Below are 57,671 nucleotides of genomic sequence, written 5' to 3'. Positions count from 1 at the left end.
GCACTCTGCGATTTATACACGTCCACGCGTTGCAGCATGGTCGATGGAATGTCAGCCAGCTGAATATAGCGGCCGGTGGTGGTGAACAGCTCACGGCCATTCAGCATGGTGGCGATGCCGGGCAAGCCGCGGATCAGCACCGTATTGGCTTCGCCGCCGTCACGGCGCACCTGCACACCGGTGACGCGGGCAATGGTCTGGCCAACGTTGGTATCCGGGAATTTGCCGATATCGTCCGCCACGATGGAATCGATAACGTTATCAGCATCCTTCTTGATCTTCTGCGCGCTCTGCGCCGCGCGCCGCACGCCGGTCACGGTCACAGTAGCTTCAGCCGCCACTGGGGCAGCTTCTTCGTTCACAGCAGGGGTGGTTTCTTGCGCTACAACCGGGAAGGCGCTCAGCAGGCCGGCTGCGGCCAGAACAGCGACGCCGGATTTAAGGACGAGGCGATGCATCGCCGGGGACGCAGCGGTCCCGGATACGGTGTGTTTCATAAGTCTCCAGTGTGTCGTTTTTCTAGAGAGCTGCGTGACAGCAGCCTTCTGGTGCAAATCTTAGGTGCTGGAGAAAAAACAAACCAATCAATTTTTTGGGGTTTTCGATACCAAAAAAAGTATCGAAGCGAACGACCTTTCAATTAAAAGCCCGCATTCATGCGGGCTTGGGGAGGGGTAATCGTTTACTGGAAGGCCACTTCGGTAAAGCTGCGTAACTTGCGAGAGTGTAGTTTATCCACACCAAGCGCCCGCAAAAGCTCCATTGCGCGGATGCCGATGCGTAAATGCTGGTCCACCCGGTCGCGGTAAAACTGGTTGGCCATGCCCGGCAGCTTGATTTCGCCGTGCATCGGCTTGTCGCTGACGCACAGCAGCGTACCGTACGGGACGCGGAAACGGAAGCCGTTGGCGGCGATGGTCGCGCTTTCCATATCCAGTGCAATCGCCCTGCTCTGGCTGAACCGCCGTTCCGGCGTCCGCTGCGGCATCAGCTCCCAGTTGCGGTTGTCGGTGCTGGCCACCGTCCCGGTGCGCATCACCCGCTTCAGGTCATGGCCGGTCAGTTGCGTGACTTCGGCGACCGCCGCCTCAATCGCCACCTGCACCTCGGCCAGCGGCGGAATTGGCACCCACAGCGGCAAATCCTCGTCCAGCACGTGGTCTTCGCGGACGTAGCCATGCGCCAGCACGTAATCGCCCAGCTCCTGGGTGTTGCGCAGCCCGGCGCAGTGCCCCAGCATTAGCCAGGCGTGCGGCCGCAGCACGGCAATGTGGTCGGTGATGGTCTTGGCGTTGGCCGGGCCGACGCCGATATTCACCATCGAGATGCCGGTGCCGTCGGCGCGGATCAGGTGATAGCCCGGCATCTGCGGCATGCGCGGCAGCGGCGAACCGTGCGCGTCGCCCGGCTCCACCGCCTGCCCCACGCGGCGCATCACCAGATTGCCCGGTTCGACGAAGGCGATGTAGTCATTGCCTTCCTGTCCCGGCGGGCCGGTCATCAGCTCATGGCCAAGCTTGATGAATTCATCGATGTAGAACTGGTAGTTGGTGAACAGTACAAACTTCTGGAAGTGTTCGCACGAGGTGCCGGTGTAGTGGCGCAGTCGCTGCAACGAATAATCGACGCGCGGCGCGGTGAACAGCGACAGCGGCTGCGCCTCGCCCATCGGCACTTCGTGCGTGCCGTTGGCGATGCCGTCGTCCATGGCCGCCAGATTGGGCAGGTCGAATACATCACGCATCAGCAGGCGGCGCTCGGCGGTCATGCTGCCTTCGATATGCTCATGCTCGGCGAACGAAAAGTGAATCGGAATCGGCTGGGCGCTCACGCCGACCTCAATCTTGACATGGTGGCTGCCGTGGTTCTTCAGCAGCAGCTTGAATTGCTGTAGATAGTAGCGGGCGAACAGGTCGGGCCGGGTCAGCGTGGTTTCGTAGGTGCCCGGACCGGCGACAAAGCCGAAGGCCAGGCGCGAATCGGCGCGCGCCACGGTGTCGGTATGCACGCGCACAAAAGGATAGCAGGCACGCACATGCTCGCCGACGTTTTCGCCGGCCACAAAGCGCTTCATGGCGTCGCGCAGAAAGGCGATATTGGCGTCGTAAATCGCCCGCACCTGGTCGAAGGCTGCTTCGGCGTCGTCAAACTGCATGGGGGCGATGAATGGGCGAGTGGTAGACATGCGGCTCCTTCAGTTTTGGCTCTTATTTCCTATTGTAAAGGCTGTAAGCAGAACTTGCATTCTCTCTCTAGGGGAACAGTCTGGCGTACCGTACAATGGTGCTCTGACACCGATTAAAGTTCCCGCATAAAGTTCTCGCATGACTCAGCCAGCAACACCGCATTCCGACGTTCTTTTTGGCCCACAACAGGATAGCCTGCTACGGGAAGAGATCCTGGCCGATCTGCTGGAGGCCACCGCAGCCCGCGTACCGGACCAGATCGCGCTGATATCAGGCGACCGCTCGCTGAGTTATCGTGAGCTGAACGAGCAGGCCGATCTGGTGGCGGCGCGGCTGATTGACGCAGGCGTGCAGCCGGGGCAAATCGTCGGTTTGTGGCTGCCGCGCGGGATGGCGCTGCTGGTGCTGCAAGCCGGTATCGCCAAGGCCGGTGCAGCCTGGCTGCCGGTGGACGAGGATACGCCGGTCGAGCGCCTGCAAGTCTGCCTGAACGACGCGGCCGGCGCTGGTGTACTCACTTCCGCCGCCTTTGCACCGCGCCTGGCTGCGCTGGACGAATTTGCCGCTTCCGGACGTCCCGTCTGGACCGCCGAGGCATTACTGGCCGCGCCCGCAGCCGGCGAGACGCTGAGCCGCCGCGGTGCAGTGCCGCCGGATGTTCCGGCCTACGTCATCTATACCTCCGGCTCCACCGGCAAGCCCAAGGGCATCCTGATCACCCAGCGCAGCATCTGCCATTTCCTGCGCAGCGAGAACGAAGTGCTGGGCGTACGCGGCGACGACAAGGTGTATCAAGGCTTTTCGGTGGCCTTCGACATGTCGTTTGAAGAGATCTGGATTTCCTATCTGGTCGGCGCGACACTGTGGATCGGCCCCAAGGAAATCAGCGGCGACCCGGAAACGCTGCCGCGCATGCTGGAGCAGCAGCAAGTCACCGTGCTGCACGCCGTGCCAACGCTGCTGGCCCTGTTCAATCAGGAGGTAGCGAGCCTGCGGCTGATCAACCTTGGCGGCGAGGCTTGCCCGGAATCGCTGGTCACGCGCTGGGCGCGCGAAGGCCGGCAGATGTTCAACACCTACGGCCCGACCGAAGCCACCGTCTCCGCCAGCCTGGCGCGCTTGCAACCCGGCCACCCGGTCACCATCGGCCGCCCCCTGCCCAACTACGGCCTGCTGGTCATCGACGCGAATACCGACGCCACGCCAGCAGGCCCAGTACTGCGCCTGCTGGCGCACGGCGAAGTCGGCGAATTGTGCATCACCGGTCCCGGCCTGGCCGCTGGCTATCTGGGCCGCCCCGACCTGACCGCCGAAAAATTCCTCGCCAATCCCTGGTCCGCCGGCCCGCACGACGCGCGCCTGTACCGCACCGGCGACCTGGCCCGCATCGGCCCTGACGGCGAAGTTACCTGCCTCGGCCGCGCCGACGACCAGGTCAAGATACGCGGCTTCCGCGTGGAGCTGGGCGAAATCGAAGCCCTGCTCGCCCAGCAGCCAGGCGTCGGCACGGTCGCGGTCCTGCTGCGTAAAGACGATGGCATCGACCAGCTGGTCGCCTACCTGGTGGCCGACGCCGGCGCCACGCTCGACCCACGCGCACTGCGTACCGCACTGGGGGAAAAGCTGCCGCCCTACATGGTCCCCAGCCGCTATGAAATGCTGGACGCCATGCCGCGCCTGACCTCCGGCAAAATCGACCGCAAAACGCTGAAAGCCACAGCCCTCAGCGCTCCCGCAGCAGGCAGCGACCAGGACTCAGACCTGCCCGAAACCCCGGCCGAAGCCGCACTGTTCGCCGCACTGGCCAAGCTGTTCCCCGGCCAGCCCATACGCCGCCAGGCCGATTTCTTCAGCGACCTTGGCGGCCACTCGTTCTTCGCCGCACGCCTGGCGTCCTCGCTGCGCGCCGATCCGCACTACGCCCACATCACCGTGCGCGACATCTACCAGCAGCGCCAGATCGGCAAAATCGCCCAGGTGCTGGCGGATACGCCCAACGCCGGGGCAGAAGAACAGGACTGGACGCCGCCATCACAACTCAAACGCTGGCTCTGCGGCGCCGCGCAAGCCGCCGCCATGCCGCCGCTGGTCACACTGCGCATGGCGCAATGGCTGGCGCCCTTCTTCACCTACCACTTCTTCACCGGCGATCCGGGCGACTCGGTCGCGCGCGCCATCGCCGCCTCGGCCGGGGTCTTCCTGCTGGCGACCGTCGGCGAATTCGCCATCGCCATCCTGGGCAAATGGCTGATCGCCGGCCGCCTCCAAGCCGGCGTCTACCCGCTGTGGGGCCTGACCTACTACCGCTGGTGGCTGGCCGACCGCCTGGTCGAATCCGCACCAGCCTACCTGCTGAGCGGCTCATCGCTGAACGCATGGTGGCTGCGCGCATTGGGTGCAAAAATCGGCAAGGACGTCACCATCGGTTCGATGACGCTGCGCGCGCCAGACCTGCTGCACATCGGCGACCATGTCAGCATCGGCAACGCCGTCAATTTTGAAAACGCCCGCGTCGAACGCGGCCAGCTGTACCTGGGCCGTATCACGCTGGAAAAGGACGCCTGCATCAGCTCCTTCGCCATTATGGAAGGCAATACCCGCATCGAAGCACTGGGCCACCTTGAAGGCCAGTCCGCGCTGAGCGATGGCGGCGTTGTGCCTGCTGGCCGCGTCTGGGCAGGCTCGCCAGCGCGCGACGCAGGCGCCTTCGACACCACCCGCCTGCCACCACGCCCGCCAGTCAGCGCCGCACGCCAGGCTGGCGAAGCGGTGTTCTTCGTGTTCGGCATCCTGCTGATCGTCACGCTGTTCTTCATGCCGGTATTCCCCAGCTTCGTGCTGATCGACTGGTTTGACGAAGCAGGCTGGATGCCATGGCTGCAAGGCGACGACATGCGCATCCAGCTGCTGCGCTACTTTGTGCTGGCCTTCCCTGCGAGCGCGGTCCTGATCGTACTGACCGCGCTGCTGTCGGCCGGCATCCGCTGGAGTGTGCTGCCGCGACTCAAGCCGGGCCGCTTCCCGGTCCACGGCAACACCTACTGCGCCAAATGGCTGGTGAGCCAGATCCAGGAATCCAGCCTGAATGTCTTGCACGGCATCTACGCCACTGTATTCGCGCCCTACTGGTATCGCCTGCTCGGCGCCAAAGTCGGCAAGGATGCCGAGATCTCCACTGCATTGGGTGTGGTGCCGGACATGCTGACGCTGGGCGATGAAACCTTCATCGCCGACGCGGTCATGCTGGGCGACGAAGAAATCGATGGCGGCTGGATGACCATGCAGCCGACCGTCATCTCGCACCGCAGCTTTGTCGGCAACGGCGCCTACATCCCGGACGGTACCACGCTGCCCGAACATGTGCTGATCGGTGTGCATTCGCGCGCGCCGGACAACGCGCAGATGAATAGTGGCGACACCTGGCTCGGCTCACCGCCGATCAACCTGCCGGCGCGCGAGCAGACCAGCGGCTATCCAGAACGCCTGACCTTCCACCCTTCCCCGCTGCGCCGTCTGGGCCGGGGTCTGATCGAAGCGTTTCGTATCGTCGCGCCGCATGCGCTGGTGATTGCGGTCGGCTACACCCTGGTGTTGGCGGTGATGCCGGCCGCCGGTGCCGGCCGCTGGGGCGAAGTGATCTGGGACCTGACCTTGGCAGGCCTGATCTACGGTGTCGGCAACTACGTCTTCGTGGTGGTGCTCAAATGGCTGCTGATCGGCCGCTACCGTAAACAGTCGGAGCCAATGTGGACGCCGTTCGTGTGGCTGTCGGAAGCGGTGACCAATCTGTATGAGGGCATCGCGGTGCCGAACTTCATGCGCTACCTGCGCGGCACGCCGTGGCTGCCGCTGGCGTTCAACTTCCTGGGTGCGCGTATCGGCAAAGGCGTCTATATGGACACCACCGACATCACTGAATTCGACTGCGTGCAAATCGGCGACCACAGCGAACTGAATGCGCTGACCTGCCCGCAAACGCATTTGTTCGAGGACCGCGTGATGAAAATCGACGATGTCATCATCGGCGAAAAAGTCTATATGGGGCCGCGCGCAGCGGTGCTGTACAGTGCCGCCGTCGGCAACAACGCCCGCCTCGGCGCGTTGACGCTGGTGATGAAAGGCGAAACCATCCCGGCCAACAGCAACTGGGCCGGCTGTCCCGCAGCGCCAGCGCGCAAATGAAAACGCTGGCCGTCCACCGCTGGCCCGGCCCGACGCCGGCGCCAAAGGACGGCCTGTTTGCGATCCTGATCTCCACGGCTGGCCGTCAACGCGAGGAGGCCCGGCGCCTGCTGCGTTGGGCAGCCCGCGAGGCACTGGCCGCCGTGTTGGGCGTGCCGGTCAATGACATCGACATCGCCAGCGCCCCCGGCACGCCACCGTGCATCGTGCTTGCCGGCCGACCGGCCGGCATTGGCCTATCCTTCACGCATGACGACAACTATTCGCTGGCCGCCATGAATCTGCACGGCCCCATAGGCGCAGACATCATGCGCGTTCAAGACGTTCCAGACTGGCAGGCGGTCGCGCGCGACTATCTTGGCCCAGCCATCGCCGCGTCGCTGTTGTCAGCCGCCAGTCCGCTTGCCTTCATCCAAGCGTGGACACAACGCGAAGCCGCGCTAAAATGTCATGCACAACAACTCAGCGAATGGCAAGCCGATTTGCCCGGCCAGTCCATATCGCTGCTCCTGCCGGCCGATGGGCTAGTGGGAAATATCCATATCGGAGACAAAAACGCATGAAACTGATCGCCCTGTTGCTGGCTGCCATCGCCACTAGTGCAACCGCCGCCGAATGCGGCGCGGACAAACTGAACACCAGCCGCACGCTGGTCCTCAAGCGCGAAGGCGCCGCCTACGGGACCAACCAGCACGCGGCACTGCCGCTCGCCCAGGGTGAAGTGGTGCTCACCTTCGATGACGGCCCCTCGCCGGAAAACACGCCACAGGTGCTGAAAGCGCTGGCCGAGCAATGCTCCAAAGCCACCTTCTTCATGGAAGGCCGCTATCTGCGCCAGTCGCCGGAACTGGCGCGGCGCGTCGTCACCGAAGGCCATTCCGCAGGCATCCACAGCGACACACATCCGCACCTGCCCACGCTCAGTCATGAACAACAGCTGGATGACCTTCAACGCAGCCGAGCCGCTTACAAGGCAGTGTTCGGCACGGAAACGCCAGCCTACCGCTTCCCTTTCCTGGAACAGACACCAATCATGCTGGAGGCGCTCAAGCGGGCCAATATCACGGTCGCCTCGATCGACCTCGCCATCAACGACTGGATACCCGAAGACACCACCGACATCCTGGCCAAGCGCTTGAGTGAAAACCTGGACAAGGCAGGCCGTGGCATCATCCTGATGCACGACGCGAACGGACCAACCGCCAAAGCACTGCCAACGCTGCTCAACGTCCTCAAAGACAAAGGCTACAAGGTGGTACACCTGGAATGGGAGAAAGCGCAATGAGCTGGGAAGCGGAGTTTACGGCGCTGCGCGAGATCATCAGCGATTGCGGGCTGGAAGAAACCGTCAAATGGGGCCAGCCCTGCTTCACGCTGGATGGCCGCAACGTGGTGCTGATCCACGGCTTCAGGGAGTACTGCGCACTGTTGTTCTTCAAAGGCGCGCTGATGAAAGACCCGAAAAACATCCTGTTCCAGCAAACAGTCAATGTGCAGGCCGCGCGCCAGATCCGCTTCAAGGCACTGGACGACATCACGCGGCAGGAAAAGACGCTGAAAGCCTACGTCAAGGACGCCATCGCGCTGGAAAAATCCGGCGTCAAAGTCGAGATGAAAAAGACTGTGGAATTCTCTTTTCCGGAGGAACTGGAGCGTAAGATGGATGAACTCCCCGCCCTGCGCAATGCATTTGAACAACTCACCCCTGGCCGTCAGCGGGCCTACCTGCTGCACTTCTCGTCAGCGAAACAGGCTAAGACCCGCGAATCGCGCATCGACAAATGCGCACCGCGCATCCTGGATGGCAAAGGCCTCGACGACTAGGCCGCGCTACGACTGAGGGCGATAGTTCTGGTGTACTTCCAACGACGACAGCTTGACCGCGCGATAAAGCGGACAAACGCCGTAGAGCGCGGTTAGCAGCGGCACGGCGCCAATCCAACCCCACGCATCGACCAGACCGGCCGCCGCACCGATCATCAAACCCATTCCCACGCCCACCCGCAGGGCACGATCCACAGTACCGACATTGCTACTCATGGCTTCTCTCCTTTTCATATGATGTGCCATCAGTATGAATTGGATTGAGGTAGCAAAAATATGACCTGGATCAAACTATCCCCACTCAGTAGAAGTGGGGCTAGCTAAGCCGGATAATCCAGCGTAGTCAATACGGCCGACTGAGCTCTTTGCCACGAAATTCCACACTCGGAACCGTGTACCAGCATGCTATGCTTAGCGTTCTGGAGCTGGAAAGCTGAGTTAAAACCTTTAATGACCAAAAAAATATCGACAACGCCCGATCGGAGCCAAGCTATTTTAAATGCTTGCTCGATTCCCCTTGATTGGCGAGCAAAAGGCAATGTCTCCCGAATAGAGCTCGCGCGTCAATCCGGGATAAAAAACTATCTGCAAGAGTTGAGCGTCGAGGAAACGATGGCGTGCCTTGATCGACACCCACAGCTTATCCGTGAGTGGGAAATGGATGTTGAAGACCGGCGTGGTTCAGGCGGATGGGCTTATGGCAAAAAGGGTGATCTATATGAGCTTGGAGAGGTTGGTAATGGCATGGTCTTTAGCAGGCTGGCAACCTTCGAAAGCAGGACGGAAGCTTGTGCAGTATTCGCCTTGCTATCAATCGCTCATTATCTGGACGCTGAAATACCTTCCATTGGCCCAGCGCTGAAACGCAGCGCGATTGACACCGTCGTATTCGACCTTGGGAACGTGCTGGTTCATTGGAATCCGCGCCATCTATTCCGAAAAATCTTTGGGGAGGATGAGCCGGCGATGGAGCACTTTCTTTCGGAGGTCTGCAATGCCGAATGGAATGAGCAGCAGGACTGCGGCCGCTCGTGGGAAGACGGGATTGCTGCGGCGATTGCCCAGCATCCGGCGCATGAGCCGTATATCAGAGCTTACTTCGATCGCTGGGAAGAGATGATTCCTGGTGCAATCGACGAAACGGTGGATATCCTTGCGCAGCTTCGCGCACTCAATGTGCGGCTGCTCGCCCTGACCAACTGGTCGCACGAAACCTTCCCTATCGCGCAAAGGCGATTTCCATTTTTGACGTGGTTCGAGGACATCGTAGTATCCGGCCACGAGCGCCTTGTGAAGCCAGATCCAGCGATCTTTCAGTTGCTGATTGATCGCTATAAGCTACGCCCCGAATCAACTGTCTTCATCGATGACAGCATTCGCAATGTCGAGGCTTCGATCAGCGAAGGGCTACACGGCATTCACTTCCGCAGCGCCAGCGAATTGCGCGCACAACTGCGGGATTTAGGCATTCCGCTGCCCTAACGGCGCTAAAACCAGCCCTGCAGCTTCGGCTTATTTATCGATGTAGAGCGACCGGGCGATGTCCGTGACACCGACGGACCATCCCTGTTCGATTAACGCGCAAGCGGCGGCATCGCGCTCCGGCGGCCGGCGGAAGCTGGCGTGCAGCACGCCCCATGGCATCAGACGGAATCCCTCGCGCAACTGGGCGTCTGAGAGTTGCGCCAGTTTGGCCTTTGCGGCCGCAAGGTCAGCATCGGAAAAGGTCAGTGGCAGCACGGCTATGGCTTGGGCATTGGTAAAACGGAACCGGCGTTCGGTATTGGCCAACGCAATGTCTGTCGCTTTTTTAATGCCATCCCGGTCGGCGAGCAGGCCGTTTTCCAGCCTGATCGCCAGATTCAGACTCCCACCAAATACGCAGGTCTGATGCGCTTTGCCGTCCGAATCCTCCAGAACAATGCGCACATAATGCGGCGCGGTTGACACCTCAGCGAGCGCTCCAGCGTAATCCAGCGGTTCGCAATAAGCATGAGCAGCAACCGTGCACGCCACCAGAGTCAGAATTCCGCGCATCATCATGTACTGCTCACAGTCCTGGGATATCGGTGTTATGGAACTTGCTCATGCCCACTACGCGGGTATTGCTGTCCGAGTAGGATAGTTCGACCTTGTCGCCAGCCTTCGTCAACACCAGCTCCTCCGACAGATCGGAACTGCCGGTAAAGATGATACCCAGTGTTTTCTCGCCAGTGGCAAGGGTGATGTAATACATCGTCTGATTATTCCTGAACTCGGACGCGATCCGCATCACTGTTCCCTTCAGCGCCACTTCGCGCGCCTCCGTGCCCACGTCGGCCGCAACGCGATTGGTGGAGCGCCTGGACTGATAGCTGCGCAGCGTCGCGCTGAGGGTGTCGGCCACGCCGATGATCTGGTTGTTACGCATATCCACCATGCCGAAGGCGCGCGACACGCCCTGCGAATCGCGCAACGCCATCACATAGGTTGGCGCACCGCCGACCAGGAAGGGCAAGGGATTGGTGGCCTTGTAGTGCTTTTCCGGATTCACGTTTTCCACCGCATGCGCGGCGGTATCCTGCGATACAGACGGCACTTTGAACCAGCGTACCGCCTTGGTGCGCGAGTCGACAAAGTAAAAACCGGACAGGCCATTGTTCTTGCCCTTGGAGGTCATGCCGCCCACCCAGTAGGGACGCTGATCGGAGCCGTACACCAGATCCAGCTCGCCTTCCACCCGCAGCCGGCCATCGTTGTTCAGATTGATGTAGCCATGTATGTATTCGCCACGGTCCTGCATTTGTTCAAGAATGAATTCTTCGGCCTGGATGCGGTCTACCCACTTCGGTTCATCACCCAGCTTGTAGCGGACCACTTCACCGCTCACTGCGTTAACGGTGACGATGCCGGTCGATTCGCTGCCCGAGAAACCGACACGGTGCTCATAGACCGTGCCAACGTAGTAAGGGACACCGTTGTCGTCAATCTCCGGTTCAAAATCAGTCAGGCCGACCGTGGACTGGCCCGACAGGTAGGCATGGCGCTCCACATCGTCGTTAAAGTATGCCGATTGCAGATAGCGCAGCTTTAAAGGCTTGCCATTCAGCGTCATGATCAGATGCACATCCGCCGGATCATGGGCGGACACGATCAGATAGCCCGGCGTCGCGCCATCCGAGAACCATTTGAAGAAACCGCTATGTTCCAGGAACGCCACCCATACCAGCTTGTCCTTGACCAGCTGCTTGACCGGCGTCCCCACCCTCACCTGCGATCCCAGCGAAGCGATTTCCGATAAGCGTTTCTGCATCGCTTGCAGCGCCATGTCCTGCGACACCAGCGGTGCCTGGTCGATATCGATAGGCGGCAAGGCGTCGTGGAAGTTGGCCTGCGTTTCCTGGCCCAGCATCTTGTAGTAGGCCCCGGCATGCAGAATCGGCGCACTGGTCAGGAACACGACCGCGCCCAGGATGAGTGCAAGCGCCGCATATGCGGCCATGACGCCAATGCGGCCGCTGAGCGCGACTGCGGGAAGCGCCGCCACCAGCAGCACAACGTAGATCCCGACGAAGTCGTAGGCAATGGTCGGCGTTTTGAAGTAGTACAAACCACACAGCAGCAGAAGCGACAACACCAGGCCGGCGAAAATCCATCCTCTGTGGGGCAATGCGTAATGTCTCATTTCGGTGTCCATTCCATTTTCTGCAACTGAATATGCGGATGGCTTTCCAGCGTTTCCCACTCGGGCAGGAAAGTGAAGCCTTGTTTTTGATAGAGGGCTGCGGCGCGCGCGTTGTCCGGCGCCACACCCAGCAGCACGCGCGGGTAGCCATTGGCGACAGCATAGGCTTGCACTGCGGCGACCAGTTGCGAGGCGACCGGCGTACCGCGCAGCGGCGGTGCTACCCACATGGCGATCAGTTCCAGCGCCTGCCGCGCATTCGGCACATGGGCGACGATGCCCACCGCCGCGCCATCCTGAAACGCCAGCAGATAGCGCGCCGGGCCTCGCCCAGCGGCACGATCGCGCCACGCATCATCTGTATAGGCTACAGCCGATGCATGCGAAACGCCGAAGGCCATAGGCGCATCCAGCAAAGCCGCAAGCCGTATGCGCTTGAGGTCCGGCCAGTCCGCTTCATTGATGTATCGGATCAAAGATGTCTCACTTCTGCGGGTGGTATTTCCCAGTTGTCGTTCTTCCCGTCCAGATAGGTGATAGGCGCATTGGCCAGCTCCTCCTCGCTGGCGTCATCCAGGCAAGTGACATTCACCGCATAGAATTCGCCACAGCGTGGCCAGAAGCGCGCCTTGAGGCAAATCGAGCAATTGCAGCGTAGCGTGCCCTTGCTCAGATCAATATCTGCTTCGAATGCTACCGCGCCGCAGTGGCAGCTACCGTGATAGGTTTTTAGCATGGCAGCTGCGTCGCGGTGTTGTTGCGCGGGGTGGCGTCCTTAAGCTCTTTCATTTGAATGCCTCGATAACCACCTTGGCGACTTCGCCGTGGATTTCGGCGCGGTACTTGTCGTCCTTGTTCGGCTGGGTGAGATACACAGCCAGCACGAGTGGCGCTTTGCCAGGAGGCCAGATGACGGCGATGTCGTTGACAGTGCCATAGTCGCCCGCGCCAGTCTTGTCCGCGACCGTCCAAGCGGCAGACACACCGGCGCGGATGCGCGTTGCGCCGGTGGTGTTACCGACCATCCAATCCCTCAGCAGCTTGCGCTGTGCGGCCGGCAGCACATCCCCCAGCACCAGCTTTTGCAGCGAACGCGCCATCGCCAGCGGCGTAGTGGTGTCGCGCACATCATCAGGCAACGCGGAATTCAGTTCGGTTTCCCAGCGGTCCAGGCGGAATTCGCTGTCGCCGATGGAGCGGGCGTAGGCGGTGACGGCTGCCGGGCCGCCGATCTGCTTCATCAGCAAATTGGCGGCGGCGTTATCGCTGTATTGCAGCGTGGCCTCGCACAACTCGGATACCGTCATGCCGTCGCCTACATGCTTGCCTGTCACCGGCGAATGCGGCACCAGCTCGGCTTTCTCATATTGGATACGCTTCTTCAGCAGCGCCGGATCACGCGCCAGGACCGACGCCGCCAGCATCGTTTTGAATGTGCTGCACAAGGGGAAGCGCTCATCGCCACGATGCAGCAGTTGCCTGCCATCGGCCGTGTTCAGCGCGGCCACGCCCAGCCTACCACCCGACTCCTTCTCCAGCCGGGCCAGCAACGCGGGTGAAGACAAAGGCGTGGTGGCGGGCGATTGATCCAGCAGATCAGCTGCGCGCGCCATCGGCGCACAAGCCAGCGCCAGTATCAGCGCGCGGCGGGTTGTGAAATCACTCATCGAGCCATAGCCATAGTTAAGTAAAAATAAACATAACACAGCCATGGCGAAAAAGCCAATATCGGACCACCCGCCAAACGGGCGCGCCGCAATTGAGCGCAGCGGTAGACTGCTGCGCATGGCTACTCAAGTGCTTATCGTCGGCGCCGGCCCCACCGGCCTGGTACTTGCCATTGCGCTGGCAAGACGGGGCGTTTCTGTGCGCATCATCGACAAGAACAGCGCGCCGGGACTGGCCTCACGCGCCATGGCAGTCCATGCGCGCACGCTGGAGTTCTATCGCCAGCTCGGCTTTGCCGATCAGGTCATCAACGAAGGCATCAAGATAAAAGCCATGCACCTACGTGAACATGGCGAAGACATCGCCGAGCTACCATTGGCCGATATCGGCGCCGGCCTCAGTCCCTACCCGTTCGTGCTGGCCTATCCGCAGGACGATCATGAACGCCTGCTCACAGAACAGCTCAGGGCCGCAGGCGTGGAAGTTGAGTGGAATACCGAACTGGAATCCTTCACCCAGGACGAATGGGGCGTGCGCGCGGTCCTGGAGACGAACAATGAACGCCACACATCCAGCAGCGTCTACATGTGCGGCTGCGACGGCTCCCGCAGCCGCGTGCGCGCGTCACTACAACTGGAGTTCACCGGTGGCAGCTACAAGCATCTGTACTACGTGGCGGATGTGCAGACAGCCGGTCCGCCGAACCAGGACCTGGTCGGCCATCTCGGTGCACAGACCTTTGCGCTGATGCTGCCGGTGCGCTCACGCGGCATGCAACGGCTGATCGGCATCATGCCGGAGGACGCGCCGGCATACCCCAGCTTTGAAGATGTGCGCCCAACGCTGGAGCCACTGCTCGGCATTCAGGTGGAACAGGTGAACTGGTTCTCCACCTACCGCGTGCATCACCGCGTGGCGTCGCGCTTCCGCGTCGACCGCTGCTTCCTCGCTGGCGACGCGGCCCATATTCACAGCCCGGCCGGCGGCCAGGGCATGAACACTGGCATCGGCGACGCCATCAACCTCGCATGGAAAATGGCGCATGTGCTGCAAGGCCGCGCCGACCACGCGCTGCTGGATACCTACGAGGCCGAGCGCATCGTCTTCGCCCGCAAACTGGTGACCACCACCGACCGTGCGTTCCAGCTGATCGTCTCGCAAGGCGCGGGCGGGCAGCTGCTGCGCGGCTGGCTGCTGCCGCATGTATTCCCGATGCTGAGCGGCTTTACGGCCGCGCGCCGCACGCTGTTCAAAACCCTGTCGCAGGTGATGGTCCACTATCCCGATAGCGTCTTGAGCGGCGGGCGCGCCGGCGAGATCATCGGCGGCGACAGGCTGCCGTGGGTGCCGGATAATTTCAGCCCGCTGCAAACACTGGACTGGCAATTGCACGTCTACGGCGACACCGCGCCAATGCTGGCTGCCGCCGCACAGGCCATGCGCGTGCCGCTGCGCAGTTTCCCATGGAGCGAGGCCGCGGAGCAGGCTGGATTGCTGCAAGACGCCGCCTATCTGGTGCGTCCCGACATGCACGTCGCGCTGGCCTTGCCGCGCCAGGAAGTCGACGTGCTTCAGGAGCTGGCGGCGCGGCTGCGCTTGCGCTTCAGCGGTGATATCTAAATGCCATTGACACGCCGCAGCGCTGCACGCTAAGGTCAGCCTCGCGCTGATCTTTCACCTAACCCTCTCCATAGGACGCCATGAACAATACCCGCCGCGACTTCCTGCTGGCCGCTCTCTCCGCAACCGCCACCAGCGCCATTCCCGGTATGGCCTGGGCCAATGACACCGACGCCAGCCTGAATCAGCTGCTGGCCGATATCGCTGAAGAAGTGCTGCAACTCTCGCCGACCAGCGCCACTGGCCTGGGATTGGACAAGGACAAGCGCGCCGCGCTGAAAGCGCGGCTGGAAGACGTATCGCCAGCGGGCGAAGCGCAATGGGCGGACCTCGTCCGTTCGATCGACAAGCGACTGCGCGGCATCGACCGCAAAGCGTTGAGCGCCGTTGCGCAAGCGCGTTACGACACCATCGCCTATGCCGCCGAATCGGGCCGGCAAGGCACGCGCTTCCCGTTTGGCGGTGCGTCCAGCGGTTTCTTCGGTGGCACGGCACCCTTCCCTGTTACGCAGCAGGATGGCGCCATCACCCGCATCCCGGAATTCCTCGACTCGCAGCACCAGATCGCCAACGCCAGCGACGCCGAGGCTTACCTCTCTCGTCTGGCAGCCATGGCCACCATGCTGGATCAGGAAACCGCACGCATCGCCGAGCAAGCCGGCAAAGGCATCGCGCCGCCGGACTTCATCTGCAAGACCACGCTGGGGCAGTTGAAAGACTTCCGCAGCACACCAGCCGCCGAGCAAAAGCTGGTGACATCGATTAGCGAACGCGCGCACAAGCTGGGCCTCGCCGGAGACTGGCAGGCGCGCGCACTGAAACTGGTGGAAGGCTCGGTCTATCCCGCGCTGGAACGCCAGATTGACACCTTCAGCCAAGCCGCCGGAAAGGCCAGCAACATCGCCGGCGTACACCGTCTGCCGGATGGCGCGGCTTACTACGAATGGGCGCTGCGCCTGGGCACCTCGACCACCCACAGCGCCAAGGAAATCCACGCCATCGGCCTGGAACAAAACAAACAGCTGCAATCGCGCATCGACGCCATTCTGAAAAAACAGGGCATCAGCAACGGCAGCGTCGGCGAGCGCCTGCTGGCGCTGTCGAAAGACCCTGCACGCTTCTACGCCGACAACGACAAGGGCCGCGAGGAGCTGATCGCCTACTGCAACGACCGCGTGGCCGCCGTGCGCAAGCTGATGCCACAGATTTCGCACCTGGACCTGAAGGTGCCACTGCAAATCAAGCGCGTGCCGATCGATATCGAAGCCGGCGCGCCGCTCGGCTATATGAACTTTGCCTCGCTGGATGGTTCGCGCCCGGCCATCTACTACATCAACCTGAAGTCCACCACGCTGTGGCCGAAATCGGAGATCGCCACGCTGACCGCCCACGAAGGCCTGCCCGGCCACGCCTGGCAAGGCGCCTACCTGGCCGAACACCACGGCGAGCTGCCGCTGATTTCCTCCCTGATCGGCTTCAACGCCTTCATCGAAGGCTGGGCGCTGTATGCGGAACAGCTGGTCGATGAATTCGGCCTGTACGCCAACGATCCGTTCAGCCAGATCGGCTACCTGCAAGCGCAGCAATTCCGCGCCTGCCGACTGGTGGTGGACACCGGCATGCATGCGATGAAGTGGACGCGCGAGCAGGCGATCCGCTTCCTGGTCGAGAACACCGGCCGTGGCCAGCAGGCGATGACCAGCGAAATCGACCGCTACACGGTGTCGCCGGGCCAGGCCTGCGGCTACAAGATGGGTCACAATGAAATCATCCGCCAGCGCGAACGCGCCAAACAGGCGCTGGGCGCCAAGTTTGACCTGGCCGGCTTCAACGACGCGCTGGTGCAAAGCTGCGGCGTGCCGCTGGCGGTACTGCCGAGCGTAATTGATCGTTACATCGTGGCGCAGCGCGCGAAACAACAGAAGGCATAAATTTCTTTTGAGCCCAGATGGTTTTCTTGTAAGCTTGTTACGCACATCATGAAAACCATCGCCATCATCGGCGGCGGCGTCACCGGGGTGACCACCGCCTATGCCCTCGCGAAGCGCGGCTTCGCCGTCACCCTGCTGGAACGCCATCGCTACGCGGCGATGGAAACCTCATATGCCAACGGCGGCCAGCTGTCGGCCTCCAATGCCGAAGTGTGGAATCACCGCTCGACCATCAGCAAGGCACTGCAATGGATGCTGCGCGGCGATGCGCCGCTGCTGGTACACCCGCATCCGACCTGGCACAAGCTATCCTGGTTTGGTGAATTCATCGGCGCCATGCCGCGCTATCACGACAACACCATCGCGCTGGCGCGCATGGCGGTCGGCGCGCGCGAGCATCTATTCCAATGGGCTGCGGAAGAAGGCATCGCATTCGATTTGGCCCAGCGCGGCATCCTGCACCTGCACCGCGACCGCGAAGAATTCGAACATGCCGCCGCCGTGACCAAATTGCTGGAACGCGCCGGCGTACCGCGCCGCGCCGTCACAACAGATGAAATGCGCGCCATCGAACCCGCGCTGCAAGGCGACTACTACGCCGGCCACTATACCGAGAGCGACAGCAGCGGCGACATCCACAAATTCACCACCGGCCTGGCGCAGGCGGCGCAGCGCCACGGCGCGCAGCTGCGCTACAACCAGCAGGTAGTGCAGATCAGCGCCAGCAACCATGGCGTCGATGTCACGGTGCTGCAAGGCGATGGCGCGGAGATCAGCCGCTACGACGCGGCGGTGATCTGCGCCGGCGCCGCCAGCCGCGAACTAGCCGCGCAACTGGGCGACAGCGTCAATGTCTATCCGGTGAAAGGTTATTCCGTCACAGTGCAACTGGACGATGCCACCAGCCGCCAGGCGGCACCGCAGGTCAGCTTAGTCGACGACACCGTCAAGCTGGTGTGCAGCCGCCTTGGCGATGACCGCTTGCGGGTAGCCGGCACCGCAGAATTCCACGGCCATAACCGCGACATCCGCGCCGACCGCATCGCGCCGCTGACCGGCTGGGTACAGCAAAACTTCCCGGACATCAGCACACGCAATATCACGCCATGGGCCGGCCTGCGACCGATGATGCCGGACCTGATGCCGCGCGTCGGCCCCGGCAAGGTGCCTGGCGTGTTTTACAATACCGGCCACGGCCACCTGGGCTGGACCCTGTCCGCCGCCACCGCCGAAACTGTGGCCAATCTGATCGCCGCCAGCCAAGGCGTGGCTGCAACGCCGATTCCCTCACCGCTCAAGCTGGCCTAACCCGTAGTCCGAGAAATTTCGCGCCTGGTGAAGCATGCTCCTTAGCGGTAATAGCTCAGGCCCGACAGTCGTCCGCCTCAAAGATGCCATTTCGATTAGCGTGCGCCCTGCGTCGGCAGCAGATCGCGCGCCCCCTGGATGCACTGATTCAGCACGCCATGAAACTGCCGCAGGAGCGCTACGAATCCCTTACGTGGGATACAGATAAAGAGTTAGCCGAGCACAAGCGGTTCAAGTTGGCGACCGATGTCCAAGTCTACTTCTGAGATCTGCGAAAACCTTGGCAGCGCGGTTCCAATGAAAAAACCAATAGCTTGCTTCGGCAGTATTTCCCAAGGGACTTGATCTGTCAGGCTACTCACAAGCCGAGCGTGTAGACCGGCCTCTCAGATTCCCATTTCTTCGCCATAGTAAGTAGGCGCTACAGTTCCGTGCGCTCGTTGTCGCCCTTTGCGATGACATCAGGTTGCGCAGGATGACGTAGATGGTTGATTACACGTGCTGGGCGCTAGCCCGTCGATACGACGACGCACGATCTCTTAGCAATCACAACGGCGCAAATTCCGTATTCCGGCCACGAATCGAAGGATCCGCAGCCTCAGATCCAGGCGCACCGGTTTATAGCAGTAGCACGCCAATACGCTTATGAACAATCGGCTCGCCGATGCCATGAAAAGTTACCTGCGTCACTGTTCCCTTGCCATCGCGTCCGAACTCCAGATACGCCACCGAATGCGGATGAAGAAGCCGTTGTCGGAAAATGGGGCCAGCACTACCTTGTCGCGCCCATTGCGGTCCATGATCACTGTCCACCCTAGCTGCAGAAATTGCGGGTTCTGTCATTAATTTTGTAAGTATCCTGCTACGCGCCCAATACCTTGGCCTTGAGCGTAACAGCAGTGTAATTTGGCAAAGGATACTATGGGTGTGATAATTAGTGACTTTTTTTTAATTATAAGATGGTATGCTCGCTGAAGATTTCTCAGTATTTCATTAATATTTTTAAATTATATACATATCATTGTTTTCCATTAAATTAATTAGGGATCGCAATGTTACGTAAAAAACTATCTCCAATTTTACTATTGCAATGATCCTTGCCTCGGGTATTCCAGCTGCTAATAATACCCCCCCGCTCACCAAAAATGCAATGCATTTAACGTTGCATTGCGTTATTTGGTTAGGAGAACACGGAGGGATGCGTTGAGGTCTGTACTTCTTTATAGATAGCAAAATTGTCCTCGACCGCAAAACGTATTAGATGATTTGCGATCGCGGCCAATTAGCATTTTGATTTTCAGTTCGGCCTTAATTTTTATTTGAAAGTATCGAAGGCATGAAAAGAGGTTTTTACATTTTCGTTATGTTTTTTTGTTTCATGGCTTCCAGTGCTTCTGCGCAATTTGAAAATATTGGAAAAATTACCAAAAAGACTGAATGCACCCGCCGATGCAACATTCGCATTCTTGAAGTCAATAAATACGAGGTAGAACAGATTAAACTGCAAGAAAAATATCGAGAAGCCATTTCAAAAGAAACCGATCCGGAAAAATTGAAAATCTTGGAAGCATCCCAAAAGAGGGAATTGGAAAAATTTCACCAAAAATGCGAAGCAGCTTGCGAAGATATATGCAGATATAACCCTGATTGATACTACATATACACGTCAAGTCCTTCTAACTTCTGCTGCAAATAAGCGCACTTACTCCAAATTGTTTTTATTTTGGAGTTTTAAAAATGAAAATAGAATTTGAAATTTTATGCGGGCTCGCATTGATTAGCGCATCTGCATATTCACAAGAAGCTAGCCTACAAAGCATCGATTCAACCGTACAACAAAAAGTCATTGTCAACGGCCGTCAATCGGACACCGAGGCAAGCAGAGACTTTGCGGCAGGGAAATTAATTATTGGCCGCCAAAGTATAGTCGACAGTGCACTACAGAACGTCTCTGAGTTATTGAGGCGTGAGCCTGCGGTAACTATCGGAAAAGATGGGCGAATTGGCTTATTAGGACTTCCAAATTACACACAGATCCTGGTTGATGGCCATCCACCTGCTGGAAAAAGTGCGTTGGAAATTGATCTTGCGCAGGTTGAACGAATTGAGATAATAAAAACGACTACCGCTGAAACTGGGCCATTTGGCATTGCGGGAACAATCAATATCGTCAGTCGAAGAATCGAGCGCAGGAGTTTTCAGTATGCAAATACCGGGTTAAATAGCTCGGCGGGAAATTTCGGGTTTAATGCCAGCTGGGGAATTAACCAATTCAGTCAGGACAGTCCTTTGAGTCTGAACCTAAACGTTTCTGCACGGCAGAGTAATAGCCCCCGCAGCAGTACCTATGTGCAACGCAATGGCATGGATGGAATCTTGCCGGTGATTGAATACTTGGGCCAACAAAATGGTCAGAGTCGCATCGAATTACTGTCTATCGCCGGTGAGTTGGCATATAAGCTTGATGCCGAAAATACTTTTAGCGTGCGGCCTGATATGGGCCAAGTGACGCAAAAAGAACACTCAACAGACCTGCGCAACTCGCCTTCCGGGCAGACAATGTCGATCCAGCAGAACGGCAAGTCGCCTTTTTACGGGTTTAGCTTGCCAATGACTTGGAAATATGACCAACGTGAAAATGGCGAGTTGGATTTGAAGCTTCGATTAAGTCGGAATAAATTGAATAGTGATTCGTACAATCGTCTTCAAGATTCATTCAGTGAAAATATACTGCGTCAGCAAGAGTTGGGGAACAAACAAGCAATAGACAGTTTTTCACTTGATTACAGCAGAGGCACTAAGAGCGGTCACGATGTCAAACTTGGCTCGCAAATTACGCATAAGCGACTGCAGTTTTCCCGTGATTTTCGACTCAATGGCATGACCGATACGAGTTTAAGTGTTTTGGGAGTCAACAGCAATTTATCAGAAAATAATTATCGCTTATTTGCGCAGGATGCCTGGCGTATCAATAAGCTGTTCGCCATTAATTTGGGGGTATCAGCAGAAGAGCAGCGATTTAACATACGTGAAGGTAGCATTACTCAGGAAGTAAGCTACCGGCTTTGGTCACCCTCTTTGCATGTTTCAAAAAAGATGGAGCACGATACGAAACAGCAATTTAGGGCGTCTCTAGCACGTAATTACAAAGCGCCGGACAGCAGTCAATTGCTGTTGCAGCCCAGCGTAAATTCGTATGCCCCATGCTCGCCACTCGTGGGATGTGCCATGAATACCGTCGATACCGCAGACAGAATGGGGAATCCGATGTTGCAAGCTGAACGTGCAACCGCCCTGAACCTGAGTTACGAGCTTGGAATCAGTAAAGACAGTCAGATCACGTTTGAATTTTATGCGCGCGATATTAAGGGAAAGGTCGGCAACGAGTTAGTTCTGACTAATGTTGCTTGGTCAGTGCAGCCACGCTATGTACTACGTCCGACAAATTTGGGCAATGCGCAACTTCGAGGCCTTAATCTTGAGCTTCGCTTGATTGCAAGTGATGTTTGGAAAACGGCACCAAAAATTGAAGTGCGTGGTAGCCTAGGATGGGCACATTCAGAGCTTAGTGACATACCTGTGCCAGACAACCGTATGGAAGGTCAAAACCCTTGGCGGGCCAAATTAGGCCTGACGTACGCAATGAAGGATTGGCCTGTGAAATTGGATGTCGATGCGAACTATCTTCCTGGCAATTGGTACCGTAATCAGGTTACACAAAGAACTTATGAGTCACACTCGGCAAAATTGAGCGCCAATCTCAATTGGACGGTTAATCCAAAAAACCGTTGGATCGTCAGCCTGGATAATTTACTTCCCCATCAAGGCGAGATTATCAATGAAACTCATGTCCGTAACAACATTTTTGAAACCACCACCAAGAAAGCAAGTTACGCCCGCATAAGCGTGCGTGCCGAGCTGAAATTCTGACGACGAAAATGCAAAAAAGGTGGGACGATTGTCGACAAATTTTGGCCAGCCTCCCGACAGGTCCGGAGGAAATCGCTCCGGCGTGTGCGACCGCACGCCCTTAAGCATTGGCTAACCTTCACTTCCTTGAAAATAGCCTAAACTACCATCATCTCAGGCCTGTCTTCACTAGGAGGTATGACATGACGGCTAAATCTATTGCACGCATTACCCTGCTCGCTAGCGCCCTGGCGCTGGGGGCTCCTGTATTTGCCGCCGAGCCCACCGTCCAGGAGGTCTACGCGGCTGCCAGCGCCGGCAAATATGCCGAAGCGCAGGGCATGCTCGATCAAGTGATCAGCGCCCACCCGAAAAGCGGCACCGCTTATTTCGTGCAGGCGGAGTTGCAGGCCAAGCAAGGCCAATTTGAATCCGCGCGCGCATCGCTGGCCAAGGCCGAGCAGTTGTCGCCCGGCCTGCCGAAAGTCAAACCGGAAGCGATCAGCAAGCTGCGCACGCTGCTCGACCAGGGCACCAAAAGCTATGCGCAGCAACCTGCGCGCAGCAAAGGCTATGAAAGCGGCGGCTACGCTAGGGAGCCTGAAAGCAAGGGCTTTTCTTTTAGCGGCATCCTGATCATCGGTCTTGGCCTGGCTGGCTTTATCTGGCTGGCGACGCGCTTCATGCAGCGCCGCCAACAGCAGCAGGCCATGGGTGACCAGTACAACCCGGCCGGCTACAATCCAGGCGCGCAGCCGGGCTATGCGCCGGGCGGCTATCCGCAGCAGGGCGTAAATCAGCCTGGTTGGGGCCAGCAGGGTTATCCGCAGCAGCAAGGCTACGGTCAGCCGGGCTATCCTCAGCAGCAGCAACCGGGCATGGGGTCGCGCATCATGGGCGGCCTGGCGACCGGCGCGGCGGTGGGTGCGGGCTTTGTGGCGGCGGAAGCGATTGCGCGCCAGTTCACCGGCAACCATAACGAAGCCAACGCAGCGTCGCACGATCAGCCACGCAACGACATCGTCTACGACGACCCATCCTCGCGCGATGAACTGCTGCGCCGCGATGATATGGGCGGCAATGACTTCGGCGTCAGCGGCGGCTGGGATGATGGCGGCGGTGGCGGCGACTGGGACTAAGCTACTCGTCCCGCGCCTTGCCTGCCCCGGCAGCCTCCATCGCTACATCCCAGTAGGCGGGGCTGCCGAAGTAGTCTTTCAAATGACGTATCAATAGCTGCGCCTTGGCCTGGTTCGAGCGGCCCGGCATGTGCACCGCATGGATCGCCGGCTCGTTAGGATCGCGGCGCAGCCCTTCATCCCTCTCCACCGGCAACATCGGAAACACCGGCACCAGTTGGCCAGCCACGATGGCGTCACTGGCCAGCCAGTTGGCCAGGTGGACGATGCCTGCCCCGCTGATCGCCGCATGCAGCAGCGAGTCGGTATCGTCGCAACGCAAATTCCCCTTCACCGGCAAGGGCTGGTAATCATTGACGCCCTTGAAGCGCCACCAGCCACGCGGCGGCACGCGCCCGTTTACCGTAAGGCACTGGTGATGGAGTAAATCCTCAGGCGTCCTGGGCCAGCCATGCCGCCGCAGATAATCCGGACTGGCGCTGACCACGCGGTTCATGCCCGCCAGATAAGTCGCCACCAGATCGCTGGCTGGCAGCACGCCGGCGCGCACCGCCACATCCACCCGCCGCGCCGACAAGTCCACCACATCATCGCTGACATGCAGGTCGATTTCGATCAGCGGGTGGCGCAGCAGGAAGGAAGCGATCGCCGGCGCCACATGCAGGCGGCCGAAGGCGGCTGGCGCGGTCACCGTCAGCAGTCCGCGCGGCTCGGTGTCCAGCTCCTGCACCGCGCTTTTGCCCTCTGCCAGTTCAGCCAGGATATTGCGGGCGCGCGGCAGGAAGCGCTCGCCGGCGTCGGTCACCACCACCTGCCGCGAACTGCGCAGCAGCAGCTTGGCGCCCAGTTCCGTCTCCAGCGCGTCGATCTTGCGCGAGACGGATGACACGGCCATCTCCAGCTGCACCGCCGCCCTGGACAAGCTGCTGAGTTCCACCACAGTAACAAAACACTTTAAGCTATCGATCATGCTTCCCTCATCTTTGCACAATTAGCAAATTTCATTTGCCTTTTTCCATATTGTGCCATTTTTTGCAAAGATGCATACTTCGTTCATCAGTAAATTAATTAAAGGACTGAGCACATGAAATTCACCACCCTCGTTTCCGCCCTGGCCCTGGCCGCTACCACTTCCGCTTTTGCCGCCGCGCCGCTGGCCGGCACCAACGCGCCCGGTTTTCAACGCATCATGCTGGGCGACTTTGAAGTCACCGCGCTCAGCGATGGCACGGTCGACCTGCCGATCGACAAACTGCTGCACGAGCCGGCGGAAGTCACCAAGAAAGCGCTGGCGCGCAATTTCCAGACCACGCCCACCGAAACCTCGGTCAACGGCTTCCTGATCAACACCGGCGGCAAACTGATTCTGGTGGACACCGGCGCCGGCAGCCTGTTCGGCCCGACGCTGGGCAAGCTGGCGGCGAATATCAAGGCATCCGGCTATCAGCCAGAGCAAGTCGATGAAATCTATCTGACCCACCTGCACCCGGACCACGTCGGCGGCCTGGCTGGCAACAGCCAGCGGATTTTCCCCAACGCCGTGGTGCGCGCCGACAAGCGTGACACCGACTTCTGGCTCAGCCAGACGCAGCTGGAACAGGCGCCGGCCGACAGCAAAGGCTTCTTCCAGGGCGCCATCGCCTCGCTGTCGCCTTACGCCGCCGCCCAGCAACTGAAGCCGTTCAGCGGCGACACCGAACTGGCGCCAGGCGTGCGCGCCACCTCCAGCTACGGCCATACCCCAGGCCACACCATCTATACCTTCGAGAGCAAGGGCAAAAAGCTGGTGCTGGTCGGCGACCTGATTCACGTCGCCGCCGTGCAGCTGGCGCATCCGGAAGTGACGATCGGCTTCGACAGCGACGCCAAGACCGCCGCCGCCGCACGCGCCAAGGTATTCCCGGCACTGGCCAAGGAAGGCGCGCTGGTTGGCGCGGCCCACTTATCCTTCCCTGGCCTGGGCCATCTGCGCGTGGACGGCAAAGGCTATGACTGGCTGCCGCTGAATTACACGCAGTTGCGTCAGCAATAAGTCAGCAATTTCTGTAAAATCAAGCATATGGACATGCGTACCTCTCCCCGCCCGATTTCCGTGCTCGTCGTCGACGATCACCCCCTGCTGCGAGCCGGCCTGGGCGAAGCTATTTCCAGCCAAACCGATATGTGTGTGGTTGGCGAGGCATGCAATGGCCGCGAGGCCGTGGACGCCTTCGAGCGCCTGCGGCCCGATGTCACCATCATGGATATCGCCATGCCGGAGCTGGATGGCGTCGGCGCGCTGCATGAAATCCGCCGCGAGCATAACAACGCGCGCGTGGTCATGCTCACTACCTACAAGGGCGACGCGCAGATCCTGCGCGCCGTGCAAGGCGGCGCCGCAGGTTTCCTGTTGAAGAGCACTTTGCGCAAGGACTTGCTGGACACGGTGCGCGGCGTGCACATGGGGCAGCGCCGCATTCCGCCGGAGATCGCCATGGAACTGGCCCAGCACATGGGCCAGGGGCCATTGAGTTCACGCGAGATGGAAGTATTGAATCATGCGGCGAGTGGACATTCCAATCGCCGCATCGCGGAACGCCTGTCGATTTCCGAAGAAACCGTCAAGGCCCACATGAAGAACGTGCTGGCCAAGCTGGCCGCGAACGATCGCACCCATGCGGTGACGATCGCCCTCAAACGCGGCATTATCTCGATTTAATCCTTGGCCGACGCGGCCAGCCACACCAGCAGCACGCACGGCAGCAGCAGGCCGTGGAAGCCTGTATAGACAAACGCCACGCCACCCAGCATGCAGCCGGCGGCAAACGACAGCACCGGCCAGGTCAGCTTCTTGCAGCGGTTGATCGCTTCCGGATCGCCGCGCATCGAATCCACCGCCTCGATCACCAGCGTCGTGACGTTACCCGTCATGACGGTGGTGGCCGAGGTTTTACCCAGCAACAGTTTGCCGTAGCAGTTCTGCACCGCCATTGCGCCGGCGCACAGCATGCCGGTCAATAGCGTCAATGGCGCGGAGGCTTCCACCACCGGCGCCGCATGCCATGCACACACCACCGTCGCCAGCATCATGAACAACTGGAACAGGAAGCTGTTGCGCAGCACCTTGCCGCCATTGCGTTCCCAGCGCACAATCGCCAGCCGCGCCAGCGCGACAAACAGGATAAACACCGGGAACACCATCAGCTTGATGGCGATCGATTGCGACGGCTCGATCAGCGCGCGGCCGATCAGGACGAAGTTGCCCGTCACGTGCGCCGTGAACAGGCCGAACAGGCCGACAAAGCCCAGCGTGTCGACGTAGCCGGCCAAAAAGCCCAGCGTGACGCCTTGTTTGATATCACCGCGTTCCATTACTACCTTTCTGTTTCTGTAAATCGAGCCAGGCCACCAGCAGGAAGGCGCCGGTCAGGCCCAGGTGCTCGAAAAAACTATTCGCCGCCATAAAGCGCTCCTGCCCGCCCATCTCCCAGAACCGGTTGGCGACGAAGGTGGCCATCAGCGTGAACACGCCGAGGAAACCCGCGCCCAGCCAGCGGTAATAGCCGGTGAGGATGGCAGCTGAAGCGCCCAGCTCCAGCGCGATCACCAGCGCCGCCAGAGGCGCTGCCGGCGACAGGCCGAAATGCTGCATCTCGCCGATGGCCGAGTTGAAGTCCATCAGCTTGTTGATGCCGCCCTGAAGATAGGCGGCACACAGCAGCAGCAGGCATACCCAGCGTATCCACGGCGCTTTTTGCGCCGCGGTCGTCGCTATCGACGGGGCATGCATTACACCGCCCAGCAGGCGCAACCCAGCGCGCCCCAGAACGACTTGAGATCCGACACCGGCGCCTTGCTGCCCCACGAGTTGGCGTGCTGGTGGCCGTGCACATTGCAATTGTTGGCGCAGCCGCAGGCGGCGGCCTGCTGTTCGCGCTCACGCTTCTGCTTCAGCTGGCGCTGCTCCAGCTCCTTCAGCGCGGCGCGGCTGGTGCCCTGCTTCTCGCCCCAGCCGGCATAGCCGCCGAAACGGCGCACCGGCGACCAGTCGGGCATCGCCGGCGGCGGTGGCAGGTCATGGCTGGCAAAGGCGCCAGCCGCGTAGACGATCTTGCCGCCGACCAGCGTCAGCTCCGAAGTCAGGTCCCAGATTTCGCTTTCGGCGCAAGCGTAGAAGTCCTTGTCCGGCACGATCATGTCGGCCAGCTGGCCTACTTCGATGCGGCCCTTCTTGCCTTCCTCGTTGGAGAACCAGGTGGTGTTCTCGGTCCACATGCGCAGCGCCTGTTCGCGGTCCAGGCAATTGGCGCGCGGGTACAGCTGCGCGCCGCTGACGGTTTTACCGGTGATCATCCAGGCCAGCGACACCCACGGGTTGTACGACGCGACGCGGGTGGCGTCGGTGCCGGCCGAGGTTTTCACGCCCGCCTCCAGTATCTTCTTGATCGGCGGCGTGGCTTCGGCCGCGCCGTGGCCATAGCGCTCGATGAAGTATTCGCCCTGATAGGCCATGCGGTGCTGCACGGCGATGCCACCGCCCAGCGCGGCGATGCGGTCGATCGACTGGTCGGAAATGGTTTCGGCGTGGTCGAAGAACCAGTTCAGGCCTTGCAGCGGAATCTCCTGGTTGACGCGCTCGAACACATCCAGCGCGCGGCTGATGGTTTCGTCGTAGGTCGCATGCATGCGCCATGGCCAGCGGTTCTGCGCCAGCACGCGCACCACGCCTTCCAGGTCGTCTTCCATATTCGGCGGCATGTCGGGACGCGGCTCGCGGAAGTCCTCGAAGTCGGCCGCCGAGAAAGTCAGCATCTCGCCCGCGCCATTGTGACGGAAGTAATCATCGCCCTGCTGGTACTTGACGCTTTGCGTCCAGTTCAGGAAGTCTTCCTTCTCCTGCTTGGGCTTTTGCGTGAACAGATTGTAGGCCAGGCGCACGGTCAGCTGCTGCTCGTCCGACAGCTGCTGGATCACCTGGTAGTCTTCCGGATAGTTCTGGAAGCCGCCGCCCGCGTCGATCACGCCGGTGATGCCCAGGCGATTCAGCTCGCGCATGAAGTGGCGGGTCGAGTTGACCTGGTATTCCAGCGGCAGTTTCGGCCCCTTCGCCAGCGTCGAATACAGGATAGCCGCATTCGGCTTGGCCAACAGCAGGCCAGTCGGGTTGCCCGAGCCGTCGCGCAGGATCTGGCCGCCCGGCGGTTCCGGCGTGTCCTTGGTATAGCCAACAGCGCGCAGGGCGGCGCCGTTCAGCAGCGCGCGGTCATACAGGTGCAGGATGAATACCGGCGTGTCCGGCGCCACTGCGTTCAGCTCCTCGATGGTCGGCAGGCGCTTTTCGGCGAACTGGTGTTCGGTGAAGCCGCCCACCACGCGCACCCATTGCGGCGCTGGCGTGATGGCGACTTGCGCCTTCAGCATGGCCATCGCGTCAGCCAGCGAGCGCACGCCGTCCCAGCGCAGCTCCAGGTTGAAATTCAGGCCGCCGCGTATGATGTGGCAGTGGTTGTCGATCAGGCCTGGCAGCACGCGCTTGCCGTGCAGGTCGACCACCTTGGTGTTCGGTCCGGCCAGCGCCATCACCTCATTGGCGCGGCCGACGGCGATGAACTTGCCATCCTTGATGGCGACCGCTTCGGCGGTCGGGTTGCTGCGGTCCAGCGTGGTAAACAGGCCGCGATGCAGGATCAGGTCAGGAGTTTGATTTGCTTGAGTCATTTAGGTGCTCCGGGTTTCATCGGATTTTTGTGCGGACGGCAGTTGGCCGAAACAATGTGGCTTGACGTGGTCTTCGATCCACGACACTTTCTGCTCTTGCGCCGGCGGTTGCCACAACTGGCGCAGCAGCGGCGGCAGCTGTTCCCCCACCAGGATACCCAGCAGGCCGACCAGCGCGATCACCGGCGGTGCCGGCGAGCGCACGTTGAGGAAGCCATAGATCAGGCCAACCAGCAGGCCGACGGCGATCGATACGATATACATTTTCATGATTTAGCGTTACTCCAGGTAGTTAAATCGTGCGCATAGTGTAAAGACAGGCGCTGTTTCGCACATCACCGGTATTGATCGATACTTGCCCCCTCTTTTGGGGGGTATAAACTTGCGACTGGATAGGTGCTAAAATGATCATATTCCTATATCGCCCGGATCATGACGACTGCACGCGCTACCCTGCTCCTGCATGCCGCTGCGGCCGCATTGTGCGGCATGCTCTTGTGCGCCCCGCAATATGCCAGGGCACAGCAACCGGCAGCACGCCTGCTCGAACAATTTACCCATACCTCCTGGGGCGCGCTGGACGGCGCACCAGTCGATATCCTCAGCATCACCCAAACCAGCGACGGCTGGCTATGGCTGGCCGCAGGCGCCGGCTTGTACCGCTTCGACGGCAAGCGCTATGAGCGCATGGACAGCGTCGGAGGGCACGCCCTGCTGTCCTCCAATGTACGCACGCTGTACGCGCCGCCAGAAGGCGGCCTATGGGTAGGCTACCGCATGGGCGGCGGCATCAGCCACTTCCACAATGGACAGGTACGCCACTTCAATCCCGGTCAGGGCCTGCCTGCTGGCGCCATCACCAGCATTACCCGCGCACCGGACGGCAAGCTGTGGGTGGCGGCGCGCGATGGCCTGGCGTGGCTGGACGGCGAGCGTTTCGTCAGCGTCGGCGCGAGCGAAGGCCTGCCCGCGCGGCGCGCACGCCAGGTATTCTTCGACCAAACCGGCCGCCAGTGGGCGGCGATGCTGGGCGGTGCCTACAGCCGCGCCGACAGCCACTCACCGTTCCGCCCCGCGTGGCCCGCCGGCGACCTGACCGCCATCACGCAAGCGCCGGACGGTACGCTGTGGGCGACCGATGACGGCCGCTACTATCATCTGCTGCCTGAAGCGCCGCAAGAGAAAACCAACGCGGCACCGCAGGCCATGGGCAGCAATATGTATTTCGACCGCGACGGCAACCAGTGGCTGTTTCGCTCCGGAGGCCTGGAGCGGCGCCCTGCCGGTAGCAGCGCACCGCCGCAACCGCAGGACTTGAGCGGTGGCCTGCCGCAAAGCTTTTTCCAGGATCGCGAAGGCAATGTCTGGATAGGTTCATCTGGAGGATTGAACCGCTTCCGCCGCAATCGCCTGATGACGCTGCCCTTGCAGGCCTTGTTCGACCATCCGGCTATCGCGCCGATGAATGGTGATGGCGTATGGGCCGGTGACCGCAGCGGTGCGCTGCACGCACTCGGAGCGGAAGGCGCACGGCGGCAAACGCAGGCCGAGCGAATTTCGGCCTTGTATCGCGCCAGCGACGGTGCACTCTGGGCCGGCAGCGGCGCGGCGGTCTGGCGCACCCAAGGCACGCAGGTGGCGCGTTATCCGCTGCCGCACGAGGCGTTAAGCTACGAAGTGCAAGCAATGAGCGAGGCAGCCGGCGGCGCCATGTGGGTCTCGATCGTGCGCGAGGGGCTGTACCTGTTAAAGGACGGAGCCTGGCAGCGCCAGCCTCCCTTGCCTGTTCCCCAGTTGATCATGCCAGACCAGTTCCCCACCAGCCTGGTCGCGGGCGACGGCGGCGCGCTGTGGGCCGGCTACCTGCGCAATCACATCGCCTTGCTGGATGGCGAGCGTACCAGCATCTACAGCAGCGAGCAGGGACTGGAGCTTGGCAATGTGCTGACGCTATACCGCAGTGGCGGGCAATTGTGGGCCGGCGGCGAGCGCGGCGTGGCCTGGTTTGACGGCCAGCGCTTTCACCCGCTGCATGGAAAAAAAGGCGAAATATTCCGCGGCGTGTCCGGCATCGCGCTCACAGCAAAGGGGGACCTGTGGCTGTTCGGCGTGGAGGGCCTGACCCGCGTCGCCGCTGCGCAAGTGCGGCAGATCATGAACAATCCAGCGCACGAAGTCGAGTACGAGCGCTTCGACGCGCACGATGGCTTGCTGGGCGCCGCCTCGCAGCTGCGTCCCATGCCCTCGCTGGTGATGGGCGACGACGGGCTGCTGTGGATGGCAACCGCCAATCGCATCAACTGGATCAATCCGGCGCATATCGCGCGCAATCCGGTGCCGCCGCCAGTGCTGGTGCAGGACGTGGTGGTGGGCGAGCAGCATTACATCCCGCTGTCTGGCCTGAAGCTGCCTGAATCCACCAGCAGCCTGCGCATCGACTACACGGCGTTGAGCCTGAGCGTGCCGGAACGCGTGCGCTTCCGCTACCGGCTGGATGGCGTGGACCGCGACTGGCAAGATCCCGGCACCCGCCGCCAGGCCTTTTATACCAACCTCGATCCAGGCCATTACCGCTTCCGCGTCATGGCCGCCAATGACGACGGCGTATGGAATCCGCAGGAAGCCTCGCTGGCCTTCAGCATTCCGCCCACGTTTGTCGAGACCGCGTGGTTCAAGCTGTTGTGCGCGGCGGCCGCCAGCCTGCTGCTGTGGATAGCCTACCGGCTGCGGCTGCGCCACGTCACCCGTCAACTGCGCAGGCGCCTGGAGGATCGTGCCGACGAACGGGAACGCATCGCCCGTACCCTGCACGACACTTTCCTGCAAAGCGTACAAGGGCTGATGCTGCGCGTGCAGACGCTGCTGCGGCGCCTGCCGGCGAACAGCGAGGCCTACAAGCTGGTGGAGAAAATCCTTAATCAAGCCGACCAGGTGATCGCCGAAGGCCGCAATCAGGTGAGCGGCCTGCGCAAGGTGCAGGATCACCACCACGATCTGCCGCATATGTTCGGCGAGCTGGGACAGCAGCTGCGCGAGGAACACGCGGCCGACTTTGCGCTGATCGTCACCGGCCAGCAAACCCCGCTCACCGAAGAGGGCCGTGATCATCTGTACCACATCGGCCGCGAAGCATTGCTGAACGCATTCCGCCATGGCGGCGCCAGCCGCATCGAGCTGGAACTGGGCTACGCCACCAGCAGCTTCACGCTGCGCGTGCGCGACGACGGGCGCGGCATCGATGAACAGGTGCTGGCAAACGGCGAGCGTCCGGGGCATTGGGGATTGATCGGCATGCGCGAGCGCGCCGCCAAGATCAGCGCCGCGCTGGACCTGTGGTGCCGGCCCGGCATGGGCACGGTGATGCAGGTCTGCGCGCCGGGCGCCGTGGTGTATCAGCGCAGGCCAGGCACCTTGCGGCGCTGGCTGCTGCGCGAGGCCGCGTAAGGCTTACTGAACCAGGCCGCAGGCGTGCAGGTCGAGGATGCCGCGCTCGATCGCCAGCGTGACCGCGTGCGTGCGGTCGCTGGCGTTCAGCTTGGACAGGATACTCTTCATGTGCACCTTGACCGTTTCCTCTGAAATCAACAGGTGCATGCCGATGCGCTTATTGCTCTGGCCTCCCGCCACCAGCTGCAACACTTCCACCTCGCGCTTGCTCAGCACACCCTCATGCCAGTGTTCGGCAATGCCGCTGGCCACTGCCGGCGGAATACTACGGCGGCCTTCGTGCACGCAGCGGATGGTCGCCAGCAGCTCCTTGCGCAGCATGCTTTTCAACAGATAACCGGAAGCGCCTGCCGCAATCGCACGCTGCGCCAGCACGTCTCCCTCGTAAGTGGTCAGTACCACGATACGCGCGTGAGGGAACTCCTTGCGGATCGCCAGCGTGGCGTCGATGCCGTTCATATCAGGCATTTGGATATCCATCAGCGTGATGTCGGGCTGCAGACGGCGGTAGGCGTCAACCGCCTGCACGCCATTGGTGGCTTCTTCGACCAGCTGCATGTCTTCCTCGTCAGCGATGACGCTGGCGATACCCTCGCGGAACATGGGGTGGTCGTCCACGCTCAGGATGGTAATAGGCGATGGATACATGGGAGTCTCGTGATTAAATTTCGGGCATCTAGCGCAAGCATGCCACAACTGCAAGTTCTTGCCTATACCTCCATCTAGGTAGCAAGCCCCTCCCGGATCGGGGCGTGGCAAAAATGTCCATAGCGCTTACTCTTGTACCCAGTCCATAGAAGGCCGAACCATTATGCGGGGATTTAGTTCCAGTTTTCCGCGCGGAAGCGCGGGTGTCGGCTTGCTGATGCTCAGGACGGCGGTCAGCCTGCATTTGTTGCTGGAAGGCGGCTGTGGCGGCGCTGCGCCATGGTGGCTGGCGATCGCGGAGCTGTTGCTGGTCATGGCGCTGACGGCGGGCATGCTCACGCCGGTGGCTGCGCTGGTGGTGGCAGCCTGGCAGGTGAGCTGCCTGTGGCACGCCGACTGGCCGCATGCGGCGGTGCTGCTGACCGCCACCGTGACCGCGTTGGCGCTGACGCTGTTGGGCGCAGGCGCCTATTCGGTGGATGCGCGGATTTTCGGGCGGCGCCGGCTGATTGTGCCGGCAGCGCCGATGGACAGCGATTGATCTTACATTTTAATTTTTAGGAGAGTGACATGCGAATGGATACCCGTTACTGGCCGCAGGCTACCGGTGGCTCCGGCAATACCGACGCGATTGTCCAGCAAGGCGATAAAGTACATGTGCACATCAGCCACGCTGACGCCATCGTCCGCGCCGGACTGGCGGCGCTGCTGGGCGCACAAGGCGACATTTACGTCACCACCAGTGCCGACAGCGCCGGCCACACGGGCGCCGATGTCATCATCCTCGACCATCGCAGCGGGCTGGAACATATGCGCCTCGCGGCCGCCGCGCATTATGGCGACACCCAGGCGCGCGTGCTGATCGTCACCCAGCTGGAACGCGAATGGGAAGTGCGCACCGCGATGATGGCGGGCGTGCACGGCTACCTGCTGCAGAACGCCGACTCCGAACAGCTCCTGACCGCCGTGCGCACGCTCAGCCGCGGCACTCGCTACCTCAGCGCTGAACTGAGCCGCTGCGTGGCCGACAGCTTCACCCGGATCGGCCTGACCAGCCGCGAAACCGATGTGCTGCAACTGCTGGCGCAAGGCCAGTGCAACAAGTCGATCGCGCGCGAACTGGGCATCGGCGTGGGCACCGTGAAAACTCACGTCAAAGGCCTTTTTGACAAGCTTGGCGCAACAGCACGCACGCATGCGGTGGTGCTGGCGACGCGGCGCGGTCTGGTCGGCGAGCCTTACGCGAATCCACAGCACTGAAATCCCGATCCGTTGTAAAATCTGCCGATGCAACAGCAGAACATCATCATGAGCGCAGCCCATCGCCAGTCGCGTTATCAACGCGTCATGATGTTCTTCGTCCTGCTATTCCTCGCATTGCAGTTGCTGGGCGCTGGCGCCCACGCGCACGACTACACCCAGCACGAACCTGATTGTGCCGCCTGCGCGCTGGCCGACATGCCAGCCGGCGGCGTGCCCCCTTTGACCGTCTCGGTAGCGCCACTGGCGCCGCCCGCCAGCCTGCCGGTGCTGGCACCCGCCACTGTGGTGCGCGCGGCGCAAACCGGCTATCTGACGCCACCTTCACACGCGCCGCCCGGCGTTGCTGTTTTCTCCATCTGAATTCCGACCTTTGATTGCGGTGCGGCCCTGAATGCCAGGGCCGCCGCATCGCCATGCCTGAACATTTGAGGATTTAACATGCAACTCCGCACCCTGCCACTGCTGCTGGCCACCATTTTCTCCGCCCACCAAGCGTATGCCGACGACGACACCGTCGTGCCGCAGGTGGAAGTTACCGCCGCCCACCTGAAAAGCGCGCGCATCGATTTGTCGCCCAACGTCGGCACCACCATCTACAGCATCGACAAGCACATGGTCGATCAACTCGGCCAAGGCGATAACACGCCGTTCAACGAAGTGCTGCTGCGCCTGCCCGGCGTCAGCCAGGACTCCAAGGGCTCCGGCTCGATCCACGTACGCGACGACCACGCCAACGTGCAATACCGCGTGAACGGCGTACAGCTGCCGGAGTCGATCAGCGGTTTCGGCCAGTCGATCGACACGCGCTTTGTTGAATCCACCGATTTCATCACCGGCGCGCTGCCGGCGCAATTCGGCCTGCGCACCGCCGGCATTGTCGACATCCAGACCAAGGAAGGCCAGCCCAAGTCCGGCGGCCGCATCGGTGTGCTGGCCGGCAGCCATGATTATGTGCAGCCCAGCGCAGAGTTCTTCGGCACCCAGGGCGCGTTCAATTACTACCTGTCCGGCAGCTACCTGTCGAGCAATCTGGGCATCGAGAATCCACTGCCAACGCGCAGCGCGCTGCATGACCAGACGCGCCAGGCCAAGTCCTTCGGCACGCTGTCCTACTTTCTGGACGACAACACCCGCCTGGGCCTGATGTTCGGCACCTACAATGGCCGCTTCCAGATTCCCAACAATCCGGATCAGCAGCCGGCGTTTGCCGTCACTGGCGCCACCGCGCCGGATTCGTCGCAACTGGATGAGCGCCAGCGCGAGTTGAACCGCTTCCTGGTGCTGTCGCTGCAAAAAAGCGTGGGCGACCTGAATTACCAGGTATCCGGCTTCCATCAGTATTCGGAACTGCACTACACGCCAGATCCCATTGGCGACCTGGCCTACAACGGCGTCGCCTCCAACACGCTGCGCTCCAACACCGCCAACGGCCTGCAATTCGACGCCAGCTACAAGCTGAATGACGCCCATACCGTACGCGCCGGTCTGGCCTACACGCGCCAGACCACGCATAGCGACAACACCGTCGGCGTGTTCGACATGAACGACGACGGCACGCAGGCCAGCACTGATCCGCGCAGCATCATCGACAACAGCCGCCAGACCGGCAAGCTGTCCAGCGTCTACCTGCAGGACGAATGGCATATCGGCGCACCGCTGACAGTCAACTACGGCGTGCGCTTCGATAAGGTGGACGCCTTCGTCAACGAGCAGCAATGGAGTCCGCGCATCAATCTCGCCTACCAGCTGGCCAAAGGCACGTCGCTGCACGCCGGCTATTCGCGCTACTTCACCCCGCCGCCGCAGGAACTGGCGGCGCAGTCCAGCATCGACAAATACGCCGGCACCTCGAATGCGCCGGAAGTGGCGCTGTCGGACAACGTCAAGTCCGAGCGCACCAACTACTACGATGTCGGCGTCAGCCACCAGTTCAGCAGCGCGCTGACCATGACGGCGGACGCTTACTACAAGAAGATCCGCAATATGCTGGATGAAGGCCAGTTCGGCCAGGCATTGATCCTGTCGCCATTCAACTATGAGCGCGGCTACGCCAAAGGACTGGAACTGTCGGCGGTGTACAGCCAGAAGGACTGGGGCAGCTTCCTCAACGTCACCACGCAGAAGGCGGAAGGCACGCATATCACCTCGGGCCAGTCGCTGTTTGGCCCGGATGAACTGGCCTACATCGCCAACCACTATATCCACGTCGATCATGACCAGACGGTGACGGTGTCGGGGGGCGCGCATTACCACTGGGGTGACTCGCAAGTCAGCGGCGATGTCCTGTACGGCAGTGGCCTGCGCATGACGCCGGACGACGGCGCGCCGAATTCCGGCCACCTGCCGCACTACACCACCGTCAACCTGGCGCTGACCCATACCTGGAAGACCACGCCGGTCGGCAGCATCGAAGGCCGCCTGGCGCTGATCAACGCCTTCGACAAAGTCTACCTGCTGCGCGACGGTTCCGGCGTGGGTGTCGGCGCGCCACAGTACGGCGAGCGCCGCTCGCTATACGCAGGCATTTCAACCAGCTTCTAAAGCCTGGGGGGCGGGCGTTCAACAACAAGCCAGGCGCATGCTACTATAACAACATGCCATCTCTGAACAGCTTCGTGTGAACGCCCGCTCCATTGCTTTCGAGCGGGACTATTGGTTTTGCCAGCTCATGGGCTGGGGGATACTGGGCCTGCTCAGCATTCTGTCCTCCTCCTTTGCGGACTGGCACAGCGCCATACGCATGAGCGCAGCAAAGCTGATATGCACCCTGGCTGGACTGGGACTCTCCCATCTATGGCGCCGGCAGCTGCAGCAGCGCGGCTGGCTGGAGCGCCCCCAGCGCCTGCCACTCGCGGCCCTCGCGTCGGGTGTGGCCATCATAACGCTGCTGCAAACCGGGGTGCTGCTGTGCGTCGACCTGATATTCAATGACGCGGCAATCTTCGACGATAGCCGCGTTGCCATCGCCGTCAATCTTGCGCTGCTGTTGCTGATGTGGCTCACCGTGTTCGCCATCTGGACCTTGTGCTACGCCGTGGCCCTGACGCGCCGCCGGGCTAACCGCTTTGAGCTGGAAAAGCTGCAGCTTGGCGTCAGCGTCAAAGATGCGGAGCTGCGCGCACTGCAAGCCCAGATCAATCCCCATTTCTTTTTCAATAGCCTGAACAGCATACGTGCATTGGCTTATCAGGATGCCGACGCCTGTGCCCGCGCCGTCAACGCTCTTGCGCGCATGATGCGGCACAATCTGCAAACCCATCAAACTGCCCTCGTGCCGCTGGCTGACGAACTGCACGCACTACAGGCTTATCTGGCGATGGAACGTTTACGCTTTGACGAACGGCTGGTCTTTAGCGTTCAGATCGAGGACGATGTGGCCAAGGTGTGCCTGCCGCCGCTGGTTTTGCAGACCTTGGTGGAAAACGCCATCCGCCATGGCGTCGAGCGCAGCAGGGCTGCTTGCCAGATCATATTGACGGCGCGGCGCCGCGATGGCGCAGTCGAAATCTGCGTCGCCAATCAGGGCCAACTGGCCGAGCACAGTGCATCGACCCGGCTGGGACTGGCCAATGCGCGGCAGCGATTGCAGCTGCAATGCGGCCCTGATGCGCGCTGCAATCTGACCGCAGCCTCGGGCTGGGTCTATGCCACCATCGTATTGCCTGAGGAGGCAGGATGCTAAAAGTAGTGCTGATTGATGATGAACGTTTGGCACGCGACGAGTTACGCCGCCTGCTAAGCCATAGCCGCATCCCATGCCATATCGTTGCGGAAGCCGCCGACGTGGCGCAAGGCCTGGAAGCCATCGCCAGCCATGCGGCAGATCTGATCCTGCTCGACATCCAGCTGCCGGACGGCACCGGCTTCGATCTTCTGGCAGCACTCGATCGCGTGCCGCCAGTCATATTCACCAGCGCCTACGATCACTATGCATTGCGGGCCTTTGCCGTCAATGCATTGGATTATCTGCTCAAACCGATCGAACCGGAGCGTCTGGAACAAGCCTTGCAAAAGGTGGCGCCTGCGGCACCTGCCGCAAGCCAGGACAAAATATTCCTGCAAGAGGGAGAACGTTGCTGGTTCGTCGCGCTGGACCAGATCACGCTGTTTGAATCCGAGGGCAATTACACCCGGGTATACTTCGACCAGCAAAGGCCGCTGATGCTGCGCTCCCTGAGCCAGCTGGAGGCACGGCTCAATCCCAGCCACTTCATCCGCATCAACCGCAGCCAGATTGTCAACCTGCGCAGCGTTGCACAGATCACAAGCTCCCCGACCGGTGGCCTGACCTTGGTGCTGCATAACCAGATGCGGGTACAGATGTCACGCCGCCGCAGCAGCGCGTTCAAACAGGGCCATCAGCTCTAGCAGGATTGTTCAGGGACTGATCTGGCGGCTGTTATCGGCCACGTTACGGTCTATCAGCAATTGCCCAGGGTCGAGCGCCACGCGTGCCGGACGCTCGCTGCCGCCCTCCAGCACCAGCGTCAGACTGGCGTCGCCCGCAGGCACCCGGCGCCAATCATGGTAAAGCTCCTGGCCTGAAGCGCCATATACCGCCAGTTCTATCGGCTCATCATAGGCCTGCGCCACCTCGCGCCCACCGGCATCGGCCACCAGTTTAGCCAGCCTTAGCTTGAGCGGCACTTCCCAGCGCCCATCGGCACGCTGACGGACACTGGCCGCGACGATACGGTTATCGTACAAAACGATACGCTCAAACAAATCTGTCAGCAGTTGCTGCCGTTCGGGCGGGCTTTGCGCACGCAGTTGCGCCAACAAGTCCATGCTCGTAACATACGGCGCCGGCTGATAGCGATGGGCCTCCAGCAGCCGGCGCAAGGCCACATTCACAGCCTGTTCTCCTAGCTCGGCACGCAAGCGGTAAAACGCCAGGCTGCCTTTGCGGTACTGCAGATAGACCTGCTCGTCCACAGCGGCCAGCGCTACCTCTCCGCTATGGTCGGCGCCGCGTCCACGCAGATACTCGTCCAGATTCCAGCGCAACAGGCGTGACAGAGCTGTCTTGCCATATTGCTGCTCTGTCGCCATCAGCGCGGCATATTCGCTCAGCGATTCGGTAATCAGCGCCCCGCCCTGCATATGCGCCGCCATCACTTGCTCGCCCCACCAATGATGCGCTACCTCGTGGGCGGTCACATAAAATACGTGGTCGAAGCGCTCCGGGTCGCGCACGTCATTGATAAAGCCCAGTGACTCCGAGATCGGGATGGTCATCGGGAAGCTGCGTGCATAGCTTTGATACAGCGGTGTTTCAAGTATCCGCAGCTCGTCATATGGATAGGGGCCGAAGTGGCGGCTGTTATATGCCAATGCCGCGCGGGCGCCGGCCAGCATGCGTTCCACGTTGTAGGGATGCTGGGGATGGTAGTAGACGCGTATCGGCATGCCCTGCCACTCCGCCGAACGCACGTTCCAGCGCGCCGACTGGAATGACAGAAAAGGCAGCGCAGGACGCGCCAGCTTGTAATGAAAATAGTTGCGCCCCTGCTGCCGCCATTGGCGCTGCAAGCTGCCTGGCGCCATCGCGGTCTGGTCTGCCGACGTGGAGACAATGGCGTCGAACGCGACAAGGTCGGCCTGTACACCAAGCGGCTTCAGATAATTGTCCTGCACGGCGGCCTGCTCGGTGCGGGCGGGACTTCGGTGCGGTTCGCCCAGCCCGCGTGTACGGCGCGCATTGCGGTCGTCGATTTCCCGCGCCGCCTGATAACCCAGTTGCGGGAAAAATTCGTCGAACGTGAACAGCGTGCCGTTGTCATTGATCGGTGCAGGCTTGCCGCTGTTGGTGAAGCCGGGATGACTGATGCTGACCTTGAAGTCCAGTGCCAACTGCTCCCCCGGCGCAATCGGCCGCGCCAGCCGCAGCAACAACACGCCGTGACGCTTATCGTCGCGTAGCACCGTATGCGGCGGCAAATTCAGGAATTGCGTGTCCACGCGGGACACCATGCCGCCATCCGCGCCACTGCTGCGCTGTAGATGCAAGGTATCCATGGCCGCGCTCTCTTTGTTCTGCACGAGATAGTGGCCACGAATCTCGGCCCGCTGCTGCTGAGGAAACAGCTCCACCTCAGTTTGTATGCTGACCAGACGTGGCTGGGCAATCGCCAGCGTGCTACGCCAGGTCTTTTCATAATCGGCGCGCAAATCCAGGCGTTCAGCTGGACTCAGATACAGATTCAGCACGCTGGTGTTGTAATCAATCCAGCGGCCGCAGGCCGCCCAGGCTGCCAGGCAAACCAGCAGGGCAGCTCCCCGCAGGCCGCGCAAGGCGCCGTTCGGCGCCAGTGCCAGTCGCCAGCGCTGGCGCCAGCGCGGCATCTGCCCACGTTGCCAGAACGCCTGAGCCAGCAAGAGCAAGGCTAGCGCAAACAGCGTCCAGTAAAAGGCAAACCAGCTCCAGCCTTTCAGGTAGTGGCCATAGCCGTTCATATCCGAATACACCAATGCCGGCAAGGCTGCGTAGCTGTAGAGATGGTTATCGATTCCCATCCCCTGCAACACGCGCTCGGACAGCATCAACGCCCATCCAAGCGCATAGCCAAGATAGCGATGCCCGGCAAGCACCTGCAAAGCCAGCAAGGCCAGCGCCATCAGTCCATACCAGGCCGCTGCCAGCAGCGTGCCTTGCAAGTACAGGAGGGGCTGAAAATCCACACCACCCTGCACGGCCTGAATCAGCATGGCGGCGGGCACGCCTGCCACCATGTACACCAGTACCAGCACCAGTAGCGCGCCGCACTTGGCCAGCAGCGGCGCCCACTGAGCCACCGGCATGGCGTCGCTCAGGCCATCGATGCGGGCTTGCCTATCCTTGTGCACCAACTCGCCGCTATAAAACAGCAGCACCAGCCCCAGCACAGCATTCAGGCCGCCATCAAGTTCTTGCAGCATCATGCGCGTCAGCGGATAAGGGACACTGTCGATGCGTAGTCCCCCAACCAGATAGTTAACCAGGAAATTGGCAAGGCCCAGCAGCAGCATGATCATGAAGGGCAAGCTGCGCAGCATGCCGCGCACATCCAGAGTCAGCATGCTCCAGCATTGCCGCCATGCGCTGGATAGTCCCCAATGCGGCGCACGGCGCACCCAGGCGCCAGAGGGCTGCTCTACCGCTTTGGCAGCCTGCGGGCGGCCTGGCACGCGGAACCAGCGATCAGCCATCCGGCCCAGCCAGCCCCGCCGCGCCGTACCAGCGTGCAGAGGCTGAAAGCGCCAAACGGTCAGCGCCAGCAGGCTCAGTGCGACCAGCGCCCATAGCAGGCGGTTGGCCAATAAAGCGCCTGCAAACTCCGGCAGGCGTTGATTAATATCGGCATTCGTGTAGTAGCGCGTGGCATGCGCCAGCGCACGGAGCGCAAACGGGTCCAGCAGAGAACCCGGCAGCAGGCCTTCCTGGCGTTGCGCCAGCAAGCCAGCCGCCGACCACAGCACCATAAATGCCAGCACGCCCACGTAGACCATCAATAGTGAGCGGGTCAGGGCAGCAAGCAACATCAGCAAGGCCGTCACGAACAGCAAATTGGGCAGTACCAGCACTACCATGCTCCAGACATAGGGCCAGAGCGAAACCGGCCCAAGCCGCTCGGGATCGGCGCCGCCAATCGCACTTGCGGCCAGCATAGTCAAAGCCACTAGTGCAAACACCAGCAGACAACAGAGCCAGCCAGCCAAAAAGCGCCCCAGCAAATAGGCACTCTTGCGCATGGGAGTGGCATACAGTAAATCCGACATGCCGCTCTCCGCATCACGCAGCACACTGCCGGCGATCAGCATCGTGACCAGGAATAGCGCCAGTACGCTCAATATCCCCAGTTGATTGGCGATGATGACAGGCGCATTCAGATAAACAGCTCCAGTCGCGCCGCCGATTCGGATAGCGTCGCTGCTGGCGGAGAACCAGCCCATCAACATCAGTACCAGCGTCACCATCCACAGCATGGGCTGGCGTAACTGGTAGCGCAGATCAAAACGGAAAAATTCGCTCCACATCGCACGCTCCTCAAGCCACGCTGCGCAGCGTCAGGAAGTACAGGTCTTCCAGGCTGGGAGGAGATGGGACAAATCCATCGCCGGGCGCCTCGATGGAATGCACCCGGATATGCGGCAGCCCGCCTTGCAGGCGTGAAGATAGAACGGTATAGCGCGCCTGATAATCCGCCAGCATCGACTCGCGGACACCGCGTTGCCATATCGACGCGTGCAAAGAGGCGATGGCGGCCTGCGGTTCGCCGCTGGCCACCACCCGCCCTGCCGCGATAATCGCCATGCGCGCGCACAGGTCGGTGACGTCCGCCACGATATGCGTGGAGAGGATCACCACCACCTGCTCGCCTATGCGGGCCAGTAAATTGAGAAAGCGGTTGCGCTCATCAGGGTCCAGTCCCGCCGTCGGCTCATCGACGATGACCAGCCGTGGTGCGCCCAGCAGCGCCTGCGCGATACCGAAGCGCTGCCGCATGCCGCCCGAATAGCTGTGTACTGCGCGCCGGCGCACCTCCCACAGATTGGTCTGCTGAAGCAGCGCGTCCACCATCTCGCGCCGTTCACCACGCGCGGTGATGCCTTTCAGGATGGCGAAGTGATTGAGCAATTCCAGTGCCGATACTTTCGGATAGACGCCAAAATCCTGCGGCAAATACCCAAGCTGGCGACGCATTGCCAGCGGCTGCGCCAGCACATCGACGCCATCCAGATGGATGCTGCCGCTATCGGGCCTCTGCAAGGTGGCGATGGTGCGCATCAGCGAGGATTTTCCGGCGCCATTAGGCCCCAGCAGGCCAAATAGTCCGGTGGGTATGTCCAGCGAGATATCGCGGGTGGCGTGTACGCCATTGGCATAGGTTTTATGCAGGTTACGCAGGGACAGCATTGGCCTCTTCCTCAGGGTATCGATAAGCCCGAGGGTAGTACGGTAAAGCCTTCCGCCAGCCGACAATCGGAGGAATGGTCGAAATACATGATGAGCGGCGCTTAAACCGGATGAACGGCAGCGCAAGCAGAAAGTTATTTAATTAGGAGTCCTTGACAAAGCCATTTTCGGGTGTATGATGCAAAGCATGGACAGCAAACCTAAAAAACCGTGGCAGGATACACCGGACGTTTCGGCCCGTATCGTTACCTCTATCGGACGCATCGCCAGCGTGATGCGTTCCGGTATGTGGGAATTCGCCACGGCCGAGCACCTTAATCCTACTCAGGCCGAGATGCTGCAACTGCTACAAGGCCGCAAGCAAGGTGTGCGCCTGTCCTGGCTCGCTGCTCAGTTGTCGATCAGCGCAGCCAGTGCCAGCGATTCGGTATCGGCGCTGGTGTCCAAGGGTTTGCTGTACAAGGCGCGCGCGGAGGATGATGGCCGCGCCACCGCGCTGTTCCTGACGCCGGAAGGCGCAGCAATGGCGGCCCGCATCGGGGGCGCACTGGGTTTTGCGGAACAAGCCGCTGCCGCCCTGCCTGCATCGCAGCAGGCGGAGCTGCTCACCGGTTTGTTCAAGCTGATCGCGCAGCTGCAAAAAACGGATCGCTTCCCCGAAATGCGCGCCTGCTTGTCGTGCCGGTTCTTTGAACCGAACGCGCATCCAGGCAAGCCTGCGCCGCACCACTGCAAGCTGGTGGACGCGCCGCTGTCGGTGCCGCTGTTGCGCACGGATTGCCTTGAACAAGAACCGGCCGATCCGGTGACCAAGGCGCGTAACTGGAAGGTGTTTGCGTAATATCGTTTCATTTTTTTTGACCACAATAGTTAGGACTCCTAACACCGTAACAAACCAACTTAATGATTGAAAGGAAATATCATGTCCCGCATCGCTCTCGTTACCCCTGCCGACACCACCGGCGAACGTCAACAACTGCTGTCGCAGATCCATGGCGCCTTCGGCGTCACGCCCAACATGTTCAAGGCTGTCGCCAATTCGACCGCCGCGCTGAAATCCATGTGGGGCTCGTTCGGCGCCCTGGGTGGCGGCGTCATCAACGCCAAGCTCGGTGAACAGATCGCCGTCGCCATCGCCGACCGCAATGACTGCGAATACTGCCTGGCCGCGCACACCGCACTGGGCCGCAAGGCTGGCGCCAGCGCCGAAGAAATGGCGGCCGCACAGGCTGGCCAGTCGGCCGATCCGAAAACCGCCGCCGCACTGCGCTTCGCCACCGCTGTGGTGACCAACCGCGCCCAGATCAGCGACGAGGAAGTGGTCGCCCTGCGCGACGCCGGTTTCAACGACGAAGAAATCGTCGAGATCCTGGCGCATGTGGCGCTGAACCTGTTCACCAATTACGTCAACGTGGCGTTCAAGGTGCCGGTGGACTTCCCATCGGTCAAACTGCGCGCCAAATAAGGAGCGGCCATGCATGCTATCGCCCCCGAACTCCAGGTCGCGTCCTGGCTGAACACCGCGCGGCCGCTCTCGCTGGAACAATTGCGTGGCAAGGTTGTGGTGGTGTACGCCTTCCAGATGCTGTGTCCTGGCTGCGTTTCGCACGGCATCCCGCAAGCCAAGGCCATCCGCGCTGCGTTCGATCAGCAGGATGTGGCGGTGCTCGGACTGCATTCGGTGTTCGAGCACCATGATGTAATGACCCGCGCCGCGCTGGAAGCCTTTGTGCACGAGTACCGCATCGACTTCCCGGTGGCGATAGACCAGCCCTCTCCGCATGGAGCGATTCCGCTGACGATGGAGGAATACCAGCTGCGTGGCACGCCGACGCTGCTGATCATCGATCGCCAGGGCCGGCTGCGGCTGCATCACTTCGGCCGCGCCGACGATATGAAAGTCGGCGCCATCATCGGCCAGCTGGTAGCAGAACAGGTGGCGCAGCAGGTGCAGTGCGACGATACCGCATGCAGCATCCGCTGATACCTTGATCACCGGGGCTTTCTGCCTGAATTTTGTCTGCTTATACTCCAGCGATGATGGAGAGGAGAAAGCAGATGAAATTCCTGAAAACCCTGGTGATCTTGATCGCCGCCACCACATTGTGCAGCTGCGCGGCATGGCGTAGTCCAAGCGGCGTCAAACAGACGGGCAGCATCGTCGATTATCTGTATCCGGATGCGCAGACCCCGCCGGCGCTGGCGCCGGCCGTGGTCAAGCTGCGGCCGCCGGTCAAAGTCGGCATCGCCTTCGTGCCCGGTTCGAACTGGAACAACGGCCTGCCGGAAGCGGCAAAAATGAAACTGCTGGAGCGGGTGCGCGACGCTTTCTCCAAACATGCCTACATCGGCAAGATTGAAATCATCCCATCGCAATACCTGAAGCCCAAGGGCGGCTATGCCAATCTGGAGCAAGTGGCCCGCATGTTTGATGTGGAGGTGGTCACCCTGCTCTCTTATGACCAGGTACAGTTCAATGACAGCAATACGCTGTCGGTGCTGTACTGGACCATCATCGGCGCCTATGTGGTGCACGGCGAGCAGTACGACGTGCAGACCATGCTGGATGCATCGGTGTTCGATGTGCGCAGCCGCCAGTTGCTGTTCCGCGCGCCGGGCACCAGCCGTGTCAAGGGCAGCGCCAGCCTGGCTGGCGTCAGCGAGAAGGCACGCGCCGCCGGTAGCGAGGGCTATGAACGTGCGGTCGATCAGCTGGTGCCGCAGTTGCAGTCGGAACTGGACCAGTTCCGCGAGCGTATCAAGAACAACGCCGCTTACCAGGTCGAGAACAAGGCCGGCTATCAAGGCGGCGGAAGCCTGGGCTGGATCAGCCTGGCAATGGCCTTGCTGTTAGGCGGTGTGGCATATGCAGTCAGCCGCCGTCGCTGAGCTGCTGGAGTTCGACCGCCAGGCGATACTGGCGGGCGAAATCTGGCGCTTGTGGAGTGGCCATCTGGTGCACTATTCAGTGCAGCATGCGCTGGTCGATTATGTCACCGCGCTGGTTGCGGCGGCCATCGTGCTGCCGGCGCTGGGCTGGCGACGACTGCTGCTGGCGCCTGGCATGGCCGCGCCGCTGATCAGCGCGGGCCTGATGCTGTTTGCGCCGGATTGCCTGTACTACCGTGGCGCATCTGGCATCGCCGTCATGCTGGTGATGCTGGCCGCCCTCGCGCTCTGGCAGCGTGCTGGCGCAGGCGCGCGCGCGGCGCTGCTGTTGCTCGGCGCTGGACTGCTGCTCAAGATAAGCATGGAAGCCGCCGGCCACGTCGCCGGCTGGTCCGATCTTCCCGACGGCGTTCGCGTGGCGTGGCAGGCGCACTTGCTGGGCGCCGTCACCGGTCTGGCAATTTGGCATTGTTCTAGGCATAATCGATGCGTTCAGCGTCGAATTCAGGACATGCATGCAAATGGCTTCAAAAATCGGACTGGCTGCTGCGGCAGTATTGGTGATTGCGGCGGGCGGTGCGGCCACATTGGCGGTCAAGCCACCTGAGTTGCTGAAGGTTGGTGCCAACTACGGCGCCAAAATCGTGTGCTCCAATGTATTCATCGCTGGCCGCGACGGCCAGGCGGTGCTGGCCGATGACGTGCAGGCGCCGGGCCATCCGGTGCTGAAATATCTGAAGGTGAATGTCGACCAGCAGCGCAAGACGGTGCGCGCGCAGTTCTTTGGCTTTGTCGGCGACGGCATGGCGGTGTATCGGCCCGGCACTGGTTGCGCGGTTGCGCCGGATGGTGACGTGGCGCTGGCGTCGCAATATCAGTTTCGTCCCATACCAATCTGGGCGCCCTCGCCCAACGTCCCCTGGCCCACCGGGTCACTGGCGGAAACCAGGGTCGCAGTGCAAGCCTTGCTGGATCAGGATACGCTGGCCGGACCGGGCATGCGTGGCATCGCCGTCATCCATCGCGGCCGGCTGATCGCTCAACGTTACGGCCAGGGATACAGCGCGGCGACACCATTGCTGGGGTGGTCGATGACCAAGACTGTCACGGCAGCGCTGCTTGGCATGCAGATCGCGGATGGCAAACTATCCTTGCAGCAGAGCGGTTTCTGGCCGCAAGGCGACAGCCGCGCGCAGATCACGGTGGCGCAGCTGATGTCGATGAGCAGCGGGCTGCATTACAACGAAGGTTACGGCGATGTATCGGACGTGACGCGCATGTTGTATCTGGAGCCGGATATGGCGGCCTTCACTGCGGCACAAGCACTGGACGCCGCGCCGGGCAGCAAGTGGAACTACTCCAGCGGCACCAGTGTGCTGCTGTCGCGCATCTGGCAACGCGCTGCAGCCGGCAATCCGGCCGCGCCGGCGACCACAGCAGAGGTGCTGGCGCTGCCGCACAACCGCCTGTTCGCGCCGCTAGGCATGCACAGTGCTGTGATGGAAGCGGATGCGCGCGGCAATCTGGTGGGCTCCAGCTATATGTACGCCAACACGCAGGACTGGGCGCGCTTCGGCCAGTTCTTGCTGCAGGACGGCGTGTGGCAAGGCAAGCGCATCCTTCCTGCCGGCTTTGCCGACACCATGCAGCAGCCGGCGTCCGCGTCAGGCGGTCAATATGGCCAGGGCCAGGTATGGCGCTGGGGCCCATCCGGTGATACACCAGAAGGACAGAATCCGGACGCACGCTTCCAGCTGCCCGCGGATACCTATTGGATGCAGGGCCATGACGGCCAGAGCATCGCCGTCGTGCCATCACAGCAACTGGTGGTGGTGCGGCTGGGCCTCACGCCGCATCGGCTGCTGTATCAGCCGCAGCCCCTATTGGCAGCAGTCGTCAAGGCAGTCCAGCAATGAGCCGCGTTCCATATGGTTTGCTGCGTTATCAGTTGCCAATGCTGTGGACCGGCGCGCGCGTCGTCGCTCACACGCTATCCACAAAGCGCGGTTCGCAGCAACCGCCACCGCAGATCGCGCCGGTCGGGCGCGTGATTGCAGCCCCGCCAACGGCACTGGTCGACGCCTATCTCGCGTGGGCCGGCGCGGCAGGCGACTATGCCAGCGAGCTGCCGCCGCATATGGTGTCGCAATGGAGCTTGCCGCTGGTCGGCGAACTGCTGCTGCGCATGCCCTACAAGCTGACCAGCGTCATCAATCAGGGCGTCGGCCTGCGCGTGCATGGTCCCCTGCCGCGCAACACACCTCTGCACCTGCGCGCCGCGGTCGAGCAGATTGAGGAAACACCCGGCCGCATCAAAGTGGTCGTGCTGGTCACCACCGGTACCGCCGAACAGCCGGTGCTGCTGGACACCAGACTGCATATGAGCTTCCTGCTACCCGGCCCTCGCCCCGCCAGGCCGGCGCGCGAGCAAGCCGCACAGCCGCGCTGGACCAGCGCCGGACAATGGCAAGCCAGCGCGCGCGACGGCCTGCATTTTGCGCTGCTCACCGGCGACTTCAATCCCATCCATTGGTGTGGACCTCTGGCGCGGCGCTCGGTGTTCCGTGGTCTGGTGCTGCACGGCTTCGGCAGCTTTGTGCGCAGCTACGAGCTGCTTCGGCAGCAAGGCGTGCACTTCAGCGAAATTGACGTCCGCTTCGTCAAGCCGGTGCCACTGCCCAGCTCCACGCTGTCTGTGCAGATTGCCGACGCAGCCGCAGACGGCTGGCGCGCCATCCGCCTTGCCGGCGCAAGCGACTCTGTCCATCTGGCGGGGAACTTGCGCTAGCGGCGTTGCGCGCGGCGAAAAGGCGGTGTATCGTCACGCCACACCAACCATAGGGAAGCGCGATGACGATACTGATACTGGGCCTGATCATATTCCTCGGATTGCACTCGATCCGCATCGTCGCGGAAGACTGGCGCAACGCCACCCGCGAACGCGTCGGCCTGCTGGCCTGGCGCGCTGGCTACTCGCTCATTTCCATCACCGGTTTCCTGCTGATCGTCTGGGGCTATAGTGTGGCGCGCGCAGCACCGATTGTTATCTGGACGCCGCCGCCATCCACCCGCCATATCGCCGCGCTGCTGGCAATGATCGCCTTTGTTTTCATGGCCGCCGCCTACATCCCCCGCAACGGCATCAAGGCCAAACTGCACCACCCGATGACCATCGCCGTCAAAACCTGGGCGCTGGCGCACCTGGTCGCAAACGGCACGCTGCATGACATCCTGTTATTCGGCGGCTTCCTCGCTTGGTCCATCCTGCTGTTCCGCGCATCGCGCAAGCGCGACGCGGCGCTGGGCACAGTCTACCCGGCGGGCAGCGGCGCGGCCACCGCGCTGACCATCGTGGCGGGCATCGGCGGCGCGGGTGTGTTCGCCATGTGGCTGCATGCGCCACTGATCGGCGTGCGACCGTTCTAACGGCACTTGCCGCGCACGACCGCAGCAACGATCCAGGGTAGCGAATACGGCCCGACCACCTTGACCGGGCCGATATGCGCCGGCTGGTGTTTCAGCGCATCTTCGTGCAGGCAATCCGGCACCTTGGCCTGATCAAATGCGGCGCTCATGCGTGCACTAATAGCGTCGGCGCGAATGACGCCGCCCCCTGGCCGTTTTTCCGGCGCGGGATGCGCATCTTCCGCGATGGTTTCGCGTACCGCCTTTTTTATGACCTCGTCGCTCAGCACCGTGGCCGGCGGGTTCTCCAGCGTTTCAAGCTGCGCTGTGGGAGCGGTCAGCGCTGGTGTAATCAGCAAAGCGGCAATCAAGGTCTGCATACGTTGTCTTCAAAAGGTTCAGCCACGCGCACCGCGTTGCGCCCGGCCTGTTTGGCGGCATACAGTACCTTGTCGGCGCGTTCCAGCCAATCCGTCGGCGTGTAGCCCTTATCCATGTACGTGACGCCGATAGAAATCGTGATCGGATGTCCTTCCAGCAGCGTGGCGGAAGCCACTGCGGCACGCAGGCCTTCCGCCAGATGCGCCGCCGCGCTCAGGCCCGCACCGCTGGCGATAATCGCAAACTCTTCGCCGCCATAACGGAAAATGCGGTCCGAGGAACGCGTGTGCGCACGCATCAACTCAGCCATTTTCTTCAACACGATATCGCCCGCCGCATGGCCGTGCAGATCATTGACCTGCTTGAAGTGGTCCAGATCCAGCAGCAGCAGGCTTGACTCCATCAGCGGCCGGCGCTCCTGCGCATGCTCCACCAGCTTGCGGTCCAGCGCGCGACGGTTGCCGACGCCAGTCAGGAAATCCAGCTCCACCGCCGTGTACAGGCGCTGCGTCTGCAAACCCGTGCGATAGGCAAAGACATAGGCAAACAGGTTGACCAGTCCCACCGTGACCACCAGCGTGGACAGATTGTCCAGCGCCATCTGCCCGAGCAGCATGATCACCAGCAGCACCAGGCCGATACTGTTGATGGTCAGCGCCGCCGAAGGACGCACGACGAAATAGGCGGCGATCATGGTCGGATAAACCCAGTACACCAGCGCCACGCCGCGCAGATACACTACGGCCAGCATGCCGACCGAGTAGAAAATGGTCACCGCCAGGCCAGCCACCTGATAGCGGCCGGTGCGCCAGACGTGCACGATCACCGCCGACATTGCGGCCACCAGCGACATATCCACCACCGCCGTCGCCCAGCTGCCTTGCAGCAGCCGGTAAATGCCGAACGGCAGAATACTCGAAATAGTCAACGCGCACAGCAGCATCAGGATGACTTCTTCCTGACGCCGCTGACGCTTGCCCGACAACCAGCGCCAGCGCCCGTCGCCGGTTTTTCCACCGCTGCTCATGAAGGCGCTCAGTGCGCGGCCTGCGGCGAAGGTTCGGACGGCGATACATCCGCTGGTTTGGTTTCCGCCTTGTGTTCACCCGCCAGCCACATATACATCGCCGGCACAACGAACAGGGTGAACAAGGTGCCGATCGACAGGCCGGTAAAGATCACCAGGCCCATCGCATGGCGGCCGGCCGCACCGGCACCGGACGCGATCACCAGCGGGATCACGCCAAACACCATCGCGGCGGTGGTCATCAGAATCGGACGCAGACGGGTGGCCGAGGCTTCTTCAATCGCCTCGCGCTTGGACTTGCCAGCCGCGCGCAGATGGTTGGCCACTTCCACGATCAGAATACCGTGCTTGGAAATCAGGCCCATCAGCGTCACCAGGCCCACCTGCGTGTAGATATTGATCGAGGCGAAGCCGAGGAAGATAAAGGTCATTGCGCCGAACAGCGCCATCGGCACCGAGAACAGAATCACGATCGGATCGCGGAAGCTCTCGAACTGCGCCGCCAGCGCCAGGAACACAATGATCACCGCAAACAGCATGGTCACCAGGAAGCCGCCCGATTCCGCCGCGTACTGGCGCGATTCGCCGGAGAAGTCCGCCGTGTAGCCCGACGGCGCCACTTCCTTGAGCGTGTCGCGCAGATACTGCTGGATCTCGCCCTGCGAGGAACCGGTCACGCCGGAGATGGTGGCGGAGTTCAGCTGCTGGAAGCGGGTGATCGATTCCGGCTGCACGCTGTACTTAATGCTGGCCACCGTGCTGGCCGGGATCATGTCGCCGCTTGGCGTCTTGATATAGAAGTCCAGCACGTCGTTCGGGTTCAGGCGGTCCACCTGCTGCACTTGCGGGATCACCTTGTAGGAACGGCCGGCAATCGAGAAGTAGTTGACATAGCCGCCGCCCAGCGCCGCGCCCATGGCGTTGCCGAAGTCCTGCTGCGTCAGGCCCAGCGTGGCCAGCTTGTCGCGGTCCACTTCCACCCGCGCTTGCGGCGTGTCGATCTTCAGGTCAACGTCAACGAAGTAGAACTTGTTGTCCGCCTGCGCTTTGGCCAGCACCGCCTGCGCCACCGTGTTCAGGTTCTCGAACGGCTCGGTGGTGGTGATGACGAACTGCACCGGCAAGCCCGAGCTGCCCGGCAGCGCCGGGAACTGGAACGCCGCCACGCGGCCGCCGGCGATGTGGTTCCACTTGGCTTGCAGCTCGGTCTGGATTTCGTGCGCCGAACGCGACCGCTTATCCCACGACTTGAACAGCACGCCGCCGATACCGGAATTGGTGGTCGGCACGCCGGTGATCTGGAACATCTGCTCATATTCCGGCAGCGATTTGGCGACATCGAAAATCTGTTGGGCATAGGCCTGCATCTGGTCGGACGTGGCGGTAGGCGCGCCCACCACCTGCGACAGCACAATGCCCTGGTCCTCTTCCGGCGCCAGCTCGGACTGCGACATCTTGAATTGCAGGATCAGCAGCGCAAACACAATCACGCCGAACACGATCAGCACTGCCCAGGTATCGAGCAGGCTATGCAGGATGCGCAGATAGCCGTTGTGCACCTTCTCAAATACGCGGTCGATGGCCTTGACGAACTTGCCCTCGTCCTGCGTATGGTCGAAGAAATGGCCGCACATCATCGGCGACAGCGTCAGCGCAACAATACCGGACACCGCCACCGCGCCAGCCAGCGTAAACGCAAACTCGGTGAACAGCGCGCCGGTCAGGCCGCCCTGGAAACCGATCGGCACATACACGGCGATCAGCACCACTGTCATCGCCAGAATCGGGCTACCCAGTTCGCGCGCGGCGACAATGGCCGCGTCCATGGGCGTCATGCCCTCCTTCATATGGCGGTCCACGTTCTCCACCACGATAATTGCATCGTCCACCACTAGGCCGATGGCCAGCACAATCGCCAGCAGTGTCAGCAGGTTGATCGAATAGCCCAGCATCAGCATCACGAAGAAGGTGCCGATCAGCGACAGCGGCATCGCCACCACCGGCACGATCACCGCGCGGAAACTGCCCAGGAACAGGTAGATCACGATGGTCACGATGACCAGCGCCTCCACCAGCGTCTTCACCACTTCCTCAATCGAGGTGTTGATGAACTCTGTCGAGTCGTAGACGATTTCGCCGGTCAGGCCGGTCGGCAGCTGCGACTTGATGCCGGGGAAGGACTCGCGCACGCGCTTGGCCACGTCCAGGATATTCGCGTCCGGCGCCACCTTGATACCGATGAACACCGAGCGCACGCCGCTGAAGGCGACGTTGAAGTCATAATTCTCCGAACCCAGCGTGACAGTAGCGATATCCTCCAGCCGGACGATGGCGCCGCCCTCCTGCCTGACCGCCAGCTGCTTGAACTCTTCCACCGTATGCAGGTCGGTACCAGCGGTCAGCGGCACAGTCACCGCCTGGCCTTTGGTCGAGCCCAGGCCTGCCAGGTAGTTGTTGGACGCCAGCGCGGCGCTGACTTCCGCCGCCGTGACGCCATGCGCCGCCATCTTGCCGGCGTCCAGCCATGCGCGCAGCGCAAACTGGCGCGCACCCAGCAGCTCGGCGGTTTGCACGCCCTGGATCGAGTCCAGCTTGGGCTTGACCACACGCGCCAGGAAGTCGGTCACGTTATTGGTCGGCAGCGTGTCGCTGTAGAAGCCCATGTACATGGCGTCGGTGGTCTGGCCGGTCTGCACCGTCAGCACCGGTTGCTGCGCCTGCTGCGGCAGCTGGTTTTTCACCGAGTTGACCTGGGTCGTGATCTCGGTCAGCGCGCGGTTGGAATCGTAGTTCAGGCGCAGCGTGGCGGTAATGGTCGACACGCCGCTGTTCGATGACGACGACAGGTAGTCAATCCCCTGCGCCTGGGCGATGGCCGACTCCAGCGGCTGGGTAATAAAGCCCGCCACCGTGGCCGCATCCGCGCCATAGTAAGTGGTGGAGATAGTGACCACCGCATTCTGCGTCTTCGGATACTGGTTGATCGGAAGGCTGAACAGCGAGCGCAGGCCCAGCACCACGATCAGCAAGCTGATCACGCTGGCCAGCACCGGCCGTTTAATGAAGATATCGGTAAAGTTCATGGCGCTTTATCCTCACTTTTCCTGCGGCGTAGGATTCGGGCTGTTAGCCGGTTGCACCTTGTTGTCGATGACCGCCGGCGTGCCGTTCTTCAGTTTCAGCTGGCCACTGGTGACCACCGTCTGGCCTTCTTTCACGCCCGTGAGGATGGCCACCTGATCGCCACGGGTCGGGCCGGTGGTGACGAATATCTGCTGCGCCACCAGGTAAGGCTGGCCTTTCTCATCCTTGAGCGCGTCCTTGGCCGCGGCCCCTGCTGGCGGCGCCAGCACGAACACGGTCGAACCATACGGGTTGTAGGTGATGGCCGTCTGCGGCAAGGTCAGGTATTTTTTTTGCCCGCCCTGTTCCAGGCTGACGTTGGCGAACATGCCCGGCAGCAGTTGGCGCTTGGCGTTCGGCACGGTCGCCTGCACTTGCACATTGCGCGTGGCCGAATCCACTTTCGGGCTGATTGAAGTCACCTTGGCCGCAAAGCCGACGCCCGGCCAGGCATCGCTGGTCAGGTTAAGCTTCTGGCCGATGGACAGGCTGGACAGCTGCTTCTGCGGCACGAAGAAGTCGACATACACGGTATCAATGGTCTGCAGCGTCACCAGCTTGTCGCCCGGATTCAGGTACTGGCCCGGATTGATGGAGGTGATGCCCAGCTTGCCGGCAAACGGCGCGCGGATGGTTTTCTTGTCGACGGCGGCCTTCTGCTGCGCGACCAGCGCCTGCTTGCTCTTCAGGTCCGCCTCATCGCTATCGACCTGCGCCTGCGAAATGGCTTGCGCCGCCAGCTGCAGCTTGTCGCGCTTGAGCGTGGTCGCAGCCAGATCGGCGTTCGCCTGCAACGAGCGCAATTGCGCCACGTCGCTATCCGCATTCAGCTCGAACAGCACCTGCCCCGCCTTCACCTCGTCGCCCGACTTGAAGCGCACTTCGCGCACCAGCCCAGCGATCTCGGTGGTCACGTCCACACCGCGCACCGGCGCCAGCGTGCCGACCGACGCCAACTGCGGCTGCCATTCGGCGCCCTGCACCTTGACGGCAGTGACCACTTGCGCGGCCGGCTTGGGCGCGCTGGCGATCAGCTTTTTAATCTGTAAGAACTTCCCGAATGCGAGGACGGCGATCAGTAAAATAACGCATCCCACCATGATGAGCATACGCTTGGTCATCAGTCGCTTGGCCATGAATCGTTCTCCTGCTTTTTAAGTTATTTGTTAGTGCCGTAGGGAGCTGCGGCGGAAACCGCCGTGGCAGCCGGAACGCCGTTGGCGCGATTCCACCAGCCGCCACCCAGTGCCTGGAACAGCGCGGCGGTGTCGGCGTAGCGCGCGGCTTGCGCCTGCACCAGATTGATATGTGCCTGCTGGAAGCTGCGCTGCGCGTCAAGCAGCACCAGGTAGCTGATGCCGCCCAGCTTGTACTGCTCCTGCGCCAGCGCCAGCGTTTCTTTGGCCAGCGCCTCGGCTTCGGCCTGCGATTTGAGCGCGGCCGCATCTGCGTCCAGCGCGCGCAATGTGTCGGCGACATTCTGGAATGCCGTCAGCACAGTGGCGCGGTACTGCGCCGACGCCGCGTCATACGCCGCTTCCGCCGCACGCCGCTGCGCGCTCAGCGCGCCGCCGTTGAAGATCGGCTGGGCGATGCCCGCCGCCAGGCTCCACGCGGTGGTTTCGGCGTCGAACAGCTTGCCGAAGCTGGCCGCCGACGAACCATAGCTGCCGCTCAGCGTGAACTGCGGATACTGCGCCGCCGTCGCCACGCCGATGGCGGCGCTGGCCTGGTGCAGCAGTTCTTCGCTGGCACGGATGTCGGGGCGCTGGCGCACCAGCGTCGACGGCAGCGATACCGGCAATTGCTGCGGCAGCGTCAGCGCCTCCAGCTCAAACGACGGCATGCCCGCTTCGCCCGGCAGTTTGCCGGCCAGAACCGACAGCTGATGCTGCGCGGCCGCCAATGCCTTTTGCAGCGGCGCGATGGTCGCATTGATCTGCGCCACCTGGTTGCGCTGGCTGAGCACCGTGGTACGCGGAATGGCGCCGTACTCGAACTGCTTCTCGATGACGTTCTGCTGCTGGGTCAGCGCATCCAGCACTTCGCGCGTGGCCCGTAGCTGCGCGCGCAGCGACGCCTCCTGGATGGCCGTGGTGACCACGTTGGCACTCAGCGTCAGATAAGTCGCCTCGACCTGGAAGCGTTGGTAATCGATGGCGGCCTGCGCGCCTTCCAGCGTGCGGCGGGTCGCGCCGAACACGTCGGGCGTGTAGGCCACGTTGACCGAGGCGTTATAGACGTTGTACACGCCAGCCGCCGCACCAGCGGTGGTGACACTGGTTTTCTGCCGTCCCGCGCCCAGCTGCGCGCTCACCGACGGATACACCAGATTGCCGGCCTGCGCGTTATAGTTTTCCTGGGCTTGGCGCAAGGCCGCTTCGGCTGCCGCCATATTCGGATTCTGCGCCAGCGCATTGCGAATCAGCTGATCCAGCGCAGGTGACTGGAACAAGCTCCACCACTGCGCCGGAATCTCCTGGCCAACCGCGAACTGCTGCGCTGCTCCGCCTACACCCGGTGCGGACGCGGTCTGCTGCGGCATCGGAGTCGGTGTATAGCTGTCGCCGGCGGTAGCCGGCGCGGCAGGTGTTTTGAAATCCGGCCCGAGCGCGCATCCGCCCAAACCGGCGGCGAAGACCGCCGCTGCGCCAGCCCGCAAGGCCAGCTGATTGAATTGCCTGAAGATCCGTTTTCTCACTACAGTCTCCTGCGCCTGTTATGAATATAGATTGAATAAGATATTCGCATTTTTTACCGCCCAGGTGTGGCATTCTTGCTGCGCAGCGACAAAAAAAGGGCTTTGCCATCTCTGGCAAAGCCCTTTTCGGTATCGGGACAAACTAATCAGGCCGGCACAGCACGCGCGGCGGCGCCATAAGCGCGGTTCACTTCCGTCAGCGAGAAGGCGTTCGGACCGTTGGTCTGCGCATCGGCGACCTGTTCATGCGCCAGGCTGCGGTAGGTCAGCGGTGCTTCATAGCGAACGCGTTCGTCTTCGCTGATCTTGCCATCGTGATTGGTGTCGGCAGCCAGCTCGGTCGCTGGTGGTGGCACACCCAGTACGCCATCTTCACCAACGCCTGGCAGCGGCACTGGCGACAGCAGCACGTTTTGTGCAGTATCCACGCTAGGCTGGCTGGTTTCGGTCGCGTTGAAGCGCGCCTGGAAGATCTGGGTCTCAGGACGGTCAACCAGCTTTTTCAAGCCTTCGTCGAACTCTTGCAGCGCGGTTTTCAGCGTGTCGTCTTCCGACACCGCTTTCACCAGCGCATTGGCCTGATCGTTGGTGGTGTTGCTCGTATCAGTCTGCAGGGGACTGGTGGCATTGAAGCCAGGCAGCGAGAAATAAGCGGCTACCGACGCGCTCATATCCGCATTAGTGCTGTTTTCCGTGCCGGTTTGGACAGGCGCAAGCGCCTTGTCAGCAACCAGGGCTGCGGACAGGGTGGCACCACCAATAT

At 61.3% G+C, this 57,671-nt stretch carries 50 protein-coding genes and 1 pseudogene (2 of these 51 only partly in view); 29 read left to right on the top strand and 22 right to left on the bottom strand.

Annotated elements, in window-relative coordinates:
* Together KW842_RS18110 and KW842_RS18105 are read right to left on the bottom strand one after the other, a co-directional pair.
* Window positions 1-497 carry the 5' portion of a TonB-dependent receptor gene (locus tag KW842_RS18110; RefSeq protein ID WP_218305496.1) on the bottom strand. Its footprint begins 2,167 nt before the window's first position, so 497 of the gene's 2,664 nt are visible here — the first part of the coding sequence; the start codon lies at window positions 495-497; its stop codon lies beyond the left edge, outside the window.
* Window positions 498-682: 185 nt separating this feature from the next.
* Entirely contained in the window at window positions 683-2,185 is a 1,503-nt protein-coding gene (locus tag KW842_RS18105; RefSeq protein ID WP_218305495.1) for an AMP nucleosidase, read from the bottom strand.
* Between the two features lie 139 nt (window positions 2,186-2,324).
* Here KW842_RS18105 and KW842_RS18100 point away from each other — a divergent pair, with 139 nt between their 5' ends.
* From KW842_RS18100 to KW842_RS18085, 4 genes are read left to right on the top strand one after another with little or no spacing between them, the layout of a single operon-like run.
* Entirely contained in the window at window positions 2,325-6,368 is a 4,044-nt protein-coding gene (locus tag KW842_RS18100; RefSeq protein WP_218305494.1) for a Pls/PosA family non-ribosomal peptide synthetase, read from the top strand.
* Entirely contained in the window at window positions 6,365-6,931 is a 567-nt protein-coding gene (locus tag KW842_RS18095; RefSeq protein WP_218305493.1) for a 4'-phosphopantetheinyl transferase superfamily protein, read from the top strand. Before KW842_RS18100 ends, KW842_RS18095 begins: the two co-directional genes overlap by 4 nt.
* Window positions 6,928-7,653 carry a polysaccharide deacetylase family protein gene (locus KW842_RS18090; protein WP_218305492.1) on the top strand — a complete coding sequence of 242 codons (726 nt, stop codon included), beginning with the start codon at window positions 6,928-6,930 and terminating at the stop codon, window positions 7,651-7,653. The genes KW842_RS18095 and KW842_RS18090 overlap by 4 nt, the downstream gene beginning before the upstream one ends.
* Window positions 7,650-8,192, top strand: a complete 543-nt coding sequence (locus tag KW842_RS18085; protein WP_229223775.1) for a YdeI family protein — start codon at window positions 7,650-7,652, stop codon at window positions 8,190-8,192. The genes KW842_RS18090 and KW842_RS18085 overlap by 4 nt, the downstream gene beginning before the upstream one ends.
* A gap of 6 nt (window positions 8,193-8,198) precedes the next feature.
* Here KW842_RS18085 and KW842_RS18080 read toward each other — a convergent pair whose 3' ends face one another.
* Window positions 8,199-8,408 (bottom strand): DUF2892 domain-containing protein, encoded by a 210-nt coding sequence (locus KW842_RS18080; protein ID WP_218305490.1) that lies wholly within the window; start codon window positions 8,406-8,408, stop codon window positions 8,199-8,201.
* A gap of 234 nt (window positions 8,409-8,642) precedes the next feature.
* Here KW842_RS18080 and KW842_RS18075 point away from each other — a divergent pair, with 234 nt between their 5' ends.
* Window positions 8,643-9,674: an HAD family phosphatase gene (locus KW842_RS18075; protein WP_229223774.1), complete on the top strand. Its 1,032-nt coding sequence runs from the start codon at window positions 8,643-8,645 to the stop codon at window positions 9,672-9,674.
* Between the two features lie 30 nt (window positions 9,675-9,704).
* On the opposite strand, the gene KW842_RS18070 is transcribed toward KW842_RS18075, so the two are convergent.
* Genes KW842_RS18070 through bla form a run of 5 tightly spaced genes read right to left on the bottom strand, consistent with a single transcriptional unit; the run spans window position 9,705 to window position 13,523 of the window.
* Window positions 9,705-10,235, bottom strand: coding sequence for a hypothetical protein (locus tag KW842_RS18070; protein WP_218305489.1), 531 nt, complete (start codon window positions 10,233-10,235; stop codon window positions 9,705-9,707).
* A gap of 7 nt (window positions 10,236-10,242) precedes the next feature.
* A complete protein-coding gene (locus KW842_RS18065; RefSeq protein WP_218305488.1) occupies window positions 10,243-11,808 on the bottom strand; it encodes a hypothetical protein in 1,566 nt (521 codons plus the stop codon).
* Window positions 11,809-11,852: 44 nt separating this feature from the next.
* Window positions 11,853-12,332: a GNAT family N-acetyltransferase gene (locus KW842_RS18060; protein ID WP_229223773.1), complete on the bottom strand. Its 480-nt coding sequence runs from the start codon at window positions 12,330-12,332 to the stop codon at window positions 11,853-11,855.
* Complete coding sequence (locus tag KW842_RS18055; protein ID WP_218305487.1) at window positions 12,329-12,592, bottom strand: hypothetical protein; 264 nt, start codon at window positions 12,590-12,592, stop codon at window positions 12,329-12,331. The genes KW842_RS18060 and KW842_RS18055 overlap by 4 nt, the downstream gene beginning before the upstream one ends.
* 49 nt (window positions 12,593-12,641) lie before the next feature.
* On the bottom strand, window positions 12,642-13,523 hold the full coding sequence (gene bla / locus KW842_RS18050; protein ID WP_218305486.1) for a class A beta-lactamase: 882 nt from the start codon (window positions 13,521-13,523) through the stop codon (window positions 12,642-12,644).
* Window positions 13,524-13,641: 118 nt separating this feature from the next.
* Between bla and KW842_RS18045 the strand changes: the two genes are divergently transcribed.
* From KW842_RS18045 to KW842_RS18015, 7 genes and pseudogenes are all read left to right on the top strand, one after another.
* Entirely contained in the window at window positions 13,642-15,144 is a 1,503-nt protein-coding gene (locus KW842_RS18045) for an FAD-dependent monooxygenase (RefSeq protein ID WP_218305485.1), read from the top strand.
* A gap of 80 nt (window positions 15,145-15,224) precedes the next feature.
* A complete protein-coding gene (locus KW842_RS18040) occupies window positions 15,225-17,075 on the top strand; it encodes a DUF885 family protein (protein WP_218305484.1) in 1,851 nt (616 codons plus the stop codon).
* A gap of 48 nt (window positions 17,076-17,123) precedes the next feature.
* Window positions 17,124-18,383: a D-amino acid dehydrogenase gene (locus KW842_RS18035; RefSeq protein ID WP_218305483.1), complete on the top strand. Its 1,260-nt coding sequence runs from the start codon at window positions 17,124-17,126 to the stop codon at window positions 18,381-18,383.
* A 137-nt stretch (window positions 18,384-18,520) separates the two neighbouring features.
* A pseudogene (locus tag KW842_RS18030) lies at window positions 18,521-18,753 on the top strand (IS30 family transposase); the annotation flags it as partial.
* A gap of 966 nt (window positions 18,754-19,719) precedes the next feature.
* Window positions 19,720-20,034: a hypothetical protein gene (locus tag KW842_RS18025; RefSeq protein ID WP_218305482.1), complete on the top strand. Its 315-nt coding sequence runs from the start codon at window positions 19,720-19,722 to the stop codon at window positions 20,032-20,034.
* An 86-nt stretch (window positions 20,035-20,120) separates the two neighbouring features.
* A complete protein-coding gene (locus KW842_RS18020) occupies window positions 20,121-22,313 on the top strand; it encodes a TonB-dependent siderophore receptor (RefSeq protein ID WP_218305481.1) in 2,193 nt (730 codons plus the stop codon).
* Between the two features lie 182 nt (window positions 22,314-22,495).
* Window positions 22,496-23,431, top strand: a complete 936-nt coding sequence (locus tag KW842_RS18015) for a tetratricopeptide repeat protein (protein ID WP_218305480.1) — start codon at window positions 22,496-22,498, stop codon at window positions 23,429-23,431.
* Window position 23,432: 1 nt separating this feature from the next.
* Here the strand turns inward: KW842_RS18015 and KW842_RS18010 are convergent, their stop codons facing one another.
* On the bottom strand, window positions 23,433-24,401 hold the full coding sequence (locus KW842_RS18010) for a LysR family transcriptional regulator (protein ID WP_218305479.1): 969 nt from the start codon (window positions 24,399-24,401) through the stop codon (window positions 23,433-23,435).
* 114 nt (window positions 24,402-24,515) lie between these two features.
* Between KW842_RS18010 and KW842_RS18005 the strand changes: the two genes are divergently transcribed.
* Window positions 24,516-25,463, top strand: coding sequence for an MBL fold metallo-hydrolase (locus KW842_RS18005; protein WP_218305478.1), 948 nt, complete (start codon window positions 24,516-24,518; stop codon window positions 25,461-25,463).
* 33 nt (window positions 25,464-25,496) lie between these two features.
* On the top strand, window positions 25,497-26,129 hold the full coding sequence (locus KW842_RS18000; RefSeq protein ID WP_307729848.1) for a response regulator: 633 nt from the start codon (window positions 25,497-25,499) through the stop codon (window positions 26,127-26,129).
* Here KW842_RS18000 and KW842_RS17995 read toward each other — a convergent pair.
* From KW842_RS17995 to KW842_RS17980, 4 genes are read right to left on the bottom strand one after another with little or no spacing between them, the layout of a single operon-like run.
* Window positions 26,126-26,782: a YoaK family protein gene (locus KW842_RS17995; protein WP_218305476.1), complete on the bottom strand. Its 657-nt coding sequence runs from the start codon at window positions 26,780-26,782 to the stop codon at window positions 26,126-26,128. The two genes, KW842_RS18000 and KW842_RS17995, sit on opposite strands and share 4 nt — an antisense overlap.
* Window positions 26,769-27,200 carry a DoxX family protein gene (locus tag KW842_RS17990; RefSeq protein WP_218305475.1) on the bottom strand — a complete coding sequence of 144 codons (432 nt, stop codon included), beginning with the start codon at window positions 27,198-27,200 and terminating at the stop codon, window positions 26,769-26,771. Before KW842_RS17990 ends, KW842_RS17995 begins: the two co-directional genes overlap by 14 nt.
* A complete protein-coding gene (locus tag KW842_RS17985) occupies window positions 27,200-29,128 on the bottom strand; it encodes an amidohydrolase (RefSeq protein WP_218305474.1) in 1,929 nt (642 codons plus the stop codon). Before KW842_RS17985 ends, KW842_RS17990 begins: the two co-directional genes overlap by 1 nt.
* Window positions 29,129-29,398 (bottom strand): XapX domain-containing protein, encoded by a 270-nt coding sequence (locus tag KW842_RS17980; RefSeq protein WP_218305473.1) that lies wholly within the window; start codon window positions 29,396-29,398, stop codon window positions 29,129-29,131.
* A gap of 162 nt (window positions 29,399-29,560) precedes the next feature.
* Here KW842_RS17980 and KW842_RS17975 point away from each other — a divergent pair, with 162 nt between their 5' ends.
* Window positions 29,561-32,572: a triple tyrosine motif-containing protein gene (locus tag KW842_RS17975; RefSeq protein WP_218305472.1), complete on the top strand. Its 3,012-nt coding sequence runs from the start codon at window positions 29,561-29,563 to the stop codon at window positions 32,570-32,572.
* 3 nt (window positions 32,573-32,575) lie between these two features.
* Here the strand turns inward: KW842_RS17975 and KW842_RS17970 are convergent, their stop codons facing one another.
* Entirely contained in the window at window positions 32,576-33,223 is a 648-nt protein-coding gene (locus KW842_RS17970) for a response regulator transcription factor (protein WP_218305471.1), read from the bottom strand.
* Between the two features lie 211 nt (window positions 33,224-33,434).
* On the opposite strand from KW842_RS17970, the gene KW842_RS17965 reads away from it, so the two are divergent.
* The 6 genes from KW842_RS17965 to KW842_RS17940 all read left to right on the top strand — a co-directional run bounded on the left by KW842_RS17965 (window position 33,435) and on the right by KW842_RS17940 (window position 38,854).
* Complete coding sequence (locus KW842_RS17965) at window positions 33,435-33,764, top strand: hypothetical protein (protein WP_218305470.1); 330 nt, start codon at window positions 33,435-33,437, stop codon at window positions 33,762-33,764.
* 29 nt (window positions 33,765-33,793) lie between these two features.
* The gene (locus KW842_RS17960) at window positions 33,794-34,483 is read left to right on the top strand and encodes a response regulator transcription factor (RefSeq protein ID WP_218305469.1); all 690 of its coding nucleotides are present in this window, start codon (window positions 33,794-33,796) and stop codon (window positions 34,481-34,483) included.
* Between the two features lie 48 nt (window positions 34,484-34,531).
* The gene (locus KW842_RS17955) at window positions 34,532-34,846 is read left to right on the top strand and encodes a hypothetical protein (protein WP_229223772.1); all 315 of its coding nucleotides are present in this window, start codon (window positions 34,532-34,534) and stop codon (window positions 34,844-34,846) included.
* Between the two features lie 78 nt (window positions 34,847-34,924).
* Window positions 34,925-37,027, top strand: a complete 2,103-nt coding sequence (locus KW842_RS17950; RefSeq protein WP_218305468.1) for a TonB-dependent receptor — start codon at window positions 34,925-34,927, stop codon at window positions 37,025-37,027.
* Between the two features lie 76 nt (window positions 37,028-37,103).
* The gene (locus KW842_RS17945) at window positions 37,104-38,168 is read left to right on the top strand and encodes a sensor histidine kinase (protein WP_373925205.1); all 1,065 of its coding nucleotides are present in this window, start codon (window positions 37,104-37,106) and stop codon (window positions 38,166-38,168) included.
* Window positions 38,162-38,854: a LytTR family DNA-binding domain-containing protein gene (locus KW842_RS17940; RefSeq protein WP_218305467.1), complete on the top strand. Its 693-nt coding sequence runs from the start codon at window positions 38,162-38,164 to the stop codon at window positions 38,852-38,854. Before KW842_RS17945 ends, KW842_RS17940 begins: the two co-directional genes overlap by 7 nt.
* Window positions 38,855-38,863: 9 nt before the next feature.
* Here the strand turns inward: KW842_RS17940 and KW842_RS17935 are convergent, their stop codons facing one another.
* Window positions 38,864-42,502, bottom strand: a complete 3,639-nt coding sequence (locus KW842_RS17935) for a M1 family aminopeptidase (protein ID WP_218305466.1) — start codon at window positions 42,500-42,502, stop codon at window positions 38,864-38,866.
* Window positions 42,503-42,512: 10 nt separating this feature from the next.
* Entirely contained in the window at window positions 42,513-43,382 is an 870-nt protein-coding gene (locus KW842_RS17930) for an ABC transporter ATP-binding protein (protein ID WP_218305465.1), read from the bottom strand.
* Between the two features lie 187 nt (window positions 43,383-43,569).
* Between KW842_RS17930 and KW842_RS17925 the strand changes: the two genes are divergently transcribed.
* From KW842_RS17925 to KW842_RS17890, 8 genes are all read left to right on the top strand, one after another.
* Window positions 43,570-44,223, top strand: a complete 654-nt coding sequence (locus KW842_RS17925; RefSeq protein WP_218305464.1) for a MarR family winged helix-turn-helix transcriptional regulator — start codon at window positions 43,570-43,572, stop codon at window positions 44,221-44,223.
* Between the two features lie 81 nt (window positions 44,224-44,304).
* Complete coding sequence (locus KW842_RS17920) at window positions 44,305-44,847, top strand: carboxymuconolactone decarboxylase family protein (protein WP_218305463.1); 543 nt, start codon at window positions 44,305-44,307, stop codon at window positions 44,845-44,847.
* A 9-nt stretch (window positions 44,848-44,856) separates the two neighbouring features.
* Window positions 44,857-45,366, top strand: a complete 510-nt coding sequence (locus KW842_RS17915) for a redoxin domain-containing protein (RefSeq protein WP_218305462.1) — start codon at window positions 44,857-44,859, stop codon at window positions 45,364-45,366.
* A 74-nt stretch (window positions 45,367-45,440) separates the two neighbouring features.
* Window positions 45,441-46,271 (top strand): rhombotarget lipoprotein, encoded by an 831-nt coding sequence (gene rhlP, locus KW842_RS17910; RefSeq protein ID WP_218305461.1) that lies wholly within the window; start codon window positions 45,441-45,443, stop codon window positions 46,269-46,271.
* On the top strand, window positions 46,249-46,878 hold the full coding sequence (rrtA, locus tag KW842_RS17905) for a rhombosortase (RefSeq protein WP_218305460.1): 630 nt from the start codon (window positions 46,249-46,251) through the stop codon (window positions 46,876-46,878). Before rhlP ends, rrtA begins: the two co-directional genes overlap by 23 nt.
* Entirely contained in the window at window positions 46,793-48,187 is a 1,395-nt protein-coding gene (locus KW842_RS17900; protein ID WP_218305459.1) for a serine hydrolase, read from the top strand. The genes rrtA and KW842_RS17900 overlap by 86 nt, the downstream gene beginning before the upstream one ends.
* Window positions 48,184-49,059, top strand: a complete 876-nt coding sequence (locus tag KW842_RS17895; protein ID WP_218305458.1) for a MaoC/PaaZ C-terminal domain-containing protein — start codon at window positions 48,184-48,186, stop codon at window positions 49,057-49,059. Before KW842_RS17900 ends, KW842_RS17895 begins: the two co-directional genes overlap by 4 nt.
* Window positions 49,060-49,121: 62 nt before the next feature.
* Window positions 49,122-49,697: an NnrU family protein gene (locus tag KW842_RS17890; protein ID WP_218305457.1), complete on the top strand. Its 576-nt coding sequence runs from the start codon at window positions 49,122-49,124 to the stop codon at window positions 49,695-49,697.
* Here KW842_RS17890 and KW842_RS17885 read toward each other — a convergent pair.
* From KW842_RS17885 to KW842_RS17860, 6 genes are all read right to left on the bottom strand, one after another.
* Entirely contained in the window at window positions 49,694-50,056 is a 363-nt protein-coding gene (locus KW842_RS17885; RefSeq protein ID WP_218305456.1) for a hypothetical protein, read from the bottom strand. The genes KW842_RS17890 and KW842_RS17885 overlap by 4 nt on opposite strands.
* Window positions 50,044-51,084: a diguanylate cyclase gene (locus KW842_RS17880; RefSeq protein WP_218305455.1), complete on the bottom strand. Its 1,041-nt coding sequence runs from the start codon at window positions 51,082-51,084 to the stop codon at window positions 50,044-50,046. The genes KW842_RS17885 and KW842_RS17880 overlap by 13 nt, the downstream gene beginning before the upstream one ends.
* 8 nt (window positions 51,085-51,092) lie before the next feature.
* The gene (locus KW842_RS17875) at window positions 51,093-54,167 is read right to left on the bottom strand and encodes an efflux RND transporter permease subunit (protein ID WP_218305454.1); all 3,075 of its coding nucleotides are present in this window, start codon (window positions 54,165-54,167) and stop codon (window positions 51,093-51,095) included.
* A 12-nt stretch (window positions 54,168-54,179) separates the two neighbouring features.
* Window positions 54,180-55,328, bottom strand: coding sequence for an efflux RND transporter periplasmic adaptor subunit (locus KW842_RS17870; protein WP_218305585.1), 1,149 nt, complete (start codon window positions 55,326-55,328; stop codon window positions 54,180-54,182).
* Between the two features lie 38 nt (window positions 55,329-55,366).
* On the bottom strand, window positions 55,367-56,908 hold the full coding sequence (locus KW842_RS17865; protein ID WP_373925204.1) for an efflux transporter outer membrane subunit: 1,542 nt from the start codon (window positions 56,906-56,908) through the stop codon (window positions 55,367-55,369).
* Window positions 56,909-57,054: 146 nt separating this feature from the next.
* Window positions 57,055-57,671, bottom strand: the 3' portion of a protein-coding gene (locus tag KW842_RS17860; RefSeq protein ID WP_218305453.1) for a hypothetical protein. 16 nt of this gene lie beyond the right edge of the window; only the last 617 of its 633 coding nucleotides appear in the window; its start codon lies beyond the right edge, outside the window; it ends in the stop codon at window positions 57,055-57,057.

The sequence above is a fragment of the Duganella sp. sic0402 genome (genome assembly GCF_019219065.1).
Lineage (GTDB): Bacteria > Pseudomonadota > Gammaproteobacteria > Burkholderiales > Burkholderiaceae_D > Rugamonas.
Note: the sequence above shows the minus strand (reverse complement) of the source record. Positions and strands in the feature narration are given on the sequence as shown.

Coding starts and splice junctions, on each gene's coding strand:
- KW842_RS17940 (WP_218305467.1), top strand. CDS start 38,162: ATGCTAAAAGTAGTGCTGATTGATGATGAACGTTTGGCACGCGACGAG.
- KW842_RS17980 (WP_218305473.1), bottom strand. CDS start 29,398: ATGAAAATGTATATCGTATCGATCGCCGTCGGCCTGCTGGTTGGCCTG.
- KW842_RS18040 (WP_218305484.1), top strand. CDS start 15,225: ATGAACAATACCCGCCGCGACTTCCTGCTGGCCGCTCTCTCCGCAACC.
- KW842_RS17885 (WP_218305456.1), bottom strand. CDS start 50,056: ATGCAGACCTTGATTGCCGCTTTGCTGATTACACCAGCGCTGACCGCT.
- bla (WP_218305486.1), bottom strand. CDS start 13,523: ATGAGTGATTTCACAACCCGCCGCGCGCTGATACTGGCGCTGGCTTGT.
- KW842_RS17955 (WP_229223772.1), top strand. CDS start 34,532: ATGAGCGCAGCCCATCGCCAGTCGCGTTATCAACGCGTCATGATGTTC.
- rhlP (WP_218305461.1), top strand. CDS start 45,441: ATGAAATTCCTGAAAACCCTGGTGATCTTGATCGCCGCCACCACATTG.
- KW842_RS18020 (WP_218305481.1), top strand. CDS start 20,121: ATGAAAATAGAATTTGAAATTTTATGCGGGCTCGCATTGATTAGCGCA.
- rrtA (WP_218305460.1), top strand. CDS start 46,249: ATGCAGTCAGCCGCCGTCGCTGAGCTGCTGGAGTTCGACCGCCAGGCG.
- KW842_RS17920 (WP_218305463.1), top strand. CDS start 44,305: ATGTCCCGCATCGCTCTCGTTACCCCTGCCGACACCACCGGCGAACGT.
- KW842_RS18075 (WP_229223774.1), top strand. CDS start 8,643: ATGACCAAAAAAATATCGACAACGCCCGATCGGAGCCAAGCTATTTTA.
- KW842_RS17915 (WP_218305462.1), top strand. CDS start 44,857: ATGCATGCTATCGCCCCCGAACTCCAGGTCGCGTCCTGGCTGAACACC.
- KW842_RS18010 (WP_218305479.1), bottom strand. CDS start 24,401: ATGATCGATAGCTTAAAGTGTTTTGTTACTGTGGTGGAACTCAGCAGC.
- KW842_RS17890 (WP_218305457.1), top strand. CDS start 49,122: ATGACGATACTGATACTGGGCCTGATCATATTCCTCGGATTGCACTCG.
- KW842_RS17930 (WP_218305465.1), bottom strand. CDS start 43,382: ATGCTGTCCCTGCGTAACCTGCATAAAACCTATGCCAATGGCGTACAC.
- KW842_RS17960 (WP_218305469.1), top strand. CDS start 33,794: ATGCGAATGGATACCCGTTACTGGCCGCAGGCTACCGGTGGCTCCGGC.
- KW842_RS18045 (WP_218305485.1), top strand. CDS start 13,642: ATGGCTACTCAAGTGCTTATCGTCGGCGCCGGCCCCACCGGCCTGGTA.
- KW842_RS17895 (WP_218305458.1), top strand. CDS start 48,184: ATGAGCCGCGTTCCATATGGTTTGCTGCGTTATCAGTTGCCAATGCTG.
- KW842_RS18000 (WP_307729848.1), top strand. CDS start 25,497: ATGCGTACCTCTCCCCGCCCGATTTCCGTGCTCGTCGTCGACGATCAC.
- KW842_RS17990 (WP_218305475.1), bottom strand. CDS start 27,200: ATGCATGCCCCGTCGATAGCGACGACCGCGGCGCAAAAAGCGCCGTGG.
- KW842_RS18080 (WP_218305490.1), bottom strand. CDS start 8,408: ATGAGTAGCAATGTCGGTACTGTGGATCGTGCCCTGCGGGTGGGCGTG.
- KW842_RS18025 (WP_218305482.1), top strand. CDS start 19,720: ATGAAAAGAGGTTTTTACATTTTCGTTATGTTTTTTTGTTTCATGGCT.
- KW842_RS18055 (WP_218305487.1), bottom strand. CDS start 12,592: ATGCTAAAAACCTATCACGGTAGCTGCCACTGCGGCGCGGTAGCATTC.
- KW842_RS17900 (WP_218305459.1), top strand. CDS start 46,793: ATGGCTTCAAAAATCGGACTGGCTGCTGCGGCAGTATTGGTGATTGCG.
- KW842_RS17875 (WP_218305454.1), bottom strand. CDS start 54,167: ATGAACTTTACCGATATCTTCATTAAACGGCCGGTGCTGGCCAGCGTG.
- KW842_RS17935 (WP_218305466.1), bottom strand. CDS start 42,502: ATGTGGAGCGAATTTTTCCGTTTTGATCTGCGCTACCAGTTACGCCAG.
- KW842_RS17970 (WP_218305471.1), bottom strand. CDS start 33,223: ATGTATCCATCGCCTATTACCATCCTGAGCGTGGACGACCACCCCATG.
- KW842_RS18070 (WP_218305489.1), bottom strand. CDS start 10,235: ATGATGATGCGCGGAATTCTGACTCTGGTGGCGTGCACGGTTGCTGCT.
- KW842_RS17975 (WP_218305472.1), top strand. CDS start 29,561: ATGACGACTGCACGCGCTACCCTGCTCCTGCATGCCGCTGCGGCCGCA.
- KW842_RS17880 (WP_218305455.1), bottom strand. CDS start 51,084: ATGAGCAGCGGTGGAAAAACCGGCGACGGGCGCTGGCGCTGGTTGTCG.
- KW842_RS18085 (WP_229223775.1), top strand. CDS start 7,650: ATGAGCTGGGAAGCGGAGTTTACGGCGCTGCGCGAGATCATCAGCGAT.
- KW842_RS17985 (WP_218305474.1), bottom strand. CDS start 29,128: ATGACTCAAGCAAATCAAACTCCTGACCTGATCCTGCATCGCGGCCTG.
- KW842_RS18005 (WP_218305478.1), top strand. CDS start 24,516: ATGAAATTCACCACCCTCGTTTCCGCCCTGGCCCTGGCCGCTACCACT.
- KW842_RS18015 (WP_218305480.1), top strand. CDS start 22,496: ATGACGGCTAAATCTATTGCACGCATTACCCTGCTCGCTAGCGCCCTG.
- KW842_RS17995 (WP_218305476.1), bottom strand. CDS start 26,782: ATGGAACGCGGTGATATCAAACAAGGCGTCACGCTGGGCTTTTTGGCC.
- KW842_RS18100 (WP_218305494.1), top strand. CDS start 2,325: ATGACTCAGCCAGCAACACCGCATTCCGACGTTCTTTTTGGCCCACAA.
- KW842_RS17950 (WP_218305468.1), top strand. CDS start 34,925: ATGCAACTCCGCACCCTGCCACTGCTGCTGGCCACCATTTTCTCCGCC.
- KW842_RS18090 (WP_218305492.1), top strand. CDS start 6,928: ATGAAACTGATCGCCCTGTTGCTGGCTGCCATCGCCACTAGTGCAACC.
- KW842_RS18095 (WP_218305493.1), top strand. CDS start 6,365: ATGAAAACGCTGGCCGTCCACCGCTGGCCCGGCCCGACGCCGGCGCCA.
- KW842_RS17870 (WP_218305585.1), bottom strand. CDS start 55,328: ATGACCAAGCGTATGCTCATCATGGTGGGATGCGTTATTTTACTGATC.
- KW842_RS17925 (WP_218305464.1), top strand. CDS start 43,570: ATGGACAGCAAACCTAAAAAACCGTGGCAGGATACACCGGACGTTTCG.
- KW842_RS18035 (WP_218305483.1), top strand. CDS start 17,124: ATGAAAACCATCGCCATCATCGGCGGCGGCGTCACCGGGGTGACCACC.
- KW842_RS18105 (WP_218305495.1), bottom strand. CDS start 2,185: ATGTCTACCACTCGCCCATTCATCGCCCCCATGCAGTTTGACGACGCC.